Origin of the sequence: Pseudoalteromonas sp. S2755 (genome assembly GCF_005886535.1) — a bacterium.
Lineage (GTDB): Bacteria > Pseudomonadota > Gammaproteobacteria > Enterobacterales > Alteromonadaceae > Pseudoalteromonas.
This window is the reverse complement of the sequence record NZ_PNDS01000081.1, coordinates 1-49957: the sequence shown is the minus strand read 5'-3', so window position 1 is coordinate 49957 and position 49957 is coordinate 1. Positions and strand designations below refer to the sequence as shown.

At 43.0% G+C, this 49957-nt stretch carries 44 protein-coding genes; 26 read left to right on the top strand and 18 right to left on the bottom strand.

Going from position 1 to position 49957, the window contains the following annotated elements; genetic code table 11:
• Nucleotides 1–191: 191 nt before the first annotated feature.
• From parC to CWC03_RS14225, 7 genes are all read right to left on the bottom strand, one after another.
• Nucleotides 192–2495, bottom strand: coding sequence for a DNA topoisomerase IV subunit A (gene parC, locus CWC03_RS14255; protein ID WP_138582452.1), 2304 nt, complete (start codon nt 2493–2495; stop codon nt 192–194).
• A gap of 8 nt (nt 2496–2503) precedes the next feature.
• A complete protein-coding gene (locus CWC03_RS14250; protein ID WP_138582451.1) occupies nt 2504–3613 on the bottom strand; it encodes a PQQ-dependent sugar dehydrogenase in 1110 nt (369 codons plus the stop codon).
• Between the two features lies 1 nt (nt 3614).
• Nucleotides 3615–5504 (bottom strand): DNA topoisomerase IV subunit B, encoded by a 1890-nt coding sequence (parE, locus tag CWC03_RS14245; RefSeq protein WP_128728601.1) that lies wholly within the window; start codon nt 5502–5504, stop codon nt 3615–3617.
• 77 nt (nt 5505–5581) lie between these two features.
• Nucleotides 5582–6145, bottom strand: coding sequence for a YqiA/YcfP family alpha/beta fold hydrolase (locus CWC03_RS14240; protein ID WP_138582450.1), 564 nt, complete (start codon nt 6143–6145; stop codon nt 5582–5584).
• On the bottom strand, nt 6130–6906 hold the full coding sequence (locus tag CWC03_RS14235) for a metallophosphoesterase (RefSeq protein ID WP_138582449.1): 777 nt from the start codon (nt 6904–6906) through the stop codon (nt 6130–6132). Before CWC03_RS14235 ends, CWC03_RS14240 begins: the two co-directional genes overlap by 16 nt.
• The gene (locus tag CWC03_RS14230) at nt 6893–7348 is read right to left on the bottom strand and encodes a DUF1249 domain-containing protein (RefSeq protein ID WP_138582448.1); all 456 of its coding nucleotides are present in this window, start codon (nt 7346–7348) and stop codon (nt 6893–6895) included. The genes CWC03_RS14235 and CWC03_RS14230 overlap by 14 nt, the downstream gene beginning before the upstream one ends.
• An 11-nt stretch (nt 7349–7359) precedes the next feature.
• On the bottom strand, nt 7360–7971 hold the full coding sequence (locus CWC03_RS14225; RefSeq protein WP_138582447.1) for an NUDIX domain-containing protein: 612 nt from the start codon (nt 7969–7971) through the stop codon (nt 7360–7362).
• A gap of 247 nt (nt 7972–8218) precedes the next feature.
• Between CWC03_RS14225 and tolC the strand changes: the two genes are divergently transcribed.
• The 5 genes from tolC to CWC03_RS14200 all read left to right on the top strand — a co-directional run bounded on the left by tolC (nt 8219) and on the right by CWC03_RS14200 (nt 13083).
• On the top strand, nt 8219–9565 hold the full coding sequence (gene tolC / locus CWC03_RS14220) for an outer membrane channel protein TolC (RefSeq protein ID WP_138582446.1): 1347 nt from the start codon (nt 8219–8221) through the stop codon (nt 9563–9565).
• Nucleotides 9566–9671: 106 nt separating this feature from the next.
• Nucleotides 9672–10595 carry an LpxL/LpxP family Kdo(2)-lipid IV(A) lauroyl/palmitoleoyl acyltransferase gene (lpxL, locus tag CWC03_RS14215; protein WP_138582445.1) on the top strand — a complete coding sequence of 308 codons (924 nt, stop codon included), beginning with the start codon at nt 9672–9674 and terminating at the stop codon, nt 10593–10595.
• A 25-nt stretch (nt 10596–10620) separates the two neighbouring features.
• A complete protein-coding gene (locus CWC03_RS14210) occupies nt 10621–11229 on the top strand; it encodes a TcpQ domain-containing protein (protein WP_138582444.1) in 609 nt (202 codons plus the stop codon).
• A 475-nt stretch (nt 11230–11704) separates the two neighbouring features.
• A complete protein-coding gene (locus CWC03_RS14205) occupies nt 11705–12553 on the top strand; it encodes a hypothetical protein (RefSeq protein ID WP_249314047.1) in 849 nt (282 codons plus the stop codon).
• A 41-nt stretch (nt 12554–12594) separates the two neighbouring features.
• Nucleotides 12595–13083 carry a hypothetical protein gene (locus CWC03_RS14200; protein ID WP_138582442.1) on the top strand — a complete coding sequence of 163 codons (489 nt, stop codon included), beginning with the start codon at nt 12595–12597 and terminating at the stop codon, nt 13081–13083.
• 208 nt (nt 13084–13291) lie between these two features.
• Here the strand turns inward: CWC03_RS14200 and glnE are convergent, their stop codons facing one another.
• A complete protein-coding gene (gene glnE, locus CWC03_RS14195; RefSeq protein ID WP_138582441.1) occupies nt 13292–16090 on the bottom strand; it encodes a bifunctional [glutamate--ammonia ligase]-adenylyl-L-tyrosine phosphorylase/[glutamate--ammonia-ligase] adenylyltransferase in 2799 nt (932 codons plus the stop codon).
• Nucleotides 16091–16169: 79 nt separating this feature from the next.
• Between glnE and CWC03_RS14190 the strand changes: the two genes are divergently transcribed.
• From CWC03_RS14190 to ruvX, 6 genes are all read left to right on the top strand, one after another.
• Complete coding sequence (locus tag CWC03_RS14190; RefSeq protein ID WP_138582440.1) at nt 16170–17063, top strand: DUF350 domain-containing protein; 894 nt, start codon at nt 16170–16172, stop codon at nt 17061–17063.
• Between the two features lie 11 nt (nt 17064–17074).
• Nucleotides 17075–17572 (top strand): hypothetical protein, encoded by a 498-nt coding sequence (locus tag CWC03_RS14185; protein WP_138582439.1) that lies wholly within the window; start codon nt 17075–17077, stop codon nt 17570–17572.
• A gap of 62 nt (nt 17573–17634) precedes the next feature.
• Nucleotides 17635–18369 (top strand): 16S rRNA (uracil(1498)-N(3))-methyltransferase, encoded by a 735-nt coding sequence (rsmE, locus tag CWC03_RS14180; protein ID WP_138582438.1) that lies wholly within the window; start codon nt 17635–17637, stop codon nt 18367–18369.
• Between the two features lie 57 nt (nt 18370–18426).
• On the top strand, nt 18427–19386 hold the full coding sequence (gene gshB / locus CWC03_RS14175; protein ID WP_138582437.1) for a glutathione synthase: 960 nt from the start codon (nt 18427–18429) through the stop codon (nt 19384–19386).
• A 19-nt stretch (nt 19387–19405) separates the two neighbouring features.
• The gene (locus CWC03_RS14170; RefSeq protein WP_128728613.1) at nt 19406–19963 is read left to right on the top strand and encodes a YqgE/AlgH family protein; all 558 of its coding nucleotides are present in this window, start codon (nt 19406–19408) and stop codon (nt 19961–19963) included.
• 42 nt (nt 19964–20005) lie between these two features.
• The gene (gene ruvX / locus CWC03_RS14165; RefSeq protein WP_017217006.1) at nt 20006–20455 is read left to right on the top strand and encodes a Holliday junction resolvase RuvX; all 450 of its coding nucleotides are present in this window, start codon (nt 20006–20008) and stop codon (nt 20453–20455) included.
• Nucleotides 20456–20768: 313 nt separating this feature from the next.
• On the opposite strand, the gene CWC03_RS14160 is transcribed toward ruvX, so the two are convergent.
• The 3 genes from CWC03_RS14160 to CWC03_RS14150 are packed head-to-tail and all read right to left on the bottom strand — an operon-like array spanning nt 20769 to nt 23816.
• Nucleotides 20769–21656 (bottom strand): hypothetical protein, encoded by an 888-nt coding sequence (locus tag CWC03_RS14160; RefSeq protein WP_138582436.1) that lies wholly within the window; start codon nt 21654–21656, stop codon nt 20769–20771.
• A complete protein-coding gene (locus CWC03_RS14155; RefSeq protein ID WP_138582454.1) occupies nt 21634–22755 on the bottom strand; it encodes a PilT/PilU family type 4a pilus ATPase in 1122 nt (373 codons plus the stop codon). The genes CWC03_RS14160 and CWC03_RS14155 overlap by 23 nt, the downstream gene beginning before the upstream one ends.
• 14 nt (nt 22756–22769) lie before the next feature.
• On the bottom strand, nt 22770–23816 hold the full coding sequence (locus tag CWC03_RS14150) for a type IV pilus twitching motility protein PilT (RefSeq protein WP_128728627.1): 1047 nt from the start codon (nt 23814–23816) through the stop codon (nt 22770–22772).
• A 30-nt stretch (nt 23817–23846) separates the two neighbouring features.
• Between CWC03_RS14150 and CWC03_RS14145 the strand changes: the two genes are divergently transcribed.
• From CWC03_RS14145 to CWC03_RS14115, 7 genes are all read left to right on the top strand, one after another.
• Nucleotides 23847–24530 (top strand): YggS family pyridoxal phosphate-dependent enzyme, encoded by a 684-nt coding sequence (locus CWC03_RS14145; RefSeq protein ID WP_138582435.1) that lies wholly within the window; start codon nt 23847–23849, stop codon nt 24528–24530.
• 13 nt (nt 24531–24543) lie between these two features.
• Nucleotides 24544–25365 carry a pyrroline-5-carboxylate reductase gene (gene proC / locus CWC03_RS14140; protein WP_138582434.1) on the top strand — a complete coding sequence of 274 codons (822 nt, stop codon included), beginning with the start codon at nt 24544–24546 and terminating at the stop codon, nt 25363–25365.
• A gap of 9 nt (nt 25366–25374) precedes the next feature.
• The gene (locus tag CWC03_RS14135) at nt 25375–25908 is read left to right on the top strand and encodes a YggT family protein (RefSeq protein ID WP_138582433.1); all 534 of its coding nucleotides are present in this window, start codon (nt 25375–25377) and stop codon (nt 25906–25908) included.
• A gap of 10 nt (nt 25909–25918) precedes the next feature.
• Nucleotides 25919–26353 (top strand): DUF4426 domain-containing protein, encoded by a 435-nt coding sequence (locus CWC03_RS14130; RefSeq protein WP_138582432.1) that lies wholly within the window; start codon nt 25919–25921, stop codon nt 26351–26353.
• Nucleotides 26354–26360: 7 nt separating this feature from the next.
• Nucleotides 26361–26954, top strand: a complete 594-nt coding sequence (locus CWC03_RS14125) for an XTP/dITP diphosphatase (protein WP_138522110.1) — start codon at nt 26361–26363, stop codon at nt 26952–26954.
• Nucleotides 26951–28087 carry a radical SAM family heme chaperone HemW gene (hemW, locus tag CWC03_RS14120; RefSeq protein WP_138582431.1) on the top strand — a complete coding sequence of 379 codons (1137 nt, stop codon included), beginning with the start codon at nt 26951–26953 and terminating at the stop codon, nt 28085–28087. The genes CWC03_RS14125 and hemW overlap by 4 nt, the downstream gene beginning before the upstream one ends.
• Before the next feature lie 79 nt (nt 28088–28166).
• Nucleotides 28167–29999, top strand: coding sequence for a DUF885 domain-containing protein (locus CWC03_RS14115; protein ID WP_138582430.1), 1833 nt, complete (start codon nt 28167–28169; stop codon nt 29997–29999).
• Nucleotides 30000–30143: 144 nt separating this feature from the next.
• Here the strand turns inward: CWC03_RS14115 and CWC03_RS14110 are convergent, their stop codons facing one another.
• The 7 genes from CWC03_RS14110 to CWC03_RS14080 all read right to left on the bottom strand — a co-directional run bounded on the left by CWC03_RS14110 (nt 30144) and on the right by CWC03_RS14080 (nt 38910).
• Complete coding sequence (locus CWC03_RS14110) at nt 30144–31946, bottom strand: sensor histidine kinase (RefSeq protein ID WP_138582429.1); 1803 nt, start codon at nt 31944–31946, stop codon at nt 30144–30146.
• Between the two features lie 44 nt (nt 31947–31990).
• Entirely contained in the window at nt 31991–33382 is a 1392-nt protein-coding gene (locus tag CWC03_RS14105; protein ID WP_138582428.1) for a diguanylate cyclase domain-containing protein, read from the bottom strand.
• A gap of 285 nt (nt 33383–33667) precedes the next feature.
• Complete coding sequence (locus CWC03_RS14100; RefSeq protein ID WP_171040264.1) at nt 33668–34585, bottom strand: glycosyltransferase family 2 protein; 918 nt, start codon at nt 34583–34585, stop codon at nt 33668–33670.
• The gene (locus tag CWC03_RS14095) at nt 34545–35681 is read right to left on the bottom strand and encodes a polysaccharide pyruvyl transferase family protein (RefSeq protein WP_138582426.1); all 1137 of its coding nucleotides are present in this window, start codon (nt 35679–35681) and stop codon (nt 34545–34547) included. The genes CWC03_RS14100 and CWC03_RS14095 overlap by 41 nt, the downstream gene beginning before the upstream one ends.
• A 391-nt stretch (nt 35682–36072) precedes the next feature.
• Entirely contained in the window at nt 36073–36747 is a 675-nt protein-coding gene (locus CWC03_RS14090) for a sugar transferase (protein WP_138582425.1), read from the bottom strand.
• Nucleotides 36748–36749: 2 nt separating this feature from the next.
• On the bottom strand, nt 36750–37991 hold the full coding sequence (locus tag CWC03_RS14085; protein WP_138582424.1) for a WecB/TagA/CpsF family glycosyltransferase: 1242 nt from the start codon (nt 37989–37991) through the stop codon (nt 36750–36752).
• 181 nt (nt 37992–38172) lie between these two features.
• Nucleotides 38173–38910 (bottom strand): hypothetical protein, encoded by a 738-nt coding sequence (locus CWC03_RS14080; RefSeq protein WP_138582423.1) that lies wholly within the window; start codon nt 38908–38910, stop codon nt 38173–38175.
• A gap of 356 nt (nt 38911–39266) precedes the next feature.
• Between CWC03_RS14080 and CWC03_RS14075 the strand changes: the two genes are divergently transcribed.
• The 8 genes from CWC03_RS14075 (at nt 39267) to CWC03_RS14040 (ending at nt 49902) form a co-directional block, all read left to right on the top strand.
• On the top strand, nt 39267–40892 hold the full coding sequence (locus CWC03_RS14075) for an LruC domain-containing protein (RefSeq protein WP_138582422.1): 1626 nt from the start codon (nt 39267–39269) through the stop codon (nt 40890–40892).
• A 12-nt stretch (nt 40893–40904) separates the two neighbouring features.
• Nucleotides 40905–41417, top strand: a complete 513-nt coding sequence (locus CWC03_RS14070; protein ID WP_138582421.1) for a hypothetical protein — start codon at nt 40905–40907, stop codon at nt 41415–41417.
• Between the two features lie 229 nt (nt 41418–41646).
• Nucleotides 41647–43101 carry a sigma-54-dependent transcriptional regulator gene (locus CWC03_RS14065; RefSeq protein WP_138582420.1) on the top strand — a complete coding sequence of 485 codons (1455 nt, stop codon included), beginning with the start codon at nt 41647–41649 and terminating at the stop codon, nt 43099–43101.
• 204 nt (nt 43102–43305) lie between these two features.
• Nucleotides 43306–44538, top strand: a complete 1233-nt coding sequence (locus tag CWC03_RS14060; protein ID WP_138582419.1) for an oligosaccharide flippase family protein — start codon at nt 43306–43308, stop codon at nt 44536–44538.
• Nucleotides 44539–44557: 19 nt separating this feature from the next.
• A complete protein-coding gene (locus tag CWC03_RS14055; protein WP_138582418.1) occupies nt 44558–45580 on the top strand; it encodes a glycosyltransferase family 2 protein in 1023 nt (340 codons plus the stop codon).
• 320 nt (nt 45581–45900) lie between these two features.
• Nucleotides 45901–47175: a polysaccharide biosynthesis/export family protein gene (locus tag CWC03_RS14050; RefSeq protein ID WP_212748154.1), complete on the top strand. Its 1275-nt coding sequence runs from the start codon at nt 45901–45903 to the stop codon at nt 47173–47175.
• Nucleotides 47176–47186: 11 nt separating this feature from the next.
• On the top strand, nt 47187–48578 hold the full coding sequence (locus tag CWC03_RS14045; RefSeq protein WP_138582417.1) for a GumC family protein: 1392 nt from the start codon (nt 47187–47189) through the stop codon (nt 48576–48578).
• A gap of 37 nt (nt 48579–48615) precedes the next feature.
• Complete coding sequence (locus CWC03_RS14040) at nt 48616–49902, top strand: O-antigen ligase family protein (protein WP_138582416.1); 1287 nt, start codon at nt 48616–48618, stop codon at nt 49900–49902.
• The last annotated feature ends 55 nt before the right edge of the window (nt 49903–49957 follow it).

Genomic DNA, 49957 nt, shown 5'->3' with positions numbered 1-49957 from the left:
AGAAGGCACAAGGGCGCGAAAACATCAAAGAGGCCGAGGTAGCACCTCATCAAGAGCCCGGATATAAGCACGCAATCACACCAATAATGCAAAAAATGGCTTGTACAATTGGAGGAGTCCATATAAGCGAGTTCACCTCGCGATGGTTTTCAAGAGATAAAAATAAGGCCGCGGTGGGCGGCCTATATCGGTTATTCTTCGGTATCTACGCTAGCGTCATTGTCTTCTGGTGTCTCGACACCATTGTGCTCTAGATCATAACTATCAACACGCTGTAATCCGCGTGGTAACTTATTACCTCTACGACCTCGCTCACCGTAATAGTGCTCTAAATCACTCGGCTTTAAGGTTAGCTTGCGCTTACCTGCATGTAAGGTAACAGAAACGCCTTCAGGTACTACCGCTAACACTTTGACAAACTCTTCGCGGCTTTGCACTTTCGCGCTAGGGATTGAGATAATCTTATTCCCCTTACCTTTACCAAGCTTAGGTAAATCACGTAATGGGAATAGTAGCATTCTGCCTTCGCTCGAAATCGCCATGCACATATCGGTGGCAACATCGAATACTTGAATTGGCGCCATCAAATGTGCACCTTTTGGTACGCTAACGAACGCTTTACCATTTTTGTTTTTGCTCACCATATCAGCAAAGTCACTAATAAAGCCGTAACCGCCATCGGTCGCCATCAGGTAAGTCGACTTCTCTTCGCCCATGACCACATGTTCAAAGTTACACCCTGGCGCCAAGTTAAACCGCCCAGTCATCGGTTCGCCCTGACTTCGGGCTGAAGGTAAACTATGCGCATCGGTTGCAAAGGCTCGCCCTGAGGTATCCAAGAACACCGCAGGCTGATTACTCTTGCCTTTCGCAGAAGCTTTATAACTGTCTCCTGAGCGGTAGCTTAGCCCTTCGGCATCGATATCATGACCCTTTGCAAAACGCGCCCAGCCTTTTTCAGATAGCACAACTGTTACAGACTCTGATGGGATCAAATCCTTTTCGCTAAGCGCTTTGGCTTCACCACGCTCAACTACCGGTGAGCGTCTATCATCGCCATACAATTCAGCAGCTTCTTGAATTTCCTTTTTCATCAACGTCGACATGCGACGTTCAGAGCCTAAGGTTTTTTCCAGTCCATCACGCTCTTTTTCAAGCTCATCTTGCTCACCACGGATCTTCATTTCTTCAAGCTTTGCAAGGTGGCGTAATTTCAGGTCTAGAATTGCTTCTGCCTGCTTATCTGAAAGACCAAAACGCGCTATTAACTCTTCTTTTGGCTTGTCTTCGTTGCGAATGATTTCGATGACTTCATCGATATTCAAAAATGCAATCATCAAACCTTCAAGAATATGCAAACGCGCGAGCACTTTGTCTAAACGATACTGCAAACGTCTACGTACCGTTTCACGACGGAATACTAGCCATTCAGATAAAATCTGACGCAAGTCTTTAACTTGTGGACGGCCGTCTAAACCAATCATATTGATATTAACACGGTAGTTCTTTTCAAGATCCGTTGTGGCAAATAGGTGCGCCATTAATGGCTCGACCTTAACTCGATTTGAGCGCGGTACGATGACGATACGCGTCGGATTTTCATGATCCGATTCGTCGCGTAAATCCGCTACCATAGGGAGTTTCTTCGCTGTCATTTGTGCTGCTATCTGCTCTAGCACCTTGGCACCCGAACATTGGTGTGGCAACGCGGTGATCACCACTTCGCCTTGCTCTTCGGTGTATACAGCACGCATCTTGATTGAGCCACGACCTGTAGTGTAAAGCTTTTTGATCTCTTCTTGCGGCGTAATGATTTCCGCATCGGTTGGATAGTCAGGCGCCTTGACCAATTCTAGAATTTCTTCTAGTTCGGATTTAGGCTTATCCAATAACAAACAACAAGCTTCAGCAACTTCACGCACGTTGTGCGGCGGAATATCGGTTGCCATCCCCACCGCAATACCTGTCACCCCATTCAACAAGATATGTGGTAAACGCGCGGGTAATACTTGTGGCTCATCTAGGGTACCATCAAAGTTAGCGGTCCAATCAACCGTACCTTGACCAAGCTCTTTCAGCAGTACTTCTGAAAACTTAGATAAACGCGCCTCGGTATAACGCATCGCAGCAAATGATTTAGGATCATCCGCAGCACCCCAGTTACCTTGGCCATCCACCAGCGGATAGCGATAAGAGAACGGCTGCGCCATGAGTACCATGGCCTCATAACAAGCACTATCGCCATGAGGGTGATATTTACCCAATACGTCACCAACGGTACGGGCAGATTTTTTGTATTTTGCTTGAGCAGATAAGCCCAGCTCACTCATCGCATATACAATACGACGTTGTACAGGCTTCAGGCCGTCACCAATATGCGGCAACGCCCTATCCATGATCACATACATGGAGTAGTTCAGGTAGGCATCTTCAGTAAAACGCCCCATCGGAAGTTGTTCAATGCCTTGCAAGGACAAGGCTTGAGGATCTGTCATGTTACACCTTACTTGTTGTTGTAGCTGATGCGATATATCGCATTGGCGTAATCATCGGAAACGAGCAGGCTACCGTCGCTAAGCTCTGCAATTGCGGCAGGTCGACCATAGGTTGTTTCGTTTTCCATAAAGCCGGTAAGGAAAGGCTCATAGCCTCTAATTTGGCCATCTTGCACGTTTGCTCGCATTACTCGATAGCCCACTTTTTTGCTGCGGTTCCATGAGCCATGTTCAGCAACAAAAAGCTGATGTTTCATTGCCTTTGGAAATTGCTCGCCACGGTAAAAGTGGATGCCCAGCGGTGCAACGTGTGCTTGTAATGCAAGTGCAGGCATGGTGTAATCAGTCACCGATTTACCCTCGCCAAATTCAGGGTCTAGCACACTGCCGCCATGAACATACGGAAAGCCAAAATGCTGACCTATTTCGTCAACGCGGTTGATTTCACATGGTGGAATGTCATCTCCCATCATGTCGCGACCATTATCGCTAAACCATAATTTTCCGGTTACTGGGTGATAATCAAAACCCACTGAGTTACGCACGCCTTTGGCAATCGTCGAAAGCTTTTTCGTCTCAAGATTTAGTGAAAATATACGGCCAAACTTAGGGTCTTCGGCACAAATATTACAAGGCACGCCAACAGGAATGATCAGTTCACCTTCAGGCGATACTGTCAGGTACTTCCAGCCATGGTGACGTTTGTCAGGCAAATCATCGAACACCACTTCTTTTATCGGTGCCTTGAGGTTTTTTGCGATTTGCTTAAAACGTACAATACGCTCAACTTCAGCAACATATAAGTCACCATCTTTTAGGGCGATACCGGAGGGCATATTCAGCCCTTCTGCAACTAAGATTTTCTTGTCGGCTACACCATCACGATTATTGTCAATGAGTGCGTGAACTTTGCCCGCTTTGCGAGAGCCAACGTACACAGTGCCGTCTTTGCCCACCGCCATTTGTCTTGCATTCTCAACATCTTTAGCAAAATAGCTCAGCTCATACCCTTTAGGTACTGAAAGGCGCGAAAGCATATCGTTTGCCAGTGCTTGTGAGCTTAGTAGCGCCACTGCCAGCGTCGTCGCTACCGTGGTCAATTTACTATGTATTTTCATGTTAAACCTCTGCCTTATCTCCGTGCTGTTCAAGCCAAATTTTACGGTCGCCAGAGCGCTTTTTAGCTAGCAGCATATCCATCATTTCGAGGGTTTGCTCAGGCTCATCTAGTGTCAGCTGAACTAAACGTCTAGTATTTGGATCCATAGTGGTTTCACGCAATTGCAACGGGTTCATTTCACCCAATCCTTTAAAGCGCTGTACGTTAACTTTACCGCGTTTCTTTTCGGCCTCAATACGGTCTAAAATGCCCTTTTTCTCATCTTCATCAAGAGCATAGTAAACCTCCTTACCAACATCGATACGAAATAGCGGCGGCATAGCAACAAAAACATGTCCCTTACGAACAAGCTCTGGAAAGTGTCTTACAAAGAGCGCGCATAACAAAGTAGCAATATGAAGTCCGTCGGAGTCTGCATCCGCAAGGATACATATTTTACCATAGCGTAGACCAGATAAGTCTTCAGAGTCAGGGTCGATACCTAAGGCAACAGAAATATCATGTACTTCTTGCGAGGCTAAGATCTGCCCAGATTCCACCTCCCAGGTATTTAGGATTTTACCGCGCAGTGGCATGATTGCTTGGAATTCGCGGTCTCGTGCTTGTTTTGCCGAGCCACCTGCTGAATCCCCTTCCACCAAAAAGATTTCTGAGCGTTCGGTTTCACTTCCAGAACAATCGGTTAATTTACCCGGTAAAGCAGGACCCGAAGTGACTTTTTTACGAACCACTTTTTTCGCAGCACGCAAACGTTTTTGCGCATTACTGATACACAGCTCAGCAAGTAACTCTGCAGTTTCAGTGTGTTCGTTCAACCATAGACTAAAGGCGTCTTTGACAATGCCTGATACAAAAGTAGCGCACGAACGTGATGACAGCTTTTCTTTGGTTTGACCGGCAAATTGTGGGTCTTGCATCTTAACCGACAAGACATAACTACAGCGATCCCAAACATCATCAGGCGTCAGTTTCACGCCACGTGGGATCAGGTTTCTGAATTCACAAAACTCCCGCATCGCTTCAAGTAAGCCTTGGCGTAACCCATTTACATGGGTTCCACCTTGTGCCGTTGGAATAAGGTTTACGTAGCTTTCAGCGATAGATTCACCGCCCTCAGGCAACCAATGAAGCGCCCAATCAACCCCTTCGGTTGAGCCACTGAAACTGCCTGTAAATGGGGATTTCGGCAGCACTTCATAGCCTTCAGCGCTGTCTTTTAGGTAATCCTCAAGACCTGCCTCATAGTGCCATTCTTGCGTTTCTTTCGTCTGTTTATTTACAAAACGAATTCTAAGCCCAGGACACAATACAGCCTTGGCTTTAAGCAAGTGGTTTAACTTAGTAATTGAGAAGTTAGCTGAGTCAAAATAACTCGCATCGGGCCAAAAGTGTACTGAGGTGCCGGTATTACGCTTGCCAACACTTCCTGTCACTCGTAAGTCTTCGACTTTATCGCCGTTTTCAAATGCCATTTCATAGATTTGCGCATCGCGTTTAACGGTAATTTCGACTCGAGTCGACAACGCATTAACAACTGATATACCCACCCCATGAAGACCACCGGAGAACTGGTAGTTTTTATTGGAAAACTTGCCCCCGGCATGAAGTTTGGTCAGGATCAATTCAACCCCAGGCACACCCTCCTCTGGGTGAATGTCCACAGGCATTCCTCGACCGTCATCGATGACTTCAAAAGAGTTGTCTTCGTGCAAGATCACGTCAATTTTGGTGGCATGTCCGGCTAAGGCTTCATCGACACTGTTATCGATAACCTCTTGGCCTAAATGATTAGGTCTGGTGGTATCGGTATACATGCCTGGACGGCGCTTAACTGGCTCTAAGCCATTGAGTACCTCAATAGCTTCGGCATTATAGTTTTGCTGACTCATAGGCTAGTTCTAGTTATCTTTTTATCCGCTAGTATATGCACAACGTACAGCTTTGAGCAGAGCTTTGTGCATAAATTCTAATTTTTGATAGTTAAAAATTTGGTGATGGTGTCAAAATAGCGTGGAAATTCAACAAAGCTATGATCCCCACCAAACTCAATAATTTGACGACAATGACTATAATAACGCACCGCCTCTTCAAAAGGCAGCACCTCGTCGCCCGTTTGTTGCAATAATAGCAAGTTTTCTGGATTACTAAGCTGCTCGACATACATGGATTTTAACGCATCAATATGCTCATGCAGCAGCTCATAATGACAATCCTGATAAGGATTGTATTGTGGTCCAAGGTAGTCATTTAATAATGAAAAAGGCCTAACTGCAGGGTTTATCACCACCGCTTTACAGCCAAGATGTTGCGAAAAGTAGGTGGCGTAATAGCCGCCTAACGAGCTACCTAATAACACAGTATCAGAATCAATGACGCTATCCAACTGTGCCAATGCGACTCTCGGGTCATAATGCAGTCTTGGAACAATATATGGCGTTTGTTTATCCAACATATATTCACCAAATGCCGTTGCTTTATAGGAGAGCTCAGAGCTATTAAAGCCATGAATATAAACTACTTTCCGAGCCATTTTACCTCTGTTGTTATAGCGCTTTTACTAAATACGATGACACGATAAGCGGGACCCAAGTCAGACTGACACCAGTCCTCTGTGTGCTTATCAAATTGGATTGATGTTGCAGGCGTAGCATAGATAGGTAAAGTGCGAAATTGTTGTTGATATTCATTGTGCACATGACCATGAAATAGCCCTGAAACTTGCCCTGAGTCCACCAGCAGGTTTAACAATGCAGGACCATTTTCGAGCATGTGTTTATCTAAATAGCCATCAATCGGCCTAGGATGGTGGTGAGTAAAAACAATCGTATTGTTGTTGATATTATTGTGAAGCGTGTCTTTGAGCGTCACTAAATGTGACTTAGCGCACCATCCGGCGGGTGTTTTACCTTTTGAATTTAACAATAGCACTTGGCCAAACGGACCTGAGATGCGCTTATGACGAACGATTTGCCCTATACTTATTTCTTCAAGTAAAGCTAGCTCGTCGTGATTTCCCGGCACCCAAAGCACAGGGCATTGTAAATCACTCTCTGTAACTAGACGGGCAAACTCATAATAAGAAGCCGCACTATGATCTTGTGTTAAATCACCGCCAAACACCACACAATCAAAATGCTCCTTGGCCATCGCAGCCAGAGTGCGTTCAAAGTTAGCAGCGGTATTTACTGCAAAGTATTCCCCAGAGGGCGTGGCAAACAAATGACAATCCGTAAGATGGCCAATACGAATTTGCGCTTTATTGAATTGTAGCTCGAGATCAAACCAAGCCATTGTTTACATCCCAGTTTAAATGCACACGGCCTTTTTCTAAACACACCATAAGCCAATCAGCTAAAAACGCATTTATTTGATATTTTTCGTCTTTTTGGTGCATATCAGGATTTGGATAGCCATAAGATGGCTTTATTCGACGATGATAATCACGATGAATGACTTCAGCCACTTTAGCATCATGGTAAAGGCGCACAGACAACGAAAAATGTGGTAGATGGGCGCTTACTGTCGCCATTTGCTCGATGTGAATGTCCGTTGTGTATTTACTGACTCCAGCTACGCTCAAACAGTAGCGCGCAGACGCTAAGTCAATCACTCGACTCTCACCGACCACTTCTTCAGGTAGCAATTTTAGCGCCCGTAAATAATTACGTTCGCAAAGTGTGATATAACGGGGCAGAGATTGAATATACTGCTTTGAACTCAGCACTTGTGACAAAAATACGACTCCTAAACTGCTTCTATCCGCGCTTTATTTAATGCCAACCATTGTAGACTAATAACAGTGGCAGCGTTATCGATTTCCTCATTATCAAGGCGTGTAAGGGCTTCATCAAGTGGCATCACATGCACTTTAATATCTTCACCTTCTTCAGCCAATCCATAAACCCCACCCGCTTCAGATAAATCAGCAAGTGCTAAATACAGATATAGTCGCTCTGTTGTACCACCTGGACTTGACAAATAAGAGCGCATATAAATGAGCTTATCAAGCTCAAGTCCAGCTTCTTCTTTGGCTTCTTTTCTTGCTACACTCTCATAGTCTTTGCTCCCTTCAGCCATCCCTGCAATGCATTCCAAAAGCCAAGGAGAGTGTTTTGAAGCTAACGCTCCAATGCGAATTTGCTCAATAAGCAACACGCTGTCTGTAACAGGATCGTACGGCAATATTGCAACCGCATGACCACGCTCTAATATCTCGCGAGTTATCAGCTCTGATACACCGCCATTAAATAAAGCATGGGTAAATTGGTACTTGTGTATGGTAAAAAAGCCATTGAAGATTGTTTCTATTGAAGAAACATTGACGTCGGCTTTGTTGAACTGACTCAAAGGTTTCATAAAATAATCCTGTATTTTTTAATAGCAACGGTTTAAAAGCTAACCAATCGCCCTTATAGTAGGGTCATATCTGAATAAGTAAACGAAGTCGTTTACCTTTAACTTTTTCCACTTTACAATACCCAAGTGGTATTAATATATTCTGTTACACTTGTTGGCGATGTTTTACGCATTTGGCCTTTAATTGGGCCGCAAAAACAGGGTAACATGCTGACAGTATAAAAATTGTCTAAGGACTGAGCGAAAAATGAAAAAAACTCTACTATCATTAGTTGTTGGGTTGTCGTGCGCACTTTCAAGCAGCCTGTCCCACGCGGAAGACCTACTGCAAGTATACGACATTGCAACGGCTAACGATCCTACCGTATTAAAGGCTAAAGCGCAGGCTGATGCGCAAAAATATGCACAAGACCAAGCATTAGGCGTATTGCTACCTCAGCTTGGCTTTCAAATGAGTTATACCGATGTCACATCAGAAGGCGCCCTGAACGAGCAGCATGATGGTACTGGTTACACTTTACATGAGTCTGACACTGACACTTTTCAGCGTTCAATCTCTTTGAACCAAACCATCTTTAATATGGCATCTTGGCAAGGACTATCGATTGCCGAAAAACGTGCTATGCAAGCAGCTACACAGTATGAACAACAAAAGCAAACGCTAATCATCCGTATCGCTGAAGGTTACTTTAATGTGCTAAGCGCATTAGATAGTCTAGAGTTCGTACAAGCAGAGAAGCGCGCTATCGAACGCCAGCTTGAACAAACGAAGCAGCGCTATGAAGTCGGCTTAACCGCAATCACGGACGTGCATGAAGCAAGAGCGCAATTTGACCGTGCAGTTGCAGACGAAATCATAGCTGGTAATGCTGTTGAAACAGCACGTGAAACATTACGTACAATTACGGGTAAGTATCACGCTAAGTTAGATAAGTTGAATACTGAAACCTTTTCAACAGTTAAGCCCACGCAAAATACGAGCGATTTTATCGAGATTGCTAAAGCGAAAAACTTAGACCTTCAAGTTGCAAAATCTGCGTTAGACATTGCAAAAGACCAAATAGATTTAGCAAACGCGGGGCACTACCCTACCCTAAAATTAAACGCTACGTATTCTGATTCTTTAGCTGACAGTGCTGGCAGACAACATGCACCACGTAGTGACAGAACTTCAGTAGGTTTAACGTTGGACGTACCAATTTACACTGGTGGTCAAACCGTTGCGGCGACCGATCAAGCTCGTGCAAACTTTCTTGCTAGCAGCGAAGATATGGAAGCAGCAATGCGTAACATGACACGTTCAGTGATCACGTCTTATAACCAAGTGGTTTCAGACGTTGCAACTTACCGTGCGCTAGAGCAAGCGGTTGTTTCAGCAGAAAGTGCATTACAAGCAACTGAAGCGGGCTTTGATGTAGGTACTCGTACCATCGTGGACGTACTCGTAAGTACGCAAAACCTGTATAACGCGAAACGTAACCTAGCTGATATTCGTTATCGCTATGTACTTTCGTCGCTGCGTTTAAAACAAGCAGCAGGTACACTATCTCGTAGCGATCTTGAAGCAATCAACCAAGGTTTGATTGAAGGCTAAGTACTTCGATTATCCCCCTCTGAAAAGGCCAGCTATGCTGGCTTTTTGTATTTTTACAGCAATATAGATAAACTAGCCGCTTCAATTAAGTCTTAGGTATATTACTTTGGTTACTCACTCACCTTTCAAATGGTCATTCTTAGCACCTAAATTTTGGCTGACTTGGCTTGGTGTTTTCGCCCTGTATTTAATCTCATGGCTCCCGCAAGGTGTTCAATTTGCACTGGGTAGAGGTCTTGGACGTCTAGTCCATAAATATATGAAACGTCGCCGTCATATTGCTGATGTCAATTTGAAACTTTGCTTTCCACACCTAAGTGAAGCGGAACACAAAGCTATGCTATTAAAAAATATGGAAAATACCGGCATAGCAACACTTGAAACGGGGATGGCATGGTGGTGGCCAGAGTGGCGCATCAATCAAGTGGTGGGCTCAATTAAAGGACTAGAGCATATTGAAGCCGTGCAAAAGCAAGGAAAAGGGGTGCTTATGCTGGTTCCCCATATGTTGCACCTTGAGATGGCAAGCCGAGTGCTAGGCACTAAAATTCAGGGTGTCGGCTTTTATCGCCCGCATAACAACCCACTAATGGAGTTTTTTATGACCCGTGGGCGACTACGTTCAAATGAGTATTTAGTCACCAAGCGAGACGTTAAGGGGTTATTGAAAACACTCTCTAGCAAACGCGTGTGCTACTACTTGCCAGATCAAGATTATGGACGTAAACGCTGTGAGTTTGCTCCTTTCTTCGCCGTTCCTGATGCAGCAACAACAACTGGTACTTTATTATTTTCTGCAAGCAAAAAGGCTGAGACTTTAAGCTTACACTGTACGAGAGATGCAAAAGGAATGTATCATTTAGACATACAACCTATTTTAGAATCATTCCCAAGTGGCAATAATCTTGCGGATGTTACTCGGGTCAACGAGAGAATGGAGCAAGCAATCAATTGCGCACCGGATCAATATATGTGGGTGCATCGTCGCTTTAAAACGCGGCCTGATGAAAAGGCACCTTCGTTTTATTAGGCTTAGAGTCTTGGAGTAGTTTGAAATGGCTAAGAAGAAAAAAAATAAATTATCGTCAATCTGGTTTTGGACTAAGCACCTGTCACTAGGTGTGTTACTCGTTTGGGCTGCCTATTATTTTCTTTTTGGTGCCTCTAAAGATTTGAACTTTAGGGAGACCACCAATGTTGCAGCACAAGGCCTATCGCAATTTTACGAAAGTTTTAGAAATAGCATGAGCAATCGTGATACTGATCGTGAAAAGTACGTTATCACACTCGGGAAACCGACCTACCCTCTTGATGATGCACTTGCGCAAAGGGCGCTTGCTGTTAAACCATCTAACTCTAAATGGACCGGAGAGAAGCAACCAAGACGCTTTGATACTGGAGACACACTAAAAGATGTACTCACAAAGCAAGCCAAAGAAGAGGGCGTCGAACTATTTTGGTATTTAGAGCGAGATTACGTTGTGAAATATAATTTTCGCCTTGATACTGACTTTGTTACTGCGCTCTACCAAGTTGGGACGGCTATAAATGACGACTTTGAGTTTCAAGTCTACACATTTTTCTGCCCTCGAGAGCGTGCTGCGGTTATCACCGAAAACCCACCAATCTATGTACGTGAGAACTGCCGTAAGCTAGCGGGCTAACAAAATACAAATTTCCTTTTAGGTCTTTATGCTTAAAGGAAGCATTCATAGCAATTAGTCTTAATACTTGCTCAATTTGAGGGAGCAAACCTGATGTTAAGTATGTTAAAGCTTTCTCATTAGAAACAAGCAAATAGCAAAGCTTTCGCCTGGCCTACATGGATGTTGGTACCTCGCGATAGCAGGACGCAGTAGCGGTGTTATCAACAAAATTTTCTCACCTCAAAATAGCTCACTAATTAAACGAATTGGTATTACACCAAGGCCCCTCATATTAAAGAAAAAATAACCCTAGAAATCAAACAATTAAATTTATGCAGCACAATTACTCTTAATATAAATACCCTATTTCAACCATACTTATAAAAGTTAATTTATATCGTTTACCTCAACAAAAACACAAATAAAACTTTACAAAAAATAACAAAAGATCAAATATAGAAACAAACAATAAAAATAAAAAACAATGAGCATCATGTTTAACACCTTGATTTCCTTTTTTGCAGGCATTATTTTAGCTTCTGCGTATTTTATCTTCTCAACCAATCAGCCACAGGTTGCAGAGTCAGTCGATAAAACTCATCGGCAAGCTATTCACACACTTCAAACAGAATTGGCACAGCTCGAATCTAAAAACAGTGAATTACAAAAGAAACTAGTTGAAAATCAAACAAAGAGAGACTCAAACTTTGCAAGCTCAGAAAGCAATAGAGACGATTTTCAATTAACCTTACCTCAACAGCCAAAACCTGAATTATCAGCTGCTCGTGCTGTATCACTTGATAGCCTGAAGGTTGTCAATGTCATGCCCACAATCAGTCACTTGTCTGCCGAAATAGAGCTTGATGATGTTCAAAAAGTCGAATTACAAGAAGCCTTAATGGCAAAGGCAAATCAAGACTATGAGGTTTGGGAACATTACCAAGCAACGGCATCATCAGATCCTAATAATGCTCCTCAGATTCGGGCTGATTTTGAGTATAAATTACAAGAAAATGCTAAGTCTTTCACGACAACCATTAACAACTTATTGAGTACAGATCAAATAAAGCAATATCAAGCCTTTGAATTAAGAGAACAAAAACTTTTAGCAAGTCAAAAGTTAGCGATGTTACAAAATGAATTAAATAAAATTGGATTATCAGAGTATCAAAAGCAAGAGGTATCTCGATTAAGTCAATCTGTTTTTGGTGCACCAAGTGATATCACGCTAGGCACCGCAGGTAGCCCTTATGCCAAGCAACAAGTTTCCACCGACTTTGAAAAGCTGGCTGAAATAAAGTCGCTTTTTAATGAACAGCAGCTCAAACAGTTTACATACTGATTAAAGTTGCATTTAACTATAACTAATAATAAAGGAATAAAATGAAGTATTTTTATCTATCCGTATTAGGAACTACACTATTAGCGTGTAGTTCAGCTTCTGAAGCCAGAATCGACTGCCCAGGAGGGCAAGGTTATTGGGATTATCAAACACGACAAGTTCAAGTTTGTGATACTGAAACGAGAACGGTTGAAACTACAAAAAGACATTGTAGCTATGGAGGCGTCACTTGGTTAGGTCATTTATGGAACAAACCAGACTTTCCACTGCCAATGACGAGCTATGAAACAGGCTTAAGAATCATTGAACAGTCCAATACTTGCCCCTCGAGCATTTACACATCAAGAACTGGGACTTATTGGTACACAGATTCAGAGGGACGAAGATGGATTAGCAATTACACTTACAGCGGTAATATAGGTTTAACTAACAATAAGCTAGTAACCACGACATCGACCGAGACAATTCAAACCAACTGCCGCACGGAAACTCAAACAGTGAGAGTGTGGCGTTGTGGCATGATCCCTTAACAGCAAATATTTGAAGCAAGGCCAAGCACTCCATGTGTTTTGGCCTTACTTATTCACCTCGCTAACATCGTTATCTAGCTTGTTTTCTTCAATGGAATAACATTAAGTTCAGATAAAAAGCAAACTGAAATACTGACTTTCCACCTTTGTCTAGGACACTCAGTGCTAGAACTGGATGCTACAAGGCATTAATTACCCAAAGTTCAGGCTAAATACCTAAAGTGGAGTGCCAAATATCACTAACAGCGTTTCTCATGCTTTCGCATTCCGTTAAACTGATGCATCGAGCGCCCGAATTAAGGCATTGATAATGATAAGTATCCCGATAAAAACAATAAGCATCCACTAAACTTTTGCACTCCCCCTCTGATAAGACTGAGACCTGCTTCGCAACCTCTAAAATACGAATATTATCTGGGTAGATGCAAAGCTCTGGGTACTGATTACCATATCGTAAAACGATAAATTGACTGATAAATTCAATATCAGTCATCCCACCCACTCCCTGCTTTAAGTCAAAAAGGCTATCGCTATCTCGGTTGAGGTGCGCTCGCATTTTTTCACGCATATTGCGAACATCTTCCGCCAATTTAGGCACGTCTCTCTGCTGCATTAGTATTGCATGACGTATCTCCTCAAATCGTGCGGCCATTTTCGACTCACCTAACACCATACGAGCTCTAACTAATGCCTGATGCTCCCATGTCCAAGCTTGCTCTAACTGGTATTGGTAAAAGCTTTCTAGATTGATAGCGAGTAAACCTGAGTTTCCTTCTGGGCGAAGTCGAGTGTCTAATTCGTAAAGCATGCCAGAGAGCGTTTTGGTATTGAATAAGTGCATTAAACGCTGTGCCAGCTTCATATAAAACTGTCTTGAAGAGATAGGTTTATCACCCTGAGTTTGACTTTCACCGTCACGATTATGTACAAACACTAAGTCTAGATCTGAGTTGTAACCGAGCTCATATCCCCCCGCCTTGCCATACGCTATTACAGCAAAGCCTTTTTCTGCTATTGTTGCACCTTCAGGCTCACCAAAACGCGCCACCATGTGCCCCCAGGCAATATCGACGGCTTTTGCGATAATCGCCTCAGCAAGCGCAGTTAGATGATCGCTCACCTTCATAATATCCAACACGCCAGTGGCGTCTGCAGCCGCGACTTTTAGCTGATGCGTTTGTTTAAATTGTCGCAGCGCTTCCATCTGTAGCTCAACATCTTGCTCATCTATACGTAAAAATGCTTGCTGGATCTCGTTTTTATAGGCCGTTAATGGCAAAGGTTTGTAGAGAGTTTGTGGGTCGATAAGCTCATCAAGGAGGATAGGGTATTTCGCAATATGCTCAGCAATCCACGCGCTATGACAACAAAGTTTGATAAGTTGAGTCAACGCACCGTGATTTTCGTATAGTAGCTCCAAATATGCAGTACGAGATGCTACTTTATTGATCACACCGAGCACGCGAGCAAGTGCCGGCTCCATGTTTTGTTTACTGAGCTCTCGTAGCAAAGCGGGCATTAACTTATCAAGAATATCGCGACCACGAGTGCCCGCCTGCTTTTTACTTAGCCCCTGTTTAAACTCCACCAAGTCAGTTTGCCAAGTCTCAAAACACGGTGCAGCTCGGCACTGGCCTAGCTGAGCGATTTCGCCCGTTTGCCACGCGTACACCGCGCTGTCGTCTTCATCTAACTCTTCTTCAGGCGGTTCACCAATGACTTGGCTAAACTCAGCCCGGATATGCTGCGTCACAACCTTTAGCATTTGCTCGACTTCGACGTAATCGTTACATTGCAATAAGTAGCTCAGGCGCAAACAATCTAAGTTGTTGTCGGGTAAAGTTTGCGTTTGTTTGTCGTCAAATGCTTGTAGATATTGCTCAACTTTACGCAGCACTAAATAGCTCTCATGCAGACGGTTTTTTACCTCGACAGGGACAATATCAAGCACTTCAAGCTCTTCTAATGCCTGCAACAATGAAGGGGTTTGTAATGGCGTTTCGCGACCGCCGCGTATCAGTTGCAAAGCCTGCACAATAAACTCTACTTCTCGAATCCCACCCGCGCCCAGCTTTATGTTATTCGTTAAGCCTTTGCGCCTCACCTCTTGGGCAATCATATTTTTCATCTTTCGCAGTGAATCTATCACAGAAAAATCAATATAACGGCGATAGACGAACGGCCGAATTAAGTCGTAAAACTCTTGCCAATACGGCGACGGTTCACCAATTGGCCGCGCCTTTAACATCGCATAGCGCTCCCATTCTCGACCTTGATCTTGGTAATAATCTTCCATCGCGGCATAGCTCATTACCAAAGGGCCACTATCCCCAAATGGTCTTAAACGCATATCGACTCTGAATACTTGGCCATCAATGGTAACTTGATTAAGCGCTGAAATAAGCTTTTGTGCCACTCGAGTGTAAAAAACTTGCGCCTCAATGCTACGCCGGCCACCGGATGTGTCGACACTTCGTGGATAGGCAAAGATCAAATCGATATCAGAGGAAAAATTCAGCTCCTTACCACCAAGCTTCCCCATGCCTAATACCGTCATAGGTATAGAGTTACCAGCCCCATCTTTTGGTGAGCCTGATTGCGCTTCTACGCTTAAGTACGCCCATTGGTAAGCATTTGAAATCAAAGTATCGGACAGCTGGGAAACATAGCGGATGCTGTCATCAATCTCATTGCCTGCAACCAAATCCAGCCACATCACTTTAAGCCAATACTTTAAGCGATAGTGACGCAGCTGCTGCCAAGCTTGTTTTTCTTCAACCAATGGCGCAGAGAAGTCAAACACATCAGGACAGTCACGCATTTGCATCTGCGATTCATCGAGCAGCCAAGCTCCCCACTCAGGAAATCGTGCAAGCGTACGCTCGGCAAAATCACTCAGGGCCAGTAACCGTGCCAGTTTGGGCTCCATCGGCGCATCACCATAGATCATTTGGTAACGCTCTTGAGCAAGCGTATTCAGCGCTGCTTGAACAAATAATTCCGACATAAAAAACTCCCCGGTAGACTGGCTCTCTTTGTGAGCAGTGTTATAGTAACTCTATCTAAAACACAACCTTACACCGAGTATGAGTTATTTGTCTTTAAACAATATCAACTTTATAGCGATTTTAATTTGCTTTGTCATTGTCTGCAGTTTAACTATTTTGCTGCGCTTAATGATCCAACGTAGCGCCAACAATCTACTGGATGACGAGCTCGCCCAACGTGACAACTTTGCACTTGGGATTAGCTATGCCAGTCAAGTGACGATGCTGTGTATTTGTGTTGCATACTTATTCAATGACTTAGGCGTGGTGAGGGCGCAGGCACACCCGCTGCAAGTGGCCTTGCATATTGGGTTGATCATTGCCTTTGTATATTTCGGCCAATGGATCCATCGTAAATGGATTTTGTACCAGTTTGACGAAGAAGAAGCGATTTTAAAGCAAAATATCTGCGCCGCGATGGTGGACTCGGGCATGTTACTCGGTAACACGATTTTGGTGCTTGGTTTATATCATTGGGTGCATCCGAAAGGCTGGAGCGATCTTTTAGTCGTAGCCCTAGGTTTTATGCTATTGCAGTTGCTTTATGCGCTAGATAGTAAAATTAGAGAAAGTCGCTTTGCCAAGTTTAATCAAGGTGCTTCTTTACAACAAAATTTTAATCTCAGAAACACTTCTATTGGTATCCGTTATGCGGGCAAATCCATCGGCCTCTCTTTAGCCATGTATGCGGGACTACACAGCGCTCCCTACCATGGTGCAAAAGTGGTAGAAAACTTATTTTCAGTTGTCATGCATTGCGGTGTAATGTGGCTTTTTCTTTACATTGGTAGCTACGTCTTGCTACATTTATCCTTACCTAAGGTTAATATTGGCTTAGAAGTAGACCACCAAGATAATGTAGGCATCGCATGTTTGGAGTTTGCGGTTTTCTGCTCCATAGGCTATTTACTTATTAACTTGTTTTCGGTGTAACGCAATACTGCATGAATGTTTTAAGTGATGGATTTTTACTGGTAGATAGCAATTGGGATTTTAGCCAAGAACTCGTCGAGCATTTGCAAAACGTACGCTCTAGCCAAGCCAGTAACATTATTATCGCAGGTGATAACACTAAACAAATGCTCAAGATGATGTTTAAAGAGCAAATAAAAGACTACTGTTATTGTGACTTTGACAATGAAATCAGCGTATCTGAACTTGCCAGCTACTTGCATCGTCACCATAACATTCATGCCGTGCTGCTCTATTCTCTGGACTATCATTTAGCTACCGAAGAGCAACGCTTTATTTTTGATTCTCTTCACCCACACCGATTTTTAATCGAACAAACCCCTCAAGGTTTTCAGATCACTAAACTGCACTCACAAGCATTAATCAATCACTTATCTTGTCATCCGGATACTGTCGGACTACCCGACCCTGACTTGATGCTTGCCAAGCTCACCGGGTTACTCTGTGGGAAAGCTAAAGTGGCAGGATGATATAGACTAACCGTGCGCGAGCGCTTACCATTGCCACAAAACAGCAACTGAATAATCGAATTATGCGTATTCCACATATTTATCAAGATTCACCTTTGGCCATTGGTGTGCCAGTTACTTTGGATGATGACGCCGCAGGACACATAGGCCGAGTACTTAGAATGACAACCAAAGATAAAGTCAGCCTGTTCAACGGACAAGGCGGCGAATACCTATGTCAATTAAGTGAAGTTGGGAAAAAGAAAGTCGTTGCTGTGCCTGAGTCATTTGAAGACAAAAATGTAGAATCTCCGCTTGCCATACACCTTGGTCAAGGGATTTCTCGCGGTGATAAAATGGACTTCACTATTCAAAAGTCGGTAGAGCTGGGAGTGAGTGAAATTACCCCTTTGTTTACCACACGCTGTGGCGTTAAATTAAGTGGTGAGCGTCTAGCAAAAAAACACCAGCAATGGCAAAAGATTGCAATTGCCGCTGCCGAGCAATCTGGACGCAATACCATCACCGTAATTCACCCGCCGATGGAGTTGTCTGAGTGGCTTGCACAGCAAAGCGACGAGCTAAAAGTTACGCTACATCCTCGCGCCGAACATTCAATAAAAACACTGCCGTATAACCAGTCTGGGATCCGCTTTTTAGTGGGGCCTGAAGGTGGTTTTACCGATGAAGAACTCGACGCCACTGCTCAACAGCGGTTTGTTGATGTCCGTTTAGGCCCACGTGTACTTCGTACAGAAACCGCAGCGCTAACGGTACTGAGCGCACTACAGCTGCAATTTGGCGATTTAGCACTTTAAATACACCGAGCAACCCCCATATCATGGGTAAACTCAGCAAGCGCAATGGGAGCGTCTATGACGATTAAATTAGGGATCATTTCCGATCCAATCAGTGGCTTTAATATTAAAAAAGACACCGGGTTTGCCATGATGCTGGCGGCACAGCAGCGCGGCTATGAATTGTATTACATGGAAATGAATGACCTTTTCTTGTACCAAGGCGTTGCCAAAGCGACCGCATCAAAAGCGCAGGTATTTGACGATACTTCCCATTGGTATGAGCTAGCTGAGAAACAAGAAATCGACTTAGGCGATCTTGATGTTATTTTAATGCGTAAAGATCCGCCTTTTGACACTGAATATATTTACGCCACTTATATTCTTGAGCGCGCTGAACTTGCGGGATCGCTTGTGGTAAATAAACCACAAAGCCTGCGCGACGCCAATGAAAAGCTCTTTACTGCGTGGTTTAGCGAACATATTCCAGATACTTTGGTTACGCGTAATCAATCACAAATTCGCAAGTTTTTAGCTAAACATGGCGATATCATTCTCAAGCCTTTAGATGGGATGGGCGGCGCGTCTATTTTTAGAGTAAAACAAGATGACGCAAATATTGGTGTGATCTGCGAAACACTTACCGAGCATGGTTCTCGCTATGCGATGGCGCAAAACTATATTCCAGCCATTAAAGACGGTGATAAGCGCGTGTTAGTGGTAGACGGTGAAGTGATGCCATACTGCTTAGCTCGCATTCCACAAGGCGGTGAAACTCGTGGTAATCTCGCGGCAGGCGGCCGTGGTGAAGCAAGACCTATTAGCGAATCAGACCGGAAAATTGCCGAAGCCATTGCCCCAACGTTAAAGGCAAAAGGTCTGATATTCGTTGGCCTAGATATCATTGGCGATAAGCTCACCGAGATAAACGTCACCGCACCAACTTGTGTGAAAGAAATTGAAGCGGCATATGACATTTCAATTATGGATAAGTTTTATGATGCGATCGAGCGAAAACTCGACCATACTAAAAACTAACCATTAAGGGGGTCTGGTTATGAAATCACTCGCTAATCACTTTTTAGTGGCAATGCCCAGCATGGACGACCCTTTTTTCAATCATACGGTAACCTATCTTTGTGAGCACAGCGAAGATGGCGCGATGGGGTTGGTGGTAAACCACCCTATCGATATTACCGTGGGTGAATTGCTTGATCAAATTGATATAGATAATGATAAGTCTAGTCATGCGGCTAAGGTAAATATCTACGCTGGTGGGCCGGTTCACACCGATAGAGGCTTTGTATTACACACGCCGAAGTTTGGTTACGCCTCAAGCCAAGAACTTAGCTCTGAAATTATGATCACCACTTCCAAAGACGTCTTAGCCTCTTTAACATCGGCACACTCTCCTGAAGGGTTTATCATTACCTTGGGATATGCAGGCTGGGTTAGCGGCCAACTTGAGGAAGAACTCAAAGACAACACTTGGTTGGTTGTCGAGGCAGACCCCGAAATCATATTTAATACACCACCCGAAAAACGTTGGGAAAAAGCAGTGCAAATGCTTGGTATCGACGTTGCACAATTAAGCTCACAAGCAGGCCATGCTTAACTAGCCTGCCATTTTGAGCTTAGGTTAATAAACGAAGTACTTATGGAAAACAAAAAAGAAAAAGTTCCAAAAGGTAAACGTAGCGTCATCGGTTTTGACTTTGGCACTAAAAGTATCGGCTTGGCCATCGGCCAAGAAATCACCGCAACCGCATCAAGCCTAGGTGCTGTAAAGGCAAACGATGGCATTCCAAATTGGGATGACATTGCGGTATTCATTAACGAATGGCAACCTGATTTATTGGTGGTTGGCTTACCACTGAATATGGATGGTACTAATCAAGATTTAACATTCAGGGCAAAAAAGTTTGCCAACCGCCTGCATAACCACTTCCGGTTGCCGGTAGAAACGCAAGATGAGCGCTTGACGACAGCAGACGCCAGAGCACGCTTATTTGAACAAGGTGGCTATAAGAACCTTGCAAAAGGTAAGGTAGATGGCATGTCTGCTTGTATTATTCTCGAAAGCTACTTTGAAGCAATGTGGGAATAGCTAACTTAACTTTTGGGCCTGTTGAGCTTTATGGCTTTATTTTCTACCAAGTAAATTGATATTTTTACACGGCGTAGCTGCTGTAACGATAACACACCAAAATATCAATCTAGCGCCGTGACCTGTAATATCAAAAATTCAGAACTGGTATTAGAGGTACGGCTAACAGTAAAAGTCCATCATATTTAACGGACTCTCAACACTTTCAATCACCAACAGTAAGGCAATTCTTATTCCCCTAAACACTATGGTGAAATCGCCATTTTTGTACACCTAGCAAAGCAACTCTAGCCTCAAGTGGGCGAATAAATGATTAGCGGATCTCCTGTACGGGGTTTACGACTTGGTATTTATTCAAATCCGGTATTAACCCTGCTTGCTGATATGCGCTAGTGATCCGGCCTTGCTCACGTAACATTGCAAGGCCTTTTTGTAATGCAGCAAACGCTCGTTCCCCCTCAGGGTGAAGCCGAGACACCGCAAAATGTCTACTGTCGTTTAACAGCACTACAAGATGCTCATTAGCAATGAGCTCAACATCTTCCAATACAAAACGATTATCTAGTTTCGGCATAAGCGGCATCAACATAAAGTCGACCCAACCTTTGCTCACCATACGCGCTTGTGACATCCAATCGGGTTCAGCATGAAGCTGTTTAAGCGGAAGTGACTCCAAGGTTTGCCAGTCGGTCTGCCACTTTGGGTTGGATACCGAAGTTAACTGGGTGAGCCCTTGTTCCTCTTTTAGCTGCTTTACTTTTTGATTATCTATCCCGTGATAAATACCAGCAAAATACTGACCTTTTTGAATAACAGCCTCACTAATAAAAAGCAGCAAACCTTTATTTTCAAGGTCTGCCTTCCAATAACTATCAAAGTGAAGTAGTTGTTCCCCTTTTTCGAGCAAATTGGATTCACGAAAACTGACAAAACCTGGCGTAAAAATAAATGCTTTGTCAAAGCCTCCTTTTTGCAAAGCTTGCTGTGCTATTACCATATCGACAACATCACGGCGTAAATACTGGCCACTAAAATCGGTGATTTTTGTGACATCGCGTTCACCAACAAAACGTTGATAATCGGCTAGGACATCATCTCTAATAAACACATTAAGCGCTTCATTGGCATTAAGTACACCTGCAAAACTCAGCACAAAAGCGAAGAATAGATGGCTACGTTTAGTTCTTCGAATCCAACCCATCTACCGTAACCCCTTGTAGGAAGCCCGCACCTTTTTGTTCATTATTTTGCAGCTTGATCATCAGGCGCAAATCGTTTGGCGAGTCAGCATGATGTAGTGCGTCGGCATAGTTGATCCGCTGCTGCTTATAAAGCTCAAACAACGCTTGATCAAAGGTTTGCATGCCCATGTCTTTCGATTTTGCCATTGCCTCTTTAATTGAGCCAATATCGCCTTTTTTAATTAGCTCGGCAACGAGTGGGGAGTTAAGTAACACTTCAATAGCAGCTTCTCGCCCTTCTCCCTTTGAAGAAGGCACAAGTTGTTGCGCCACAATAGCGCGCAAGTTCAGCGCCAAATCGTATTTTAGTTTATCGTGCTTTTCTTTAGGGACTAAGTGCATGATACGGTCGATGGCCTGATTGGCATTATTGGCGTGCAAGGTTGCAACGCATAAATGCCCCGTTTCAGCAAAACTCAATGCATACTCCATGGTTTCTTGCGAGCGAATTTCACCAATTAAAATAACATCTGGCGCTTGGCGTAATGAGCTTTTTAAGGCTGATTCGAAACTGTCAGTATCAATGCCTACTTCACGCTGCGTAATGATACTTTTTTGGTGTTGATGTACAAACTCGATGGGATCTTCAATGGTCAAAATATGGCCACGTTGGTTACGATTACGATAGCCGAGCAGTGCTGCAAGCGAGGTCGATTTACCCGTGCCCGTACCACCCACAAATAACACCAAACCACGTTTGGACATGATCACATCAGTCAGTACCGACGGTAAACCTAGCTCATTGACATCTGGAATAGCGGTCACAATACGGCGAATAACCATGCCCGCACAATCCCGTTGCCAAAACGCTGAAACACGAAAACGCCCGATATCGTTAGCAATCGCAAAGTTACACTCTTTAGTGTCAAAGAATTCTTGCTTTTGCTTGTCGCTCATAATCGAGGTAACAAGATTTAGTGACTGCGCGGCATCCAATCTTTCTTCACTTAAAGCCCTTAGCTCTCCATCAATTTTGGCGCTCACAGCAAGCCCAGCCGAAACGAATAAGTCAGATGCCTGCTGATTGGCCATCGTTTGCAAAAACGGTTCTATATTCATCATTACACCACTACTTAATAGCCGCTATTAAACTGGTTTTTATCATGCGCTTTCGCACGCGCATCTTGCTGCGTGATCAAGCCACGGTTTAATAGGTTTGTAAGGCATTGATCCATAGTTTGCATACCGTGCATCCCCCCCGTTTGAATGGCTGAATACATCTGTGCAATCTTGTCTTCACGAATAAGATTACGAATAGCGGGGATCCCGAGCATGATTTCATGCGCAGCTATCCGCCCGCCGCCAACTTTTTTCACCAGTGTTTGTGAAATAACCGCTTGTAGCGACTCTGACAACATAGAACGCACCATGTCTTTTTCTTCACCTGGGAACACGTCCACAATACGGTCGATGGTTTTAGGTGCTGAGGTAGTATGCAAAGTACCAAATACTAAGTGACCTGTTTCCGCGGCAGTTAGCGCTAAGCGAATGGTCTCAAGATCACGTAATTCACCGACCAAAATAACGTCAGGGTCTTCACGAAGTGCGCTTCTCAGCGCCGCGTTAAAGCTATGCGTGTCTCTGTGTACTTCACGTTGGTTGATAAGACTTTGCTTGTTGTCGTGAACAAATTCAATCGGATCTTCGATGGTTAGAATATGGTGATGTTTGTTGTTATTAATATAATCCACCATCGCAGCCAGCGTGGTTGATTTACCAGATCCAGTTGGACCAGTTACCAACACCAAACCACGCGGGTTATCTGAGATTTTGGTAAAAATGTCTGGCGCCCCCAAATCATCTAAGCTCAGCACTTGATTTGGAATGGTACGGAACACCGCAGCAGGACCACGATTTGAATTAAACGCGTTAACACGAAAACGTGCCAGATTTGGCACTTCGAACGAGAAATCTACCTCAAGGTTTTGCTCATAGTCACGACGTTGATTATCATTCATAATATCGTAGATGAGGCTGCTGACGTCTTTTGCTTCTAACGGCGGGATATTCACCCGGCGTACGTCCCCGTCAACGCGGATCATAGGGGAAACACCTGAAGAAAGGTGTAGGTCAGATGCTTTGTGTTGAACACTAAAAGCTAATAATTCAGTAATATCCATTTATAACTCCACAATGAGCACTAGTACTATATGGTTACAATAGCAGAACGCTTAGATAACGCCTACGGCAGGATAGAAAAAGCCAAGCAAAACTGTCAATTCAGCGAAACAGTACAATTACTCGCGGTTTCTAAAACCAAACCTATCGCCGATATTGAGGCTGCTATTGCGGCAGGCCAAACCCAATTCGGTGAATCTTACGTACAAGAAGCGGTTGATAAAGTTACCTATTTTAAACAAAACAAAGCGCTTGAATGGCACTTTATTGGTCCAATCCAGTCCAATAAATCAAGATTAGTCGCCGAAAACTTCCATTGGGTACAAAGCGTGGATAGAGAGAAAATCGCACGCAGGCTAAATGAGCAAAGACCAACAAACTTAAAGCCACTCAAGGTACTGGTGCAGGTCAATATTAGCGGTGATGACAACAAATCAGGTTGTCATCCCGATGAGGTTGATACGCTTGCGCAGTTTATTAATGACTGTCGTCAATTGGAGCTTCGTGGCTTGATGACCATCACAGAGCAAACCGATGACAGACAAAAGCAATTGCAATATTTCCAGCAAATGCGCGCTTGCTTTGATAGACTAAAGGACCAATATCAACAGCTAGATACCTTATCGATGGGAATGAGTGGTGATTTAGACACTGCGATTGCAGCAGGTTCCACTATGGTTCGCATTGGTACTGATATTTTTGGCAAACGACAGTGAGGTGAATAACACAATGTCAAATAAGACAATTGCATTTATTGGAACAGGTAATATGAGCTATGCCATTATCGGTGGCATGATCAAAAGTGGCTTTGACGCGCAGTCCATTATTGCCACCAACCGCAATGCAGAAAAACTTGCCAAAGTCGCAGAGCAATTATCGGTAAGAACAACACAAGATAATCTAGAAGCAGTCGCGGCTGCCGACGTCATCGTCTTGTCTGTAAAACCACAGATGATGGCCGAGCTGTGTCAGACCTTTCAAGATGCAGATATTGATATTAGCAATAAACTGTTTATCTCTGTCGCCGCCGGTATTACCGTTGCACGACTGAAAGAAATGCTCGGCCAACCAGTAAAAATGGTGCGCTGTATGCCTAACACGCCATCGCTGCTCGGACGCGGTGTATCTGGCTTGTATGGCGTCGACATCAGCGATGATGAGAAAGACTATGTTGAGCAAGTATTTTCATCCACAGGTATTGCCCTATGGCTTGATGAAGAGTCAAAAATCAACGACGTGATCGCGGTAACGGGTTCGTCTCCAGCGTATTTCTTCTTATTTATGGAAGCCATTGAAGAAAAGGCTAAAGCCTTAGGTTTTAGTCCTGAGGAAGCCAGAAAGCTTGTGCAGCAAACTGCGCTAGGCGCGGCTGAAATGGCATTATCACAACCTGAAATTAGCATTGCTCAGCTACGCGCCAACGTTACCTCTAAAGGTGGCACAACCCACGCAGCCGTTGAGAATTTAAAAGCACAGCAATTACCAAAAACCGTAGCGGACGCGATGGATGCATGTATCGCGCGCGCTGAAGCAATGGAAAAAGAAATCTAAAGGTGACCAATGAATGCCATGCAATTTTTAGTCGGGATCGTATTTGATCTATTTTTAATGGTCGTATTACTACGATTCTGGTTGCAGCTTGTCAAAGCGGACTTTTATAACCCGCTAAGCCAAGCGGTTGTTAAAGCAACCTCTTTTGCCGTGAACCCGCTGAGAAAAATCATTCCGGGTGTGGGCGGTTTAGATCTTGCCTCTTTGGTGCTGGCATTCATTATTGGCTTTGCCAAAATGACGACGCTGATGGCGTTATTCGGTGGTTACTTTGACGCGTTAGGTGCGCTGGTTGGTGGGGCAATTACAGTAGTAAAAGAAGCATTTAGTCTGGTGTTCTGGATCCTTATTATTCGCGCCATCTTAAGTTGGGTAGCGCAAGGCTACAATCCAGTTGCCGCAGTGTTTGAGCAATTAACTGAGCCGATGCTAAGACCTATTCGTAAAGTAATCCCACCGTTAGGCGGACTGGACTTATCTATTTTAGTCCTAATTATCGGTATGCAATTTTTGCAAATTCTAATGATGGATTTACTGAGATAGGAGCGCCCCAATGAAACCATTTATTATTGCGTTAATGATGCTGCTTGCACCAAGCGTGTTCGCTCAAGATGAGCAAGGCGGTCAATTTAAAGACTTAGGTCCTTGGGAAGTGCATTATATCGCCTTCCCGTCTACCTTTGTTCAGCCTACAATTGCAAAAGCGTATGGCTTAATTCGTAGCGGCAAAAAAGCAATTGTGAATATCTCGGTTTTGGCCGACAAGCCAGGAAAACCCGCAGTTAAGGCACGCGTTGCAGGTAGCGCCAAAAACTTACTTGGTAAAACCGTACAGCTAGAGTTTAAAGAAGTCGTAGAAGGTGAGGCGATATACTACCTCGCCCAATTAGATTACGACAATGAAGATATTTTTCGTTTCGACATTGAGATCAGTGAAGGTAAGCAAAGCCGCAAACTCACGTTCTCACAAAAGTTTTATGTAGAGTAGAGAAAATATGGCAAATAAAGTGGTACTTGCCACGGGCAACCAAGGTAAAGTCAAAGAGCTTAGCGCGATGCTAAACCAGTATGACATTGAGGTATTACCGCAAAGTGATTTCGACGTGCCTGAGGTTGCAGAAACCGGCACGACCTTTGTGGAAAACGCTATTATCAAGGCGCGTCATGCTGCTAAGATTTCTGGCTTACCTGCCATTGCCGATGACTCAGGGCTTGAGGTAGACGCCTTAAACGGCGCTCCTGGAGTATATTCCGCGCGTTATGCAGGCGCAAACGCCGATGACCAAAAAAATATTGATCACTTACTCGCAGCGCTTGGTGAACAAATTGAGCGCAGCGCCCGTTTTTGGTGTGTTTTAGTTTATATGCGCCACGCTGACGACCCAACGCCGATTATTTGTCAGGCAAGTTGGGAAGGTGAAATCACCACAACACAACAAGGCCGAGAAGGGTTTGGATACGATCCAATCTTTAAGGTACAAGGTTTAGACTGTACATCAGCAGAGCTAACCAAGGAAGAAAAAAACGCAATCAGCCATAGAGGACAGGCACTTAAACAACTCGTCAGTCACTTTCAAGGCCTCGCGTGAAACTACCTCCATTAAGTCTTTATGTGCACGTACCTTGGTGCGTGCAAAAGTGTCCTTACTGTGATTTCAACAGCCATGGTAAAAAAGGCGATATTCCTGAAACGGAATATATTCAACATTTACTCCACGATATCAAAGCCGATCTTCACTATGTTCAGGGCCGTAAACTCAGTAGTATTTTTATTGGCGGTGGCACCCCTAGCCTGCTTTCAGGTGAAGCGTACCACTATTTGCTCACTGAAATCGAGGCGCTAATTGGTTTTGAGGATGACATTGAAGTCACTTTAGAAGCAAATCCAGGTACAGTTGAAACAGATCGTTTTAAACATTATGTCGAGGCTGGCATCAATCGTATTTCGATAGGTGTGCAAAGCTTACAACAGGAAAAGCTCACTCAACTTGGTCGTATTCATGGCGAGCAAGAAGCGCTAAACGCAGCACAAGAAGCCCATCAAGCAGGGTTAAACAGCTTTAATCTTGATTTGATGCATGGTCTTCCCAATCAATCTGTTAGCGATGCCTTAAGTGATTTAGAAAAAGCCATTGCAATGGCACCGCCACACCTTTCTTGGTATCAATTAACCATTGAACCAAATACGCAGTTTGCCTCTAAGCCTCCGGTTTTACCTGAGGATGAAACACTGTGGGACATCCAAGAACAAGGTCAGGCACTACTTGCGGAGCACGGCTACCAGCAATATGAGATCTCAGGCTATGCCAAAGCGGGATTTCAATGCCGACATAACTTGAATTATTGGCAATTTGGCGATTACCTCGGGATCGGCTGTGGGGCGCATGGCAAAATCACTTTGCCTGAGCAGCAACAGATCCTAAGAACCGTAAAGGTAAAGCATCCTCGCGGCTATATGGATCTGAGTAAACCCTATTTATATGAGCAGTGGCATGTTGCAAGCGATGACAGGCCATTTGAGTTTTTTATGAATGTATTCCGTTTAAAAACTGCCGCATCAAAACAACAGTTTATTGACTACACTGGCCTTGAACTTAGCGCTATTGCGACGCAAATTGCTGAGGCCGTAGATAAGGGTTTGATTGAGGAAACCAATGATTCATGGCTAGTGACAAATAAAGGCCACCGATACCTCAATGATCTGCTAGAGTTATTTGTTTAATATAGAAATTATGCGGGTAATATTCACTGCAACCCGCATGAAAACCGCCATTCGGCAACATATAATAAAAGGGTATAAAATGCGTAAATTAACCATTTTAGCAGCAGCGGTAAGCGTCGCGCTTTTTGCTGGCTGTCAACAAACCACACACGCTCCAGCACCAGCTCAAAAAGCTGAACAACAAGTCGTAAAAAGTGAAGTTGAAAAGGCGAACGCACTTTTTGAAGCGTCGTTTACCCGTGGCGTAATGCGTAGCCCAGTTTACCAAACTTATATGGGTATCAAACAAGACTACGACAAGTGGGATGACGGCAGCGAAGCGCGCCAACTTGAAGATCTTGAGCTGGCGAAACAAGACTTAGCTGCGCTTAATGAAATTGATCGCAGTAAGCTAGATGCCAATACGCAAGTGAGCTACGACTTATTCAAGCAAGGTCTTGAAAACACCATTGCAGACTTTAAATGGCGTTACCATTCTTATCCGGTAAATCAGATGTATGGTACACACTCAATGGTGCCTGCATTTTTAATCAACCAGCATCAAATTACCGATGTGAAAGATGCCAAAGCCTATATCTCACGTTTAAACGGCGTACCGGCTGTATTTGACCAGCTCATCGTTGACTTAAAAGCGCGTGCAGATAAAGGTATTATTGCACCGAAATTCGTTTTCCCTCACGTCATTGAGTCAAGTGAAAATATCATCAAAGGTGCGCCATTTGCAGCAGGTGACGACTCAACATTACTGGCGGATTTCAAACGCAAAGTAGCAACTCTTGAAATCAGTGAAGACGAGAAATCGGCGCTGGTAAAAGAAGCAACAGACGCGCTAACAACAGCAGTGAAACCTGCTTATAACAAGCTGATTGGTTACCTACATAAACTTGAGAAAAAAGCAGACAAGCGTGACGGTGCATGGAAATTCCCTAATGGCGAGAAATTTTATAATAACGCTCTAGCCCGCACGACAACCACAGCACTAAGCGCCGAAGAAATTCACGAAATCGGTTTATCTGAAGTGGCACGTATTCATGACGAAATGCGAGCAATCAAAGAAAAAGTGGGCTTCAAAGGCGATTTAAAAGCCTTTATGGAGTTTATGAGAACCGACAAGCAGTTCTACCTTCCAAATACAGAAGCGGGTAAGGCACAATATTTGGCCGAAGCGAAAGCGATGATCGATAATATGAAGTCACGCTTGGATGAGTTGTTTATCGTTAAGCCAAAAGCAGACATGATAGTAAAACGCGTAGAGGCATTCCGCGAAAAATCAGCCGGTAAAGCTTTCTACCAGCAACCCGCACCTGACGGCTCACGTCCAGGTGTTTACTATGCAAACCTTTACGATATGGAAGCCATGCCGACTTACCAAATGGAAGCCTTGGCTTATCATGAAGGTATTCCTGGTCACCACATGCAGATCGCGATTGCTCAAGAGCTAGAAGATATGCCTAAATTCCGTAAGTTTGGTGGCTACACTGCATACATCGAAGGTTGGGGCTTATATTCTGAGCTTGTACCAAAAGAAATGGGTTTATACGAAGACCCCTATTCAGATTTTGGTCGCTTAGCGATGGAATTATGGCGTGCGTGCCGCTTAGTGGTAGATACGGGGATCCACACAATGAAGTGGACACGTCAAGAAGGTATTGATTACTACGTAAACAACACACCCAACGCTAAGTCAGACGCTGTGAAGATGGTAGAGCGCCATATTGTTATGCCTTCACAGGCGACAGCATACAAAGTGGGGATGTTGAAGATCCTAGAACTTCGCGAAGCCGCTAAAAAAGAGCTGGGTGATAAGTTTGATATTCGTGAGTTCCACGACGTCGTACTGAAAAATGGCCCGGTTCCACTAAACGTGCTTGAATCATTTGTTAATGAGTGGGTAGCGAGCAAAAAAGGCTAACTCCTACTATCAATATACTTAATGAAAACCAGCATGCTCAATCATGCTGGTTTTTTATTTCACTTGCATAAGCTGTATCTAGAGAAGCAAATTGGTCTCAGAAATAATGGCCGCTAGAGAGCGAGTTGTTATTCCGCCCTCAGGTTACTCTTCTGTAAAATTAAATTCTGTTCCGGTTAAAATAATATGCAAGCAGGCACCGCCATGCGCTGGGCTTTGCATTTTGATTTCACCCTTCAGCTTCTGCGTTACTAAGTTATACACAATGCTCAAGCCCAGTCCTGTACCACCCGAAAAACGCTTTGAAGTAACAAAAGGTTCAAAAATGGCAGGTAATAGCTCTTTATCTATTCCCGCGCCGTCATCTTTAAAATAAAAATGGATATAGTCATTAATTAACACGGTAGATACCACAATATTGAGCTTTTGCCCGTCAATCTTGGCATGCTTGATACAATTATTAATACTGTAACCAACAACTTGACTAAACACGGATGGGTAACTGTTCAACACTAAATTGTCTGGGATTTCGAGCTCAATGGCATACTCATCATGGTTTAACTCTGATTGGTAGCAATCAAAGACATTTTTAACCAAATGCTTAAGGTTGAAAGAGCTTTTTTCTTCAAACTCTCGATTCACGGCCACTAGCTTAAAGTCATCAACCAGCGAAGCTGTACGATGCAGATTATTTTCTAATAAATATAACGCTGCTTCTGCCTCAGTAATTAGTGTCGTCAAGGTTTGACGCTGTAACTTACCAAGTTCAAGTTGCGATTTTAGTGTCGCGACTTGCTCTTTTAAATGTGATTGGCTGGTAATAGCAACACCAAGCGGCGTATTTAACTCATGAGCAAAGCCACTTACCATATTTCCTAAGCTCGCCATTTTGGCTTCTTCGATTAAGCGTTGCTGTGCTGCGCTTAGGCGCGCAAGCAAAGTTTCAATAAATGCTAATAGGTCATCGAGTTGATGAGCAATTTGTGCAATCTCATCATTACCGTCAATATTCACCCTTAAGCTGAAGTCTTCAAGCTTAGCGACTTTTACGAGTACTTTATTAATAGCCAGTATATGCCGTGTGACTTTACTATTTTGATAGTTTAGTAAGATAAGCACAGCAATATTCATCAGTACAATTAAAATAAGACCATATAAAATGATACTTTCTTTACGTTCTTGTGTTACGGCTTGGGTACGGATTGATACCAGTTCAAACTGGCTTCTTAATTTTTGCTTCTCGGTGAATAGCTCCGCACGTACGCCTTCACCATCGTGCAAACCTAGCTTTCTCAAAATAGTAACATAGCTTGCAAAACCCGCTTCATAGCGTTTAAGCAAGTTGCTTATCTCTTCACTAAGCGCACTATCTTTGATTAGTTGCTCAGCATACATAACGAGTTGCTCATGCTGCTGCAGATAACTTAAGTCAGCTCTTAATAAAAAGTCTTTTTCTCGACGCCTTAATTCCAATATGGCAATTTCCAACTGAGGTATAGCCTTACCTGAAATTCGATCCTGCAAGGCATGGGCGCTACGTCTAAACTCCCCATAAATACCTGCATTTTCGTCATAGCCGAGCTGCTCATGCAAACGAATAAGTTCATCCAATTTACCAAAGTAGGCTTTTGACAGTTCATCGAGTTGTAATAGCAAAGGCAACAAGGCCGCTTCATTGGCCATAGAGTTAAGTAAGTTACTAAAGCTATCTTGATAGCTGTACTTTAATTGTGGGATGGCAGAAACATCATCTTTTTGCGCCCTAATAAGAATATGCTCTTCTTGATCCATAGTTCGTTGTAGAGCGGTTTGCAGCTGAGTAAGTTGTGCGGTAAGGCGGGCACTACGACTCACTTCGTAATACAAAAACCAGCTGACAAAAATGATCACAATCGCAGAAGTCAATGCGGCGATTTTGAAAAATAGAACTGACTGCTTTAGCTGCACGGCACATTCTCACTTAATTGATACTCTGTAAGCTTAGTATAGTTCTAATGGGTTTCCTGATTTGTTTCCAAAATCTCACTTTCTCTTTGTTGTCGTGGTGATAGGTTTTTATCGTAATACATGCTGTGATCGGCTCGCGCCATGAGACCTGAGACACTATCTTGGTTTGCTGTAGGAAAAGCGTAACCAATACTCACCGATATTTGAATAATGTGTCTATCAACTTGTAGCGGTTGCTTTTCAACCTGTTCCTTAATATTTTTTATAATTGAGTTAACCAAAGCGTCCTCTGATACTCTGTGCAAAATAATAACAAACTCGTCCCCCCCTAAACGTGCGATAAAATCGTACACTCGCACTGAGTTCATCAAAATTGACGAGACATGGAGTAACAGTTTATCTCCCACTTCATGACCAAACTTATCATTAACTTGCTTAAAATTATTTAGATCTAAGTTAAGCAGTACAAATGACGGTTGCTCTGAACGACCAAGTAGCGTGTTGAGTTGCCTAATCGCATAGCGACGGTTGGGTAACTTAGTTAAATCATCTTGCAGCGAGGCTGTATGTGCTAAGTGATACGCTCGATAGAGTACTAATAACGAGAGAAACAATATCGATGCAACAGCCGTAACCAAAATCTGTGCTTGTTGCCTTGCCTTTGCATAAGTGCTCTCATCAATTTGATAATCAGCCGCAAGCTGCCATTCACCAGACGGTAAATTGATTGGAATGACTAAATCTGGTGTTCCAAACAAGGTGGCACTGCCATAAAAGACATCCCCCTTTTCACCTAGCCCATCTCGACCTCGGATCGCTACATTAGCGCTGTCCAACTCGTTAATACCGCTGTACTCAAGCAGTTTCTGATAGTCTAGAACCACACTAATGGCACCCCAGTAGTTTTCGTTCCTCGGATAATCTGAAAACACAGGAAACCTCGCTATCAAAGCTTCACCGCCCTGCACTAGCTGTAATGGACCCGCGATAAATACCTTTTGAGAGGTTCTGGCAATTTCAACGGTGCGAAATTGTTCAGGGTTAGTGCGAAAGTCAAAACCGATAGCCGCTCGATTCCCTTCTGCTGGATGGACATGACTAATGATATTATTTGGTGCAAGACCAACATGACGAATAAGTGTCGATTTTTCAACGGCTTTAGCAACCACATGAGACCAATGCTCAATTGTAAAGTCAGGATCGATAGTAACAAAGGTCGCTAAACTCTCAGCCAGATAGGTGTCCATAAATATGGCGTTTTCAACTTTGGCGCGGACGAGTGAAATGTTAGACCTAACAGTTTCTATTCTTTCACTTACTTCCTGAACCACAATAGAATGAGAAATAAGCTTTACCGCGTAGAAAGTCAAACTCCAGAACACGATGATAAACAACGATAACAGCACTATGGTTTGCTTTTCTACGGTTACCTTCATTGCCTCTCTTGCCAGCTAGAGTTTGAACACACAGTCTTACAATAAACCAGATTGGTTACAAAAGCATAGGCAAAAACTCAAAAATCGCTAATTTTACGTCAAGTCCATAAAAAGGGGTGCCTTGCTGGGCTACACTAAAACCTCATGTTCGCGCAGTTCACTTTGTGCTACTTTGACAGCTAATATGCCTAGCGCTTAGTTGGGTTCATGACTACTAATGTACGGCAAGCTGAGAAGTTCATTGCATGAATGTCAAAAATGAACTTGCTCAACACTCACGCTACCCTATCTAGAAATTAGAGACATCGGGCCCGCTATTAAACTATATATTCCCCAGTGTAGTAATTTAGTCCGCGCCGCTGGATGTGCTAATAACCTTAGTGCATGTCGATAACTGTGGTGTTTGATGTTTCTTTTTGCTAAATCACACAAGTGTGCACCAATGTATTTTTCTGCCATTTTTGCAGAATGATCAGCTACCTTACCAATATGGATATCTGTAAACAGTCTTTCAGCAAAAGGACAAATTGTGCTTGGTGGCGCTTTATCACAAGCACTATCAGTAACCCCAATATAGTAAAAGCTTTCTATTGCAGGGGTATATACGATTGTTGAGTTTAACGCTACTTGAACATACAAACTTTGGTCTTCACCCATCCACTCCCCCTCAGGAAAGCCGTCTAAACTAGTGAAGATACGCTTATCTAGAACAATACTTGATGCGGTAAAAGGCAAATCACCGTTTGCAGCAATTTCAAAATAATTATTCATTATATAACCTTCTGGCTCCCAGCAGGTTAGCGCTATCTTTGCATCAATGTATTTCTGCTTATCTAACACTTTTTGATAACGAGTCGCATAAAGACCACCTTCGGGGAAGCGCTGGATCAACTGGCTAACCTTGGTTAAGAAAAATGGCGACCACTCATCGTCTGCATCTAGAAACGCAACATAGTCACTTTTAGCGTGTTTAACACCATTGTTTCTTGCGCTAGACACCCCTTGATTAGCTTGTTGAATGACACGTAAATTCTCTAAATTCAGTGCGTTCACCTTGTCCACACTGTCATCTGTAGACCCATCATCAACAACGATTATCTCAGCTGCTTGAAACTTTTGGGATACTACGCTCTTAAGCGCACGCTCAATGCAGTCACTTTTGTTATATAGCGGAATAATTACGGAGAACTGTACTTTGCTCATGAGTTTCACTCCAGTTAGAAATTGATAAAGAAACGGCTTGTTGAAGAGGTAGCTTAGGTTGGGTGAAACCATACCTTAACCCGTTGGTAATGCGGTTATGAACATCGGCAACACTAAAATTGTCAGCATCAAAGCGATTATCAGTACTCGTTGCAGTTTCAAGGCACCACTGAGCACACTTATTGTGATACTCGAGACTAAGATAAGGAGTCTCCATCATGTAGGCATAAATAAGTGCGTGCAAACGCATTCCAACAATGGCCTTAAACATCGACATGCATTTCAACATTGCAAAGGGGTTGGCGACATAACTGATCCGCTGTACTTCAACCCAACTGGGCAATGCGGAAACAATTTTGTCATGTACGAGCTTATCGCTAATAAGTGGCTGATCGTTAAGCTCGATTAGATAAACTTTCTCTTTCGTACTCTCCCAAATTGCTGTAATTAGCTTTGCAGCTTTTTCAACTCTTTGCTCCTCAGCATGTGTATTGACCTCACCAAAAGGATTAATCACTTTGGGGCAAAAGTTAAAAGCAATACCTTGTCTGGCCACTGGACTGAATTTGCCGCTAAAGTGATGTAGCAATGAGGGAGCAAGGTCAAACGTTTGTCTGATGTTAGCTTGGGGCGCTAAAGCTGTTGCGATCTCAAAGCTTTGCTTATCTCTGACTGTAATTAGCCCGCACTCATTTAATAACTTTTTACATTGCTTTTCAGCGCGAATATCACGAAACCCCTCTATGCCAACACCCAAAGCCATCGAGTTTCTCGCTCCAGCTAAAGCAAGCATATGGCGCTTTTGCGCAATGTCTCGACTACTATGGAGCACTGAACCACCGCCAAATATAACTGCTTTTGATTGCAACGCACGCTGATAATGTTTGATACGCTGATGCCCACGAAACTGACTTAAGGTTTGCCCGGTACAGCCAAGCTCTTTCAAAATTGGGTTTTCGATGGGAGCATTTACTGCAACATTTGTACTACCTAAAAACGTCTTGGCGCCCAAAATAGTCGCTTGCATGAGTGCATCATCGCCACTGTTCCTCATGCCGTAATAACCAACCAAGTATGCGTCAAAGTGATTAATCATATTGTGTAGCTTCCACTTAAATAAAAAGATGTGTTTACTACAGCAGTTAACATGCCAAAGTTTAAGTTATTGATTTAAAACAAATATTATTTTATCACTTCAACTTATTCGCAGATTGCATCGCATATTAAAATGAAAACTGGGTGCTTTTCAGAGCAACCCAGTTTAACTTTAACGTTTTTGCTGATATATGTAGTGAGGTAAGTAGAGCCGTTGTTTTACACCAGCCGACACATTAAGTAGCCACGATTCTGACAAGTTAGAGTCAAGAGAGTCTCGGCGACAACAAGGAAAAATTTTTGCTACTTGCTTGTTCTAAGAAAGAAACTTGTAGCAGCGCTGTCGCGAGTCTTACTCCCTCTAAACAATTACATATCAAAGTGGATTGATATTAATAAGCCCCTCTAGCGCCCAAAACACAAGGGACTGTTTTGAGAATAATTTTAATATCTTGCGAAAGGCTCTGGTTTTCTATGTAAAGCTTGTCTAACATAACTTGTTGTTGAAATGTCGTGTCAGCGCGCCCAGTTACTTGCCATAAACCAGTTAGTCCTTGTTCACAGTTCAATCGTCCAAGCTCATTTACCTGATAAGCATTCACCTCTTTCTCAAGGGCTGGCCGAGGTCCGATCAAAAGCATATCACCACAAACAACATTGAAAAGCTGAGGTAACTCATCAATTGAATATTTGCGAATAAAGCGTCCCACAATCGTGATCCTAGGATCATTACGAAACTTAGCGCATACGCCTTCTCTGTTACTTTCACTTGGGTCTGGCGCACTGAATTTAGGATCATCGGCAGTGTACATAGAGCGAAATTTATACATTGTAAAACGGCGCCCTAATTTTCCAACTCTAACCTGTTTATAAACACAAGGTCCTTTACTTTCGATCTTAATAAGCATCATTACCAACAGTAATAGAGGAGATATAATAAGGAGACCAACACCAGCGAGAAGCCTTTGAAGCATAACAGGGAGTCCATGATGACGACCGTCAGGGTTATCACTTGAAGGTGTTGCTGCAAATGTCATGTTACTAGATAATTTTTTAGTAGTGTTCATGATTAAAGCCCTCTCAATGCTTGATTAAGAATGTAAACTCGGAATAAAAAGGTAGGGTTACCGATAACGTAGCGATGGAACTTAGTTTTGGGTTCTTGTATCAAACGCCAAACCCACTCCAGACCTATTTCACGCATCCAAAGTGGTGCTCTTGGCACGTTACCCGAGAAAAAATCGAAAAGCCCACCAACAGCTAACGCACAATTGGCATTTATTTTATGTTTGTTTTGGTCAATCCAGAGCTCTTGTCGTGGTGATCCTAATGCAACTAGCACAATGTCAGCTTGACTCTCATTAATTTGCTTAATTACCGCGTCGTCATCACTAAAATAACCATGATGTGCCCCCGCCACTTTTAGTTTGGGATAGGACTGCATCAAGAGTTTCGCTGCTTTGTTTGCAACGCCAGGCTTAGCACCTAATAGAAATAGCGACTGCCCAGATTTCTCCATCTGCTCACAAAGGATAGGTAACATATCAGTGCCGTTGCAGTTGTCAGCGAGTTGAACACCAACCTTTTTCACCGCTAAACGCATGCCTGAACCATCAATGAAATTCCGGTTACTTTTTCTTAGTACAGAAAATAATGCATCATCATCGGCGGCAAGATTGATAGAGTTTGCGTTAATAAAATAAGCGCTTCGACAGACCTGTAAATTCGAAGCGCTAAGCACCCAAGTTACAGCCTCTTCCATCTGGCAGTTACTAAACTGAATACCAAAAACTGAGCGAGCATCGCACTGCTTTGCTTTACTCGAATAAAATAAACGGCAGAAGAAAATTCTTACAACCATGGTCAGATCAGCTTGCCACCCTTGCTGTGCTTGCTTTTGAAGCAGTGATTTTGGGTCTTCCACCTTTAAGCCTGTTAGGCTATGAAGTTGAAGGTAGTCAAATAACCCTGGTTGAGGAAATGGCGATTTGAAGTTGTCGATTTTTGGTATAGATATGTTATCTCGCACCAGTGGATTTCCAACGAAACCAATCTCTCCTTTTAAAACATTGAACAACACTGCGCTATCAACAAAAAAACCTTTTTTCCACTGGTATAACTCGACTCTACATCCACTGATATCAATCCAAGATTTTTTCTCTATCGGAGCCTTCAGCAGCAGTATTGAAAGTAAAAAATTTACGCTGTAGATTGGCAGTAATAAAATCAAAAAAATAGCCGCGATAAGTAGCGATGTATATCTTGATACTGCTGCATTTGATATTTTCTGCTCAAAATTTGACTCTCTCATAAATCACCTCGACTCCAGTTTCCTTACCTAGCTTTTGCTACTACCGTGCCAAAAATGCAAATCATTGTTTTAGTTGAAAATATGAGAATAAAATGAAGTTAACAGTCGCAAAATGCAAAGTAAATTCCGAATTAGAAAATGAATTTAGAAAAGATTAAAAATAAAAAAAGACCTAAAGGTCTCATGAAAAAACTTTATATTCTGAAATTACTCTGTTAAACAATATTGGGATTCGCTCTTGTACCTTTTTCAATTTTTTAGCCATCTCAGACTTTTTATTTAAATTACAACGCAGCATTAATTTTGAAAATTTAAAAACAATTCGATGAAAGAGGATATCGAGGAAAGAACTTTTCATTGGGCCATAATTAAAATGTCTTATATAATCTTCACACTGTTCACTTCTTGTGTTATTCCACTTTTCATTAATAACTTCTAACCCATCACAGCCTTTTGCAAAGTGAATTACATGGCCGTTTTCTCCCCAGCCCACGGTATCTATGTCTGAAACAGGTTCATGGATTGCGTTGATGATTTGATCTAGCCACGCAATAGACTCAGAACATGATTTCATTAACATCACCCCGGAGTTTAGCTTGCCACTATATCCATTCGCCATAAACAAAAATTTATCTGGCTTTACCAGGCTTATAAGCTCAGGACAAGCATTTTGAATGTAGGCGTCGGCGTCAACAAACAAAACATATTGGTACCCGCCCATCAATGCTGCGCGTAATAAGTACAACTTGAGCCAACAACATTCAGCACCAAGATTTGTCACCCACGGTTTTTCAACTACGATATATTCGTACCCCATTTTTTCTGCATATCTGCGCTGACTTTCAAGGTGACGGCGATATCTAATTTGGTACCCGTTCAGCGCTATGCTGAATATAAGTGTATTATTTTTGCTTGTCATAAAGCCTCCTGTTTATTGCTTTATTGTAAAATGCAGTGCAAATACCGCTCCAGCAATTAAGCCTTAGCAACACCAAGCTAAAATAAAAACTATAACCATATGATTTTTATTAAAAACAAAAGTTCGCACTCCTCCTCACTCACAAAGTTTCTTTTCTTTAGAGCGATAAACTGAGCGCTTTAACCACTTATTTTAAATATATCATCAATCTGCAAGTCAGACTGCACTGCAAAATGCAAAAAACGTCGGCTCCTTCCCCAAGATAAATTATAAACCAATGATAAATAATGATTTATAAAGTTGGCATAGAAACTGACTAAAGTATTTCAACCGAACTTCAGCCCTTGGAGGCAACCATGAAAAACATTTCAAAGTTAACATGCTCATTTTTTGCGCTAAGCGCCATAGTCTCTAACGCATTGGCAGTTGAAAAGCTGGGTTCAAACTATGTTTGGCAATTCAACTCTGGCCAACCTTGGCCTCTGGGTTACAATCAAGCGACAGGAAAACCTGACCAACTAACATACGCCAGAGGGGAATATACGCCTGAATTTTTTAAACGGATCGCAAACGCTCTACCAGAAAGTCGAGTGAACGAAGCGTTTATAACCGGAGATCAAGGCTCAACAATACACTTGACTGAGGATGCAGAGGTCTTCATCACATTTATCCATGAGGGTGCGGGTTATAAAAACTCTTTTGGTTACTTTACGTTCGATCCCGAAAACCCTCCTCAAACACCAGAAGAAGTGCAAGAGAAGATTGTTTTTCCAAATTTGAGCTACCCCCACTTAACTAACGGGCATCGTGTGAGCATTGGAGAGTTCCCAGCTGGAACTAGTATCGGCTTCTTTATTGCAGCTAATGGATTTTGGTACTACACAGGGGTTAAGCCCTTCAAAGTTCCCTATTACTACTCATTGTCTCATCTCAATCCAGAATCTGATGAATCACTCAAACAGCACTGTGTATTACTCCACGACGAAGAGCAAAATGAAGTGGTGATCGGATTTGAAGACTTACCACGAACTTGGGGAGATAATGATTTCAACGATGCCCTGTTCAGCGTTAAAAGTTCACCAGAAACCGCCATTTCAGCCTCAAATTTAAACACAATGCCTGAATCAGATGATAGCGATGCTGATGGCGTACCCGACGACCAGGACGAGTTTCCAAATGATCATACCCGGGTGAGCAGTCAATACTTCCCTTCACAAGATGGGGTAGCAACCTTTGCTTTTGAAGACAACTGGCCTTATCGCGGTGACCATGATCTCAACGATTTAGTAGTAAAGCAGCGGATCAGAATTACGTTCGACAACAATAACCAAGTCAGCGGTTTTGTTTTAAATGGTTTTATCACGGCACGAGGTGCGGCAAATAATAACGGCTTTGGCCTCAGAATTATGGATAGCGAACCTGGCTTGATTGGTGATGCGAGTATCAAAATCAACGACAAAAGCTATGAAAAGCAGGCTGAAGAATATCAAACCAATGCCGTAATCACGCTATGGCGTAACACCCAAGCGTTTACCACAACAGGCCAAGCAGGTAGTTGTTCACATTTCAACACAGTGACGAACTGCGACTATTTCGCCCCGGTGCCTTTTACTCTAGATGTCAAGTTTGAGTACAGCATTCCAACTTTGACAGTGGCGGACTTTGACTTTTTCCTTTTCCGCACATGGGACCGCTCTCTTGAGGTGCACATGGCGGATTACCCACCAACGGATCTGTTCGATGACAGTCGACTTGGTAAAAAAGATGATACATCGGATGCACAGAATGGCCGTTATTTCAGGACTGCAGATAACCTCTCTTGGGCACTAATGATAGGTGAAGATTGGAATTATCCAAGAGAGTATATCGACGTCGTATGGGCTTATCCTGATTATGAAAAGTGGGTAGAAAGTAACGGTGAAGAAGCGCAAGACTGGTATCTCACCAATGAAAGAACAACGCATACATACAGCGAACAATAACCGGAGGCAATTATGAATACATATAATCAATATTCAATATTAATCACATTACTGAGCGTAGCCTTGTTGGGATGTGGCCAAAGTGAGCGTGAAGCCGACACAAACGAAATGACCAAACATACCTCAAAGGTGGTAACTAACAGCTTTGAACCTGATCCAGTACTACTTAGTTCAACGGCCGCGACATCAAAGCAGTTACATGTCAAACCTGAGTTTACCTTTAAGACGAGTAGTATTGTTAAGCTTGACCTAAGCGGAAATGATGTGTTCGGAGCTTCGTTAGCATCAAAAGCCGTGAAGGTCTATGCATTAAAAGACCAAATAAGCCAGTACAACGAACAAGCCAACACGCAAAAGTCACTACTCGCGACGACTCGGTTCGATACTTCAGGGCAATTAGGGCTAGACTTAGATATCCCATCGCACTTTAAAACCCTACTGATCAGTGTTGACGGGATGTTAGAAGAAAACCATTTAATAGTGCCGATTGAAACCGGGGTCAATGTAACCCATCAGTTTAACTAACCTGAGGTTTGGATAAGGAATTAATTATCGGAAGCTCAGGCCCAATAGCACTTTGCAACTCTACTCTTATTGGTTTCCCCCACAGCTATCTATAATCCTATAGGTAGCTTTTTTCAATTTCAGCTTAGCAAATCAAAATAAAGTACAAATAAACAGCACTTACTTTTGATTTGCTGGGCTTAGAGCTGCTATATATAAGTTATGGGAAATTTAAGGTCGTAAAGGAAAAATGGAAACATTGCATAATGTGACTCTACTATTTGTCGATGATGAACCTCTCATTCTCCGCTCTTTAGTTCGAGCACTGAAAAATGAGCCCTATCACGTTCTCACTGCGAATAGCGGTGAGGAAGGTCTTGAGCTGCTAAAAGAGCATCCTATAGATGTGGTTATCTCAGATAAAATGATGCCCAATATGTCAGGGATCGAGTTTCTCGGAGAAGTCGCCGAGCAGTATCCCGATACACTGCGGATCATGCTGACTGCCTTCACAGACTTAGAGGGCTTAATTCATGCAATCAATCAGGGAAAAGTTTGGGGTTATTTGCAAAAGCCATTTGAAATAGACAGCATCAAATTAACCATAGAACAGGCGCTGCAAACTAAGATGCTAATCGCCGAAAGAAACATGTTGCGCTCAAGTTTAGCGCGCTATAAAAATGAGTACCGAGCTAAGTTTTATCGCTTTGTCGGGGATTCAGTCGCAATGCAAACTGTCTATAGAGCGATAGAAAAAGCAGGCCCTAGCAGAGCAAATGTATTTATCACAGGCTCAAGTGGTACTGGCAAAGAGTTGGCAGCAGAGGCAATCCATAATTCCAGCGAGCGGAGCAGTAAACCTTTTATTTGTTTGAATTGTGCCGCTATACCGAAAGATCTGATGGAGTCAGAAATCTTTGGTCATATCAAGGGAGCTTTTTCAGGGGCGATAGCAAATCGAGAAGGCGCAGCGTCCGAAGCCGATGGTGGCACTTTATTTCTAGACGAGTTAGGCGAGATGGATATTGCCCTACAAGCCAAAATTTTAAGGTTTGTTCAAACTGGTACTTTTCAAAAAGTCGGAAGTGCAAAAACGGAAAAAGTGGACGTTAGGTTTGTGTGCGCCACCAACCGAGATCCGCATCAAGCGATTGCTGATAATTACCTGCGTGAGGATTTATTCTATCGGTTAAATGTTATCTCTATTGATATGCCCCCCTTACATGATAGAGGTAGAGATGTACTGTTGTTGGCTAAGCATTTTTTACAACAGTTTAGTGAGCTAGAAAATAAAATTTTTGTCGGGTTTTCCGATAGCGCAGAACAGCTTATTCTACAATTTGATTGGCCAGGCAATGTGCGCCAACTCGAAAACTTTATACATAGTATTGTCGTGATGTCTGACGGTCCATTGATTGATTATGATGTTATTCAGGCCCACCTACCCTCTGATTTATCAATTCCAGTAAAACCTAAAGGTGAAGAGCAGCCTAAACAGGTCACAAAAGCTCCTCAAGACCAACTGACTCACATAAAGCAACGAGATGATAAAAAAGTTGCACCACTGGCTGAGGTAGAGCGTGTTGCCATAGAGCAGGCATTGCTCGTATGTGATGACAATGTAGTAAAAGCAGCGAGTCTACTGGAAGTCAGCCCTTCCACCTTATATAGAAAGATCCAACAATGGTCAGAAGCGACTTCATAGCGCTAATTCTGTATATGTAAAATGAATTGCACTTTGCAAAATATCGAATTTGCAAAGTGCAATTTGCTCTCCAGCAGGCTTTATCACGCTTAGGAAAAAATAAAAAAGCCATAAAAATCATAACCATAAATAAAAACATTATTTAGCCTCTGTTTGGCATGCTTCTTGGAACTGTATAAATATCATTTCTAAAGGCTGACAGTTATGAGCAACCAAACAAGTACATCAACCATACTCGTATCCAACACCTCGTATTTGGTTGGTGCTGAAATCGTTGCTAAAGGTTCTCGGCTTTTTAGTATTATGGCAATGGCGGTTTATTTCACCCCCACTGAGTATGGTGCAGTGATGTTAGCGCTAACCATTCATGAGGTACTTCGTTTACTTCTTAGGTCTGGCGCTGGCGTTCAGATCATTCGCGCTTCCGATGAAGCACTACCTTTATTCCTAGGAAATGGCTTGTTAATACAGTGGCTAATTTGCAGCTTCCTGTGCCTTATTCAAATCGTAATAGGATGGAGTGCGCAATGGGTCTTTCCGGAGCACGACATTTTTGCTTTGGTTGCCTTAATGGCACTCACCTATCTTGCTTTTCCAGCAGTAAGCACACGTGTTTTTCTTTTGCAACGTAGTAACAGAATGGGCTTATTCAGCTTGATAAGTAGCATTTGCATTATCGTCGAAAACATTACTATCGCGATCGCACTGTACTTTGATGCGCATATGATGGCTATTGTTATAGCCAAATGGTGTTTTGCCCTACTGTGGTTTATTTGTTTTTCTCTGGTACCAAGCGTCTCGCACAAATTGAGTTATCACAAAGATACGTTTTGTTTGTTACTTAAGTCTTCATCACAACTCGCTATCAGTGAGATTTTGCGGTCATTGAGAATAAATATGGATACCTTTATCGCTGCACGGCTATTAACACCAGAGCTATTTGGGATCTACAGCTTTGCAAAGAGCGCAGGGATCGGACTGGCTATGTCTATAAGTCAAGCATACACCAGTGCACTGTACCCAATAATATGTCGCCGCACACTGAAAAATAGTAACAGCCACAAGATTATTTTTATTACAACATTTGCAGTGTCGTCCATATTCATGCTTCAAGCATTAGCTGTACCTGTATATGTACCAATTTTATTTTCATCACAATGGCAAAGTAGTTTTGATACCACATCGTTACTGTGTCTTGTTGCTGTAAGCTCAGTATGGGTCGATACCTACACCACATTTTTAAGAAGCGAAGCACAATACAAACGAGATTGCCACTGTTGTGGATACTCACTATTCGTGTCACTACTTAGTATTGCGATTGTCATGCCCAATTCACCCACTCAACTTGCTGCAACCTTGTTAACTGGCAGTGTAGTTTGGTTACTATTTCCTTTAGCTGATATCACATCAAGATATCTACAGCCTAACCCAGCTTAAAACCTTACCGGAGATTTCTATGAAAAGTTCAAAAAAGAAAGCATGCCCAAAAGTAAGCGTTATCATTCCTATGTTCAATGTTGAAAAGTACATTGACGAGTGTATTTGCTCTGTTTTAAATCAGACATTCAAGAACTTTGAGGTTATTTGCGTCGATGATGGCTGTACTGACAATACGTTAAACTACTTAAAAGACTACAAAGACTCGCGTATTCAGATAGTACGCCAACAAAACAGAGGCTTATCAGGCGCTAGAAATACAGGTATAAGGGTTGCAAAGGGAAAATACATCGCCTTTCTTGATGCTGACGATTTTTGGGATCATAGAAAGCTTGAAAAGCACGTACGTCATTTAGATCGAGACTTCGATCTTGGTGTCAGTTACTCTTCTTCTTTATTCGTTGACGAGCAAAGTGCCCTTTTAGGCATTGGTCAGTTTCCCTCGCTAAAAAATATTAGTGCCAAAACGATATTGTGCAGAAACCCCATTGGAAATGGCTCTGCACCAGTCATTCGTAAGGATGTATTAGAGCAAATCGCATTCAATGACGGCACTAAAAGTTGGCGTCAGTATTTCGATGAGAGCTTAAAGCAGTCGGAAGATATCGAGACATGGCTACGAATTGCACTCAACACACAGTGGAAATTTGAGGGAATTAAAGAGCCGCTGACTTTCTATCGAGTAAATGCGTCTGGATTATCAGCTAATCTAACTAAGCAATTTGCTAGTTGGCAATATGCGATTGAAAAAAATAGTCAAAAGCACCCTTCATTCTTTAAAAAATTTGGTTCATTAGCCCAAGCCTATCAGTTGAGATATTTGAGTCGAAGAGCATTACAATCAAGAAACAAGGTTCAGGCATTGAAGTTAATCCACCAAGCCCTATGGACCAACTGGAGAATACTTTCTGAAGAACCGAGCAGAACAGTATTAACTTGGTGTTGCTCACTGTTATGTATTTTACCAAACACGTTGTACTCTGCTATCGAACGACTAACTATGCGCGCTATAGGTCTACTTCAAAAACGCACGACAGCTTAACCTCCACGACTCTATGGCCAGCGTCGCTGGCCTTTTTCATTTTGCAATGCAAATCTCTAAATTCCGCATATAGTTACTAATATAGATCTCAAGTTAAGCACAATAGTGTGAATATCAACTTGAACTTCAAGCAGCATGATTGGAGCATTAGTTAAATACAGATTGATATACAACCTACTGATTTATATTGATTTAAAATCACGTGCTTGCATAGCTTAATATAGTTTTCATTACCTATACTCTTTCTTATGGTGTGTAAAAAAACAACTTGGCCTGACTAATGCAGTCTAGTAAGTGACCGAATCCACAAGGAGCCCACTATGAAACATGTATATAAACCAGCATGGCTTAGAGTTTTAATTACATCCGTCATGGGTGGGGCATTGTTAGGATGTGCAAATAACGCTGCATTGATAGAGCTAGAAGATGAGGACATGCAATTTTATGGCTATCCCAATGCTTCTGGCAAGGCAATCAAACACCAAAAGGCCAGCTCAGTGTTTGCGACCAACATTGACTGTACAGATCTACAACAATTCGCAGCCCCAGCAAACTTCCGAGTAGATAAACCATTGACTTTGCAGGGACCACAACAAACGGTAGGCGCAGTAACAACTTCATTCTCATTACACTCTTTGCCACTTAGCCCTGGAGATTTAATTGAATTACATATGGAGTACGGTGAGGGCTTCAATGGCCGCTACGTACTTGACACCACAGGCTCTATTTTTCTACCCGTTGCAGGGGCGATAAAAGCTTCGGGTTTAACTAGCAACCAACTTGCGCAAAAGTTAGAGCTAGCATTGACTAAGGCCAAAATATTCAAAGCCTACACTATTGATGTAAGTGTCAAAGTGCTTAATTGGGCTGCGATAGAGGTACCTGTTTCTGGCGCTGTTTTTCAACCAGGACGAGTCACCATCAATTCAGCGCTACCCGAGCAAGTAATGGAAGAGCGGATAGATGCGTCAGGCGACTACTCAAATCAGCGTCTATTATCGGAAGCTATAAGAGCCGCTGCAGGCATACGACCCGACGCAAAACTGGATCAAGTTATTCTGATCAGACAAGGTTGGCAAATCGAAGCTGATCTCAGCGGAATTCTCACCGGACAGCCTGTTACGGATTACGCATTAATGGCAGGCGACCAAGTGATAGTGCCTAGTACAGGCTGTTTCCAACCTCATTTAGTAAGACCTTCGCAAATAACGCCAAAGGGCTTTAGGGTTTTTATGTCTAATCTAATCGACTCAGCTATGAGTAACTCAAATGCTGCGATCGGGCGATTTTCTAGCAACTTACCCTATGGCACACGTCTTCTACAAGCCGCTATTTCCGCTAACTGCGTAGGTGGCAAGGCGTACACCAATGCACCTCGACGCGTTGCTTTGGTCAGTAACAATCCAATTACTGGCCAGACACAAGTTATAGAGCGCTCCGTTGAACAGTTAATGAGAATGCCCTATCGGGATCTGATCAATCCCTACGTCATGCCTAACGATGCTATTGCCTGTTATGACTCTGACATCACAAACCTGAGAGATATCGCAGGCACCTTACTGGACTTAGTCGCTCCATTTTCGGCGCTAAATTAGGAGGGTTTGTGATGGGTAATTATGTACAAACAACAACCTCGTATAGTCGCTTTAGAGCTATGGTTTACCGAACTCTTCATCGACCTTACCTAGCAACTTGTTTAATAAGCTACTGTGTGATCGCATTAATGGTGGTTTTCTATTTGCAACTGCCTCCAAAGTACAGCAGCGATTTTGATATGGTGTTGCCAGGAACTGGCGCCAACAGCAATGTTTCATTGGATGACGTTGGTCAAGTCGTATCATCAACTAGCGCGCCATTTGGGAAAGGTTATAACCCAAGAGTAAACTACAAAGAAATGTTAATGAGCAGAAATTTACTTGAAAGTGCAGCTACTGCTTTAGAACTAGATATTAAAACTTTTGGTCGTCCAAAAGTAAGACTGACCGAGCAAACTTCTATTCTCAATGTCGAGATCAGCGCCAGCTCAGCTAAACTCGCAGAGCAAAAAGCGTGGGCACTATTTAATGCGCTCCAAAACCAGCTCGAGTTTTTAAGGGCGGATGAAGTCGCACGTAGAGATGACAGCATAAAAGCAGTGCTCGATCAGTATCGCGAGCGCCTAAACATCGCCAGAAACAATATCACCGATTTCCAGCAACGCTCTTTGTTGGTATCCACAGATCAACTAACTCAACACATAGCTACACTTGCTAATTTAAAAGAGCAAATTGTAATGATGAACGCTGAAATTGGCCGCTCAGAATATTATGTATCTCAACTTAGTGTTGACCTTGGTGTTTCACCCTCAATGGCAGGACAAGCATTTGCGCTGCAATCTGATGGCGAGTTTCGGGCCTACTTATCCGAGCTAACTGAATCCTCAGCGCAACTGAGTGAGTATCGCTCTCGATGGGACGAAGGACATCCAAAAGTAAAAGCTGAGCTCGCAAGATTCGAACAATCAAAGCAAGCCTTACGGATCCGCTCTGAAGGTTTAGTTGGACCTCATGCAGCTCATGCTTTTCAGACAATGGACTTAGAAAGTAATCCTAACCGTGCGCAGCTATTCGCAGATTTAATTGGTGCATTTGCTGCAAAAAAAGGCATTGAAGCAAAGCAAGCGGATTTAAAAAATTCAGTACAGATACTTAGTGAGAAAATAAAAGTTTATGCCAGAGAAGCTGCGGAGCTTGATCGTCTAGAGCGAGAATTTGACTTAGCGGAAGCAGTATTCACATCAGCAGCTGCGCGTTTAGAAGCAAGTAAAGCCGATGTATTTGCTTCTTACCCTGTCATCCAGTTAATGACGCCACCATCAGTATCTATCAATGCCAGTAGCCCCAAAAAAAGCTTAGCAATAGCTGCAGCTTTAGCCGCGATGATCTTCTTAACAATGGGTATGCTAATGGTCAACAAGCGCAGAGAAATCGTGTCGGCTATTCTACAAAAACCGGAATAGCTCACGCTTCCCCCAATAACAACAAAAGGAGCTTCCGATGTTATTGAAAACGGCTCTACCGGGTAAGAGCAAGCACTTCATCAGCACGGAAGAAATGCTTGTTTGGGCAGGACTGGTACTTACTTATCCAATGTTCTTGCTAGGCATGTTATACGTTATGGGATCTGTTATCGGGTGGATAATTATTTTAGTTATTATCTTGCGTATGTACGTACAAACAAATCGAAAACATCCTCCTGTAGCCCCCCTAGTATGGATTTGGGTATGCGCTATGGCAGTAATGCTAATCGCTTTGCTTATCGCCCACAGTGAGTGGTCATTAGGTTTATCACAAACAATAAAATCCTCCATAGGGTGGATGAAAGGCTGGGCTCTTCTCGCTATTTTTCCTTTAATCGCCAACTTAGCGAAGATCCGTAAAGAGGTGGTCATTCGCGGTGTTTGTATTGTTGCTATTCACACATTTATTTTCGCCATCGTTTCTATCGCTTTCTATATAGTGAAGCTACCGGGAGATATTTTTCTCTCTCCATTGAAAGTGATCGGTGGCCCTGGTGAAAGTTTTTTTATGGTGAGTTTTTATGGTATTAACCCGGAAACAGGAGCTGGACGGTGGCGTTTTTTCACCCCCTGGGCTCCCGCAGCTGGCTTTATGGCATGTATTTATTTGGTTTTTTGCTTACAGGAAAAAAACACCAAAATACGCCGGTGGGCGATTGCTGGATGTTGGGCAATGCTTCTGCTTTCACAATCTAGAGCAGGTATGGCGATTTTCATAATGCTTTTTCCACTTGTTATTTTTAGTGATAAATTAAAGGAGCCTTGGATTCTGATTTGCCTCGGAGTAATTGTTCCGACTGCGTTATTGTTGGGAGAACCAATTTATAATGCAGTCATGGACTCCTATGAAGCCGTAAAACAACAAAGACCAGGTTCTACGCGCGTTAGGCAAGCTCTCGCTAATATTGCCGTTCAACGCTGGCAGATGGAAGCTCCCATCTGGGGACATGGGATCGTCGAACGAGGGCCCAAAATGGTTGAGTTTATGCCTATAGGATCTCACCATAGCTGGTATGGCTTACTATTTGTTAAAGGGATTGTCGGGGCGCTTGCGCTTGCGATTCCAATGATCATTTCCGCACTTTATTTTTTATGGCATGCACAAACTTCAAAGACTTCTCAAATCGCTTTTTGCCTGCTAACCGTATTCATCTGCTACAGTTTTTTCGAAAATTTAGAAATTCTTTCTTATTTATTCTGGCCAGCTCTACTATGGTTTGGCTTTGCGTTTTCTGAGAAAGATAAATCCAATTCGTCGAGATAAATCTCGACCTACAATTCGAGGCATAAAAAAGCCATTGCTAAAAAGCAAGGGTTAT

What these genes read in the sequence shown, in the direction of transcription:
- CWC03_RS14210 (WP_138582444.1), top strand. Translation starts at nt 10,621, where the DNA reads ATGGCTAAGAAGAAAAAAAATAAATTATCGTCAATCTGGTTTTGGACT.
- CWC03_RS14200 (WP_138582442.1), top strand. Translation starts at nt 12,595, where the DNA reads ATGAAGTATTTTTATCTATCCGTATTAGGAACTACACTATTAGCGTGT.
- CWC03_RS14060 (WP_138582419.1), top strand. Translation starts at nt 43,306, where the DNA reads ATGAGCAACCAAACAAGTACATCAACCATACTCGTATCCAACACCTCG.
- CWC03_RS14205 (WP_249314047.1), top strand. Translation starts at nt 11,705, where the DNA reads ATGTTTAACACCTTGATTTCCTTTTTTGCAGGCATTATTTTAGCTTCT.
- CWC03_RS14155 (WP_138582454.1), bottom strand. Translation starts at nt 22,755, where the DNA reads ATGAATATAGAACCGTTTTTGCAAACGATGGCCAATCAGCAGGCATCT.
- CWC03_RS14050 (WP_212748154.1), top strand. Translation starts at nt 45,901, where the DNA reads ATGAAACATGTATATAAACCAGCATGGCTTAGAGTTTTAATTACATCC.
- glnE (WP_138582441.1), bottom strand. Translation starts at nt 16,090, where the DNA reads ATGTCGGAATTATTTGTTCAAGCAGCGCTGAATACGCTTGCTCAAGAG.
- gshB (WP_138582437.1), top strand. Translation starts at nt 18,427, where the DNA reads ATGACGATTAAATTAGGGATCATTTCCGATCCAATCAGTGGCTTTAAT.
- CWC03_RS14135 (WP_138582433.1), top strand. Translation starts at nt 25,375, where the DNA reads ATGAATGCCATGCAATTTTTAGTCGGGATCGTATTTGATCTATTTTTA.
- rsmE (WP_138582438.1), top strand. Translation starts at nt 17,635, where the DNA reads ATGCGTATTCCACATATTTATCAAGATTCACCTTTGGCCATTGGTGTG.
- CWC03_RS14150 (WP_128728627.1), bottom strand. Translation starts at nt 23,816, where the DNA reads ATGGATATTACTGAATTATTAGCTTTTAGTGTTCAACACAAAGCATCT.
- ruvX (WP_017217006.1), top strand. Translation starts at nt 20,006, where the DNA reads ATGGAAAACAAAAAAGAAAAAGTTCCAAAAGGTAAACGTAGCGTCATC.
- CWC03_RS14225 (WP_138582447.1), bottom strand. Translation starts at nt 7,971, where the DNA reads ATGAAACCTTTGAGTCAGTTCAACAAAGCCGACGTCAATGTTTCTTCA.
- CWC03_RS14040 (WP_138582416.1), top strand. Translation starts at nt 48,616, where the DNA reads ATGTTATTGAAAACGGCTCTACCGGGTAAGAGCAAGCACTTCATCAGC.
- CWC03_RS14115 (WP_138582430.1), top strand. Translation starts at nt 28,167, where the DNA reads ATGCGTAAATTAACCATTTTAGCAGCAGCGGTAAGCGTCGCGCTTTTT.
- CWC03_RS14250 (WP_138582451.1), bottom strand. Translation starts at nt 3,613, where the DNA reads ATGAAAATACATAGTAAATTGACCACGGTAGCGACGACGCTGGCAGTG.
- tolC (WP_138582446.1), top strand. Translation starts at nt 8,219, where the DNA reads ATGAAAAAAACTCTACTATCATTAGTTGTTGGGTTGTCGTGCGCACTT.
- CWC03_RS14090 (WP_138582425.1), bottom strand. Translation starts at nt 36,747, where the DNA reads ATGAACACTACTAAAAAATTATCTAGTAACATGACATTTGCAGCAACA.
- CWC03_RS14075 (WP_138582422.1), top strand. Translation starts at nt 39,267, where the DNA reads ATGAAAAACATTTCAAAGTTAACATGCTCATTTTTTGCGCTAAGCGCC.
- CWC03_RS14065 (WP_138582420.1), top strand. Translation starts at nt 41,647, where the DNA reads ATGGAAACATTGCATAATGTGACTCTACTATTTGTCGATGATGAACCT.
- CWC03_RS14240 (WP_138582450.1), bottom strand. Translation starts at nt 6,145, where the DNA reads ATGGCTCGGAAAGTAGTTTATATTCATGGCTTTAATAGCTCTGAGCTC.
- CWC03_RS14185 (WP_138582439.1), top strand. Translation starts at nt 17,075, where the DNA reads ATGAATGTTTTAAGTGATGGATTTTTACTGGTAGATAGCAATTGGGAT.
- CWC03_RS14105 (WP_138582428.1), bottom strand. Translation starts at nt 33,382, where the DNA reads ATGAAGGTAACCGTAGAAAAGCAAACCATAGTGCTGTTATCGTTGTTT.
- CWC03_RS14160 (WP_138582436.1), bottom strand. Translation starts at nt 21,656, where the DNA reads ATGGGTTGGATTCGAAGAACTAAACGTAGCCATCTATTCTTCGCTTTT.
- CWC03_RS14070 (WP_138582421.1), top strand. Translation starts at nt 40,905, where the DNA reads ATGAATACATATAATCAATATTCAATATTAATCACATTACTGAGCGTA.
- parE (WP_128728601.1), bottom strand. Translation starts at nt 5,504, where the DNA reads ATGAGTCAGCAAAACTATAATGCCGAAGCTATTGAGGTACTCAATGGC.
- CWC03_RS14235 (WP_138582449.1), bottom strand. Translation starts at nt 6,906, where the DNA reads ATGGCTTGGTTTGATCTCGAGCTACAATTCAATAAAGCGCAAATTCGT.
- CWC03_RS14145 (WP_138582435.1), top strand. Translation starts at nt 23,847, where the DNA reads ATGGTTACAATAGCAGAACGCTTAGATAACGCCTACGGCAGGATAGAA.
- CWC03_RS14095 (WP_138582426.1), bottom strand. Translation starts at nt 35,681, where the DNA reads ATGATTAATCACTTTGACGCATACTTGGTTGGTTATTACGGCATGAGG.
- CWC03_RS14055 (WP_138582418.1), top strand. Translation starts at nt 44,558, where the DNA reads ATGAAAAGTTCAAAAAAGAAAGCATGCCCAAAAGTAAGCGTTATCATT.
- CWC03_RS14100 (WP_171040264.1), bottom strand. Translation starts at nt 34,585, where the DNA reads ATGAGCAAAGTACAGTTCTCCGTAATTATTCCGCTATATAACAAAAGT.
- CWC03_RS14125 (WP_138522110.1), top strand. Translation starts at nt 26,361, where the DNA reads ATGGCAAATAAAGTGGTACTTGCCACGGGCAACCAAGGTAAAGTCAAA.
- proC (WP_138582434.1), top strand. Translation starts at nt 24,544, where the DNA reads ATGTCAAATAAGACAATTGCATTTATTGGAACAGGTAATATGAGCTAT.
- CWC03_RS14190 (WP_138582440.1), top strand. Translation starts at nt 16,170, where the DNA reads ATGAGTTATTTGTCTTTAAACAATATCAACTTTATAGCGATTTTAATT.
- CWC03_RS14085 (WP_138582424.1), bottom strand. Translation starts at nt 37,991, where the DNA reads ATGAGAGAGTCAAATTTTGAGCAGAAAATATCAAATGCAGCAGTATCA.
- CWC03_RS14170 (WP_128728613.1), top strand. Translation starts at nt 19,406, where the DNA reads ATGAAATCACTCGCTAATCACTTTTTAGTGGCAATGCCCAGCATGGAC.
- CWC03_RS14045 (WP_138582417.1), top strand. Translation starts at nt 47,187, where the DNA reads ATGGGTAATTATGTACAAACAACAACCTCGTATAGTCGCTTTAGAGCT.
- CWC03_RS14080 (WP_138582423.1), bottom strand. Translation starts at nt 38,910, where the DNA reads ATGACAAGCAAAAATAATACACTTATATTCAGCATAGCGCTGAACGGG.
- CWC03_RS14130 (WP_138582432.1), top strand. Translation starts at nt 25,919, where the DNA reads ATGAAACCATTTATTATTGCGTTAATGATGCTGCTTGCACCAAGCGTG.
- parC (WP_138582452.1), bottom strand. Translation starts at nt 2,495, where the DNA reads ATGACAGATCCTCAAGCCTTGTCCTTGCAAGGCATTGAACAACTTCCG.